Raw genomic sequence first — 56,662 nt, 5'->3', positions numbered from 1 at the left:
GGAGAGCACCGCGAAGGCGAAGAGCCTCCGCCCCTCCCTCAGCGACCGGGAGCGTAAAAGAGGTCGCGCCCGCCGACCGCGGCATCCTGCTCGGCACCCTCGACCCCGGTCGTGCCGAGGTCCGGGCTTCCTGGGAGGACGTGATCGTCGCGATCATGGCCCCGCGAAGCGGGAAGACGTCCGGCCTTGCGATCCCCGCCATTCTCTCGGCTCCCGGCCCGGTCCTGCTCACCAGTAACAAGGCCGCGAACGACGCCTTCACCGCGACGGTGGACGCCCGCGCCGAGGTCGGCACGATCTGGACCCTCGACCCGCAGCAGATCGCGCACCACCCGCGCGAGATGTGGTGGGACATCCTGGCCGACGCCCGCGACCTGGCCGGGGCGAAACGCTTGGCCGGGCACTTCGTCTCCGCGAGCGTGGACGAGTCATCCGGCTCCGACTTCTGGTCCACCGCCGCGAGCAACACCCTCGGCGCGCTGTTCCTGGCCGCCGCCAGCCACCGGCGTCCGATCACCGACGTCCTGGCCTGGCTCGCCACCCCGGCCGACCGCACCCCGGTGGACCTGCTCACCGACGCCGGCCACGACGCGGTCGCCGCCCAGCTCCAGGGCACCGTCTCCGGCGCAACCGAAACCCGCGACGGCATCTATGAGACCGCGAGGCAGTACGCGAGCTGCCTGCTCGACCCGGACGTCGCCGCCTGGGTCACGCCGAACGACGACCTCCCCGAGTTCAAGCCCTTCGCCTTCGCCACCTCCCGCGACACGCTGTACCTCCTCAGCAAGGACGGCGGCGGCAGCGCGAGCGCGATCATCGCGGCGGCGGCCGACGCCGTCATGCACGCGGCCGTGATCGTCGCCGAACGCTCCGGCGGACGACTCGACCCGCCCGCCCTGTGCGTCCTCGACGAAGCGGCGAACGTCTGCCGCATCTCCGATCTCCCGGACCTGTACAGCCACTTGGGTAGCCGAGGTGTGATCCCGATGACGATCTTGCAGTCTTATCGGCAGGGCCAACGGTGTTGGGGCGAGGCGGGTATGGACGCCCTGTACTCCGCCGCCACCGTCAAGATCATCGGTTCGGGCATTGATGACGCTGACTTCGCCGACCGTCTCAGCAGGCAGGTCGGTGACCACGATGTCCAGACCACCTCGGTGTCGAGGAGCGAGGGCGGTAAGTCCACCTCGGTGAGCATGCGTACCGAGCGGATTCTGCCGCCCGACGCGATCCGCGCCCTCCCCAAGGGCAAGGTGTTGCTCCTGGCCACCGGGATCCGGGTCGCCATGCTCAACCTCAAGCCCTGGTACAAGGAGCCCTCCGCCAAGGTCGTCGGGCCGGCCTCCGCACGTGCCACGAAAGCGATCACCGAGCGAGCCCTCGCCAAGACCATCGGCCACGACGACTTCGAGCTGTCGGCATGATCGCCCCCGCACCCGAGGCGCTTCTGCACCGCAGTCGGCGGCCTCTGGATCAGGCACCGATCGACCGGGTCACTGCCCAGGAACGGTCGGGGCGACGGTCGACATCTTCGACGCCACCCTGGAGAACAGCAAGCCGGACCGCTGTTCCCGGCCGATCCGGCGCCCTCGTCCAGGCAGCCTTGCGCCCCACCTCTCCGTGTTCAGGAGTCCCATCGTGTCCCCGCGCAGCAACTCCTCCTCCGTGCCCTTCTCCGTGCCTCGCTCCGGTCGGCTCGCCGGGTCGCCGGCCGTACGGCGTGACGGCAAGTGGTGCCTAGTCGTCGGTTCGGGTTCGGTCATCCCTACCGATCCGGCCTTCACCGGCGAGCTGGACCGCTTCGCCGCGTTGATGGCCGCCGCCGACCAGTCGGTCGCCGCTCTCCACACCGCGCAGGGCGGTCCGCCGGCTTCTCGTCGCCGAGGGCGACGATGAACCCGCTGTTGCGGGCGGAGCAGGCAGTCCTCGGCTCGGTACTGCTCGACCCGAACCAGCTCACGCACCTGAACTGGCTCGCGCCCGATCACTTCGACCGTCCGGTTCACCGGGCGCTGTTCACCGCGCTGCGGAAGCTCCGAAACGACGGTCACCCGGCGGCAGCGGCTGATGGTCCGGTGCCTCTGTCGTGGGTGACCGACTCCGTCGTCGAGGCCGGCCGTCACGTCCGGGGGCTCACCGCGGTGTACGCCCACACCCTGGTCTCTGCCTGCCCGCGTCCCGAGCACGCTCCGGTGTACGGCCGCATGGTGCTGGAGGGGGCGATCCACCGGACCGTTGCCGAGCACGCGATCCGTCTCCACCAGGCGGCTCGGGCCGACGTCCTGCGGGGAGAGGTCGAGGGTGCGCTGCGGTCGGCGGATGTCCTGGCCGGGGTGCTCACCGATCTCGCGCGGCGCTGGGGTACCGAACCGCGTCCGGTCGCGCCCCCCGCCCCGCCGGCCACCGTCCCGACCACGCCGACGGCGCAGGCCGACCAGGTCGCCGAGGACGAGCGTTTCCTGCTCGCCGTCCTCGCCGATCAGCCGAAGGGCATGGGGGAGGTAGTGGGCTGGTTGCGGCCGGGGGACTTCGCCGACCCGGGCCACGGGAAGCTCTACCGGTGCTTCGGTGCCCTGCATCACCGGGGCGAGCCCATCGACCGGGTCACCCTGCTCTGGGAAGCCCAGCGACGGGGCCTCCTGGCGGACGGCACGCTGTCGGGCGAGCAGCTCACCGCCATCTGCGACGGCGTGGGCCCCGGCAGCGCGGAATGGCTGGGTGAACGGGTCATGCGGTCCTCCGTGATCCGCACCGCAGCCGCTTCCGCCCGCGCCGTCCGGACCCTGGCCGAGGACGAGGCCCTGGGCCCCGGGCCCCTGATCAACCACGCGCTCTATGTACTCGGTCCGCTCGACGAGGTGCGCACCCGCTGGCAGTTGGCGACCGGCGATCCCTCTCCGGCGCCGAAGGCCCCAGCTCCTCCGGACGACGCGCCTCGCCCCGCCCAGGTTCAGGCCGCCCTCGCCCGCAGTTCACCACGCCTTCCCTCGCCGCTATCGGCGCTATCCCGGGGTGCGCCCGGGTCAGCTGCCGTACGACCACGGTCCCTCGGCCCCAGCTGAAGCCTCCCCCCACGTTACTCCCTCTCCACTGGAACTCACCGTGAACACCACCCCCATATCCGACGCCCGAGCCTTGCGGTCCGCAGCCGAGAACTTCGACGCTCTACGCGGCAAGCTCCCGATCCCCGGAGATCCTCTCCGCGGACCGGACAGCGTGACGGTCGCCAAGCAGATCTCGGAACTCGGCAAGAGGATCACCGCCCTGGGCAACGAGGTCCTCATCCGCACCGCGTCTCCGGACCTGGACGCCCACACGGCCAGGGTCATCAGCGACTTCGCCGCCGCTGTAGAACCCGCAGGCGAGGTGGCCTCCGCGCTCGGCTCGGTGGCGCACCAGCTCTCCTTCCTGGAGCGAACCGAGCACATGCGCGACCAGCCCGACGCGATGGATGCGCGCGAAGCGGCCACGCTGGTGATAGGTGACGCGCTCGGTCTGGCGGACGCGTCCCTCCGGGACGCCTCCTACTCCCTTTACGCTGCGGCGGCAGCGGCTTCGCCTCCGCCCAGGCAGCTTCGAGCCGCTCTCAGCCGGTCCACGACCGCGGCCCCGCTTCCCGCCGCAGCGCCCTCCACCGTTCCGTCGGCGGCTGCTGCCTCGAGCCGGACCGCACGGGGGCGGTGACATGCGGACCGCCATCGTGCGCCCTCCGCTCATCGGGTCGCTCTGCTCGGGGTACGGAGGGCTGGACCTGGGCGTGCAGTCCGCCCTCGGCGGGACGCTGGCATGGCACTCCGAAGTTGATCCGAACGCCTCGCGCATCCTGGCCCGCCACTGGCCCGGCGTCCCGAACCTGGGCGACATCACAGCCGTCGACTGGTCCCTCGTTCCCCGGGTGTGTGTCCTGACGGCCGGCTTCCCCTGTCAAAGATGTCTCGGTCGCCGGCCGTCGGGCCGGACTCAACGCCCAGACCCGCTCCGGGCTCTGGCTGCACGTCGCCCGTGCGGTCGAGGCCCTCCGACCCTGCCTGGTTGTGATCGAGAATGTGCGCGGCCTCCTCACCTCTCCCGCCGGTTCCCCTGGCGACGTGGAATTCTGCCAGTGGTGTCTGGGAGACACCGCAGGTCAGCCTCCTCTGCGGGCACTCGGTGCCGTACTCGGATCCCTGGCCGACCTCCGGTACGACGCGAAGTGGCTCGTGCTTCGTGCCTCCGACGTCGGTGCCCCGCACCGCCGCGAGCGGACCTTCCTCACCGCCTGGCCCACCGGAAACCCTGTTGAAGACGCCGACGAGCAACATCGGCAAGAACGGCGGCTCCCAGCACCCTTCGAAGAGGAAGAGTGGCGGCCACGGTCCGAACCTGGCCGACGAGGTCGAGTGGCTCCTGCTACCAACCCCGAAGGCGTCGGACGGGATCAAGGGCTCGCCGAACCAGCGGCACGGCAACGGGGACATGACCCTGCCCAGTGCGGCAGCGTCGCTGCTGCCCACGCCGAGGGCCAGCGACACGGGAACTCCGGGCCGACGCCCGGGGAAGGGGTGGCGGCCTCCCCTGTCGGCGGTCGTCCTGCCGCTCTGGACGGAGGAGCCGACGGCGTCCGGGGAGCGGACCGGCGATGGGGGCCGTACGCAGCAGCGATCACCCGATGGGAGATGCTCACCCGTCCCGTCCCCGAGCCCACCGATGGGGCTGGTCGGCTCCGTGCCGACTTCGTGGAGTGGATGCAGGGCCTCGACGACGGCTGGGTCACCGCCACACCGGGACTCGGACGCCCGGCGCAGCTCACCGCGCTCGGCAACGGCGTCGTCCCTCAACAAGCTGCCCGCGCACTGCAGTTGCTGGCACCGCCTTTTTCGCGCTGTCCTCGCTGCGCGGGGGTGTAGCGCCCCACTACCGGACTTTTCCGGCCGCGCCAAACCGAGGATTCTCCGGATCCTCTCGGGCATGTCGCCGTCTCACAGATGGAGCCCGCCCCGATGTCCGACACCAGCCCGACCGCCCCCGGCCCCGAGCCGTTCCGCATCCCCGACGGGGATCTCGACGACCTCGCCAGCACCCTCGCCAAGACCATGGCCGAGGTCAGGCAGCACGGCGCCCTCCTCGACCGCCTCGGCTCCGATCCCGTACCCGTTGCCAACCAGCAGACGGACGACGGGCCGGCAGCCGAGGCGGCCGACGCCGCGCAGGCGGAAGGCCCCGCCTCGGTGTTCATCCTCGCCCTGGGCGGGGAAGCGTACGCCGCCGAACTCACCGCGCTCAGCGACTGGGTGAACTACCTCTTCCTCCCCGTCTACGGACGAGAAATCAGCTCCTCCCGGCCGTGGTGCGCGCAGTGGGACGAACACCCAGAGGCTGTCGCCCGGCTGCACGCGCTCTGGCTCGCGTGGCAGCAGCTCACCGATGCAGAGGCCGGCCTGTCGGGTCCTTCAACCTGGCACCGCGACCACCTGGACCAGGCGCTGGTCCACCTCCGGGCCCCCGACGGCCCCTTCGCCGCGTGTACGACGAGCCCGACCCGGCCGAACCACCGGGTGCTGGTCGCCCCGGCGCCCGAACAGTCGGAGGCGGCAGCATGAACACCGAACTCGACTTCCGCCTCGACGACCTTGTACCCGCCGACGCTGACTCCGAGTACGCAGAGCAGCAGTTCTGGTCCGGTGACCTGACGGTCCTGACCGAGCACCACACCGCCCCCCACGGCTCACACAGCTACGTCGTCGCTCACGACGGGTCGGTCACGTGGGGCGTCCCCGGCGAACCGCAGGTAGCCGCGATCAAGGTGGCGCGGAATCTCAGCCTGAACACGTTCACCATGGAGACGACCTATCACGCCACGGTCCCCTTCGCCCAGAACTGGTTGATCGAACAAGGCTGCCCACCTGAGCAGATGGCCGAGGTAGGCGCCGAAGGCGCTACTCCCGCCGACGATCTCACCGTTCGTATCGAGGCTGAGATCCGGGAATCAGGCACGCGGTACGAGGTCATCGAGACCGACACCTCGGACTACGACCCGTGCGAGGCATGGACGTTGACCCGCGACTCCGACACCGTCCAGGAACCGATTCGCCTCTTCCTCCAAGAGTGGGACATCAACGCCCACACGTACACGCTGCGCGAGGGCGCCTTCGCCGATGAGGAGACCGCTCTCCGCTGGCTGGACGACCGCAGCACCCCGCTGCCGCAGCCACCCGGACACATCGGTGAAGCTGCCGCCCTCCGGACCCGTGCCGCCCTCGCCCGCTCGGCCGGCAGCTCCGAGATACCGAGGACCGCCTCTGGTACCCACCAGCCGGCGGCAGCCGTACCGGTACAGCGTTCGGTACAGGGGAGGCTGCTGTGAGCGCCCGCTTCGCCTTCGCGGCGCATCCCGACGCCATCGAGGACCTGCGGAACCTTCCCGATCGCATCCGTGATCTGGCGCTGCTGGAGCTGCAGAACCTGGTCCACGGAAGCGACGACTGCCTCCCGCTGAAAGGGCGTCTCGCCGGATACCACAAGGTGTACGTGGATCCGTCCGTCTCCTACCGGATGGTCATCCAGTTCCGCCCGGCCCCGCCCAGCTCGAACCACAAGCGCGAGGTCTACCTCGTTGCCGCCGGAAGCCGGAAGGACTACGCGGTCTACCGCTCCGCTCACCTCCGTACCGGCCCTGAGCGAGGTACCGAGGCGGACTCCCGTACAGCGGCCCGGGTGCAGGCCGCCCGCGCCCGCTCGCCCCTTGCGAACCAATCGACGGCTGCTCCGTCGACCTCTCCAGCAGCCGCCCAGTCTCCGGCCGCTGCCTCTCGAAAGGCTCCCCAGCGATGACCGCCGATCCTTCCCCGCTCACGCGTGCCGAACTGGCGAGCCTGCTCACCGATGCAGCGCATCGCGTCTCCGGGATCCTCACCGCCGATTATCCGACGGCCGCCAGCCGCTCCTACCTTCATCCCGTGCTCGGTGCTCTGTCCGCCGGGCCTGGGGTGGTCTGCGCGCTGAACGACCGGCTCGAAGGGTTCGTGGCCGACAATCCGCTTCCCACGACGCCAGCAGGTCTCTTCACCCTGGCCTCCTACGCCTCCGCGCTGGGATGGCTCACCGAGTCCCTGGCCGAGCTGACCGCTTCGGTCGACCGGATCTGCACACGTGTCGGCATCCCCACGGAACCACCGGACTGCGCCTTCTCCGCCCCAGCCCGCGTGGAGCAGGGCCATGACTTCGACTTCAGTTTCAGTGCGCTGGAGTTGGAGGCGATCCGTACTGCGGCCGACGCCGCCGGTCTCGCGCCGGACGACTACGTCGAGGTGCTCTCCGAGTCCTTGCTCGCAGCCTCCCGGATCACCGACGCCTGCATGGAAATCTCCGGCGGCCTTCTCGAAGACGCTACGTACGTCCTCGACGAGGTGACCGACCACGTCCGGCTCGGCGACGGTCCCGACAGCCTGCCCACGCTGGTCCGCTCCCTGCTCGCCCGGATGGAGACGGCCAAGTGAACCCCTACGAACCGAACACCGAGCCGCAGCCCCCCGCCTTCTCCTTCGACTCGGTCGACGCTCAGCGCATCGACCACGCGATTGCCCGGATCGGGCCGAAGTGGACCACCTGGTCGACAATGATCCTCGCCCAGGAAAGCCGCCCCATGCGGGTGCGCGAGATCGCCGCCCAACTCCCCTTCGTCGGCGAGCAGTCAGTAAGTCAGCGGCTGATGTACATGCACGCCGACGGATTGATCACCCGTGCCGATGTCCGCCGTAGGGGCACCTACCAGCTCAGCGCGCTCGGCGAGTCGCTCGCCCCCGTGCACCGCACCTTGTCGGACTGGTCCCGGGCCCACCTTCCGCACCAGACGATCGCCGAAGCCGAACGCGTCGAGGACGCCCTGGGCCGTCTGAACCTTCGGCACACGACCGCCGTTATCCAGGCCCTCGGGACCAACGGCCCTCTCCGGTTCAGTCACATCGCCGAGGAGATCGGCGTGGACCGCCCCTCCGCCCGGCACCGGCTTCTGCGGATGCAGGCCGACGGCCTGGTCGGACGCACCGGCTCGCACCACGGCGCCCCCTACGTCCTGACCGATGCCGGCCAGGCGCTGGGGGCCGTCTACGCGACCGTCGAGCACTGGAGCGAACCCGTCACCACGTTCAATACCTCGCCGAGCCCCGCCCGCGTCGCGGCGGCCACACGGACCCACGAACGTCCCGCTGACGGGGGACGGTGCCCGGACCGCAGCGGCCCTGCGCCGGAGCGCCGCCGTGCCCAACGACCTGTTCAGCCACGTGCCGCAGCCGCAACCGCGGGTGTCGGCGGCTGTCACCGCCCGGTTGGCCCCGGGCCGGGGGGGTGATCCGAGTGGTGGTGCTGAGAGCCAGTGCCGTCTCGCCGCTGCCTCCGCGTCTGCGTGCGCCCCAGCCCTTCACTCTGCCGCACACGCGGGCGCGTTCCCCTTCTGCGTGCCCGGAGTCTCGACCATGAGCGTCCAGCAACCTAACGACAACTATCTGTACCAGGAGGTACTGGTCAGCCCGATGTACCTGGCCGGTTCCAACGGGGCCGGAGACGCCGGCTTCGCCCCTGTCGCTCACTGGCCGCACCACTACCTCGATGACGGTCCCTGCCAGCTCCTCGTCACGTCGCCCGACCAGAGGATCCGTATCGGCTGGTTCGGCGACGACTTCGAGCTGTGGAAGATCGCCGCATCCGAGGAAGCCGTCTCCTCACCCCGCTGGACGGCGACCTTCAACCATGTCACCCCGGCCGAGATCGTCGCCGGGCTGACCACCGCTCTCGCTCACGACTACGCCGAAGCCGATGCCTACGACGGCTACGAACGCTTCCTGGCGAGCCCGTCGTACCGCCGGGCCGACGCCGTCCAGCCTCTGACCGATGCCGGCTGGACCCGCGACGGCGGAGCCGAACTCGGCACGGTCGAGATCATCGCCCCGGACGGACAAGCAGGCGTCCTCATCGACAACCGTCTCTCCCGCCATGATGACGAAGCCGTCACCCTCTGGGCGGGTCCACCCGGTTGGGGCACCCGAGCGGAGGCGACCTTCTCGGCCCATACGCCCTCCCACCTGATTGCCGCGGCGGCAGCCACCATGGCCGATCCAGCCCCGGTGGTACGCGAGCGCCACCAGATCCACCGTGAGGTGGCACATCTGGTCTCGCTCACCCCCGTCGCTCCGACCGCACCCCAGGCTCCCCGGGCTCCCACTCCCCTCGACGTACGCCGTACTGCTGTCACGCAGGCCGTCCAACGCGCCGCACGCTTCCCCCGGACAGCCGCCGACCTCCGGGTCATGGCCGCACGAAGCCGCACGTCGACTTCGGCACAGAACCGGTCGGGCAGTCCCGCGCCCGCCCTCGCGACCAGGCCGTCGGCCAGCGCGTCGACCCCACGTCGCAGCCGCTGACGCCGCCTCCGCCCTCTTCGAATACCGGGAGTTCCGCCATGCCCGACGCCACCCCACTCGACCAGGCCACAACCATGATCGAGAAAGCCTGGGGCCGTCCTATCGAAGCTCTGGAATCGCTCGCGGTCCGCCGCCCGACCGACGACCCTCTCCTGCGCTCGGCCATGCACATCCGCTCGGCCCTGGTCATCACCGCCGACAGCGCCGTGGCCGTGCACCAGGAGCGCCTGCACGCCCTCACGCGCCCCGGCCACGCACCGGCCTTCTACGACCTGCAACGCATCACCAGCTCCGCAGCGGACCTTCGCGTCGCCCTGGCCGAGAGCCGTACGGCCCTTCAGGCGATCAGGCACGTGATCGAAGCGCGTGAAGCCGCCGCGACCGCGGACCGGGCCCCAGCAGTTCGGCTGGCCCAGGCCGCCGTTGCTCGCTCCGGGCGTGATCAACACGTCCGTGGCCAGGTGCCGGACCAGGCCGCTCCTTCGGCTGTCGTCGGGCCGCCGGCACTTGGCCCGGGGCCACGTCGCTGATCGATCAGGCGAGGCCCTCGTCGCGGTCGGCGGGGGCGTTCTCTCCCACCGCTCGCATCCAGATGCGGGAGCCCACCGCGCGGGCCAGCTCCTCCACCGTCAACTCGACGCGACGCCCATCAGCGCTGAGGTCCATGACCATCGCGATGTCGCCCACCGTCCACGGCCGGCCAGCTGCGCGGACCTTGTGCTCCAGTCCGGTCCCGACCTCGTGTCTGCTCGGCTTCGCCATCCCTGCTCCCCCTTCGCTCCCGTGCGGCCCTTGCCGCAACCTCAGTACGACAACTCCGTCCGCCGTTCCATTCCCGGCGGACGGCCCTGATGGCGTCGGCCAGTTCGCCCACGGCAGACGCCGCTTCCTGGGAATCGACTACGTACTCCACCACATCGCATGTCAACGTACGGGTGTTAAGAAAACCGCAGGTCAACGAAGGGATCGTTCAACCGTGACCACCTCCGCCGCCCTCTTGCCCGCCGTCGTCCGCCCGGCCCCGGAAGACCGCTGCTGGCTCTCGTCCGACCACTGCGCCGGTCCTGTTCTCGACCTCCTCAATGGTCTTGGCTGGGCCGTCGTCGACACCCCGGAGGCCAACATCCACGCAACCAGCCCGGATAGTCGCGTCTATGTCGGCTGGCTCCCCGAAGACCCCGCCGCCTGGAAGCGCGACATCGTCTGGCATGTCCGGGTCCAGCCCGCCGACGGGGCTCCGTGGGTCCAGGAGTTCGGCCCCTACACCCCCTCCGAGGCTGTTGCCGGGTTCCTCGCCGCGCTCATCGCTTCCCCCGGCCGCTGATACCGCCGCCAACCCACCCTCGGAAAGGCCCACATGGCATACCGCGCCCCTCTCACCAACCACCACGCCGACGGCACTCTCTGCTCGGCGGACCACAAGCACACCAGCTCCGGCAAGCCGCTCCACACCGACTGCCCCGGCCGCGCGTACACCCCGCGCCGTCTGCTCCTGCGGCTGGAAGAAGGAGGAGTCCGGCAAGGGCTACGTCAACGAGTGCCGCAAGCGGCACCTCGCCAGCCACGCCGAGGGGTAGAACGCCCCCTCGGCAGTCTGCCCCCTCATCCCGTACCGCTCTCGGAGGTCCTCTTGCCCCACTACCTGACCGTCGGACACCTGCTCCGCCAGCTCCAAGACCTGGACCCCAGCCTGCCGATGCGCCTCGCCATCAACCCCGACTTTCCCTTCACGCACTACCTGGGAGCCGAGATCGTCGTCCGGGACGGCACAGCGTTCATCGCCGACGACGGCCAGGAGGACTACCTCCCACCCTCGGTCAGCAATGCCCTGGACTGGGCCTGACCGTCACACGAACCACTTCGGAGGCTCATATCCCGTCGCGATCCCGCTCACCGCAGACCCTTCCGCTGCACCGCCTTGCCGTACGCCCGATGCCGGACGACGTGCGCGGTGCGCTCGTCCAACGCGTCTCCGCCCTGCCCGACGGGCCGCTCGACATCACCTGGCTCGCCGCCGATACCCCGAGACTCCCCCAGGGCCGCATGCGCCTGCACTGGGAGCCCGCCTCCCACACAGGCTGGGACGTCACCGCCCACCTGGGCCTGGCCACCACCGAGGTGCACCTCGCCTCCTGGCCCGCCGCCCCGGACGACTGGCCGCACCTGGTCCGCCCCACCCTCCACGAGGTGCTCGGCCTCTGCACCGCCCTCGCGGTCGCGACCGCCGCCCTCGACCTCTCGAATCGCCTCACCCACGTCTGACCGAACCGCAGAAGGCCGCCCCACGCCGATCAGGCAGGGGCGGCCTTGCCGTACGCCCAGCCACCTGGTGCGTACCCTCATCGCGACGAGCAAGTAGGACAAGATGCCTGACGAACAGCGGCTCTAAATGTATTGACCTGCCGGGTTGCTGACTCGGCTGATAGGTAAGGGCTGCCTCGCGGATGTCGCCCAGCTGCGCGACCAGCCGCCCGTGTTCGGGCTTGTGGCCTCCGACCCGACGGGCCTCCCGCCCCTTCAACAGCACCTCAACACCCGAAATAGTGGAATCCGGCGCCGCCCCGAGGCAACACTCGGCTCTTCGGCCTGCACAACCTCAGCCCGCGGCACGAGAACGGTCCACCGGCTCCATCAGCAGATCGTCACGGAACTTCGAGGCTAACGACGAGCCAACGAACTATCGGTAGCAGTGGGGCAAGCGGCCGGAATATCTGAAACTGGACACTCACTGTCCGCCCCGAGAACTCACCCGATGGGTGATCTCCAGCCACTTTTGGCCGAGACCGCTCACTCGACTCCGTTACAGCCGTTCCCGACTGTCAGATTTTTGGGCGCCCACTACGAGGCTCGCATGGAGCACGCCGAAGTAGGAATTAGCAGAAAGCGTGCCATGACTGGTCGTCGCCGCAGCCGCCGCTTGGTGCGATTTGTCCGCAAAAGAGTAGTTATTCAAACTATTTACAGTGAGCTATTACAGCCAAAATCGTCACACAAAGGTTCCCCTCGACCCCCTTTCCGTCCCCTTGTCGAACAAACGCCCATCTCCGAAGAAAAAATGTCCAGAAATGCCCGATCGCGCTGGTTCTCGCGCGAGCTGTGGCCCCTGATGCGATTTTGTCAATCGCTTGCGGAGGTCCTTGGCGGGTCTATAGTCTGCGATCAACATTAGTTCCGAAGGGGGGTTATCCATGCCGGAGATTGAAGCCGCAATAGAGAACGAGCTGTTGGACGAATTCGAGGACCTCGAGTTCGACCAAGAGATGCTCAGTGACTATTTGGCAATGGCGCACCGCTGCTGAAGCCTCCCGGCATGCCCCTCTGGGGCATGCCGGGTCTCACGTTGACGATGAGCAGAGAGACCTGTGTCTTCTAGTATCACATTCGCGCTCGACTCGATGCCGCTCAACAACGACAGCCACTGGCCCGCAGATTATGATGCGCGGTTTGTTGGCGAGGCGGCCACGCGAACTCTTCTGTCTGAGGCTGCTGGCGGAAACGTTGCGAGTGGGGCAGCGGTCGGAATCGAATATCGGGAACGTGATGACTGCTGGAGTGTAGAACTCGACACGTCCCTTCGATGGTCAGACGGGGCGCAGCTCACTCCGATCGATTGCGTGCGATCGGTGGATCGAATACTTAGTCGGCCGCGGTCGAGGATTGCCAGGATGTTCCCCTCGACAGGAGCTGTCACGGTTGTCGGGGACGGAAGGATCGAGTACCGGTTCAGCCGCCCCACTTCCTATGCGGCGGCCCTCTTTACGTTGCCGCAGCTCGCACCGTCGAGAGCCCAAGGGACATTGCTCGGGGCTCCAGCCCTGGGAGATTATTCTTTGGCGTCCCATGGCGATGGATTCATCGAAATGGTACGCCACCCGTATGCCAAGGATGCGATACGCGAGGCACCTGAAGCTTTGGCTTTCCGGGCGTATTCTACTCTAGACGAGGCATTGCTCGCCCTTGCCCAGGGCGAAGTGGACGTATCTCCTACGACAAGCTTCGGTGTCCGGCAGTTGGAGGAATTTAGCCATGACTCAAGAATGTGGTCCGGCGATATTTCGATCTTCGGAAATCTTGAGTTCGGTCAAGAGTGCCTTGCAATGCGGAGCCGGCCGGACCTAAGGCGCGCGCTGGGGCTGGCGCTCGACCGTCGTCGCATTGTGGGCAGCTCCTCCGGTCTCGTCACTCCGTTCTGTTCGCAGACAGCGGCATGGCGAGATGATTCCGGGCAGTGCCATGACATGCGGCTGGAGCCGACCGACCGCGAGCGGGATGAAATCCGGCGTGCTCTCGGTGATGGCATAACTGTGCCCTATGCAGACTTTACGCCGAACGGCGACATTGTCCAGGCCATCTGCACTCAGTTGCAGGAATTATTCGGCATATCGGCTACCCCATGCCCGGTGAGTTACCAGAGCTATATCCGCAAAGCGGTGACCGGTCGGCACGGGCTGCTGTACACCCTTACCACTGCAGACTTCGCCCACCCTGCGGCGCTTCTGCTGCCGTGGCGCTCGGACAGCCCGAGCGCCCGTAGGATCGCGTTCGCGGACCCATCTTTGGACACGTATATCAATGAGGCTTCAGCTGTATTTGACCTTGCACAGGCCGAACAGGCATGGCACCGGGCGGACGAGCGTTGGCTTGAACTGATGCCCCGCGTCCCCCTCATTCAAGTCCGTGCACACTGCTTGCGCGGCGATCGGCTGAACGATGTGTCTCTCGATTCAGGCGGCTTGGTCGACTTCCGGAAACTTGAGGTCCGTTCGGTGTAACCACCGGGCCTGAGTCATTCAAAAGAGAGGCAAAAGTGAGCCAGCAGACTGCGCTGCACGACGACGTGACCCGGGGCGAGATTTTGACGCGCGCCTCGGTCTTCATTGCCCCGGAGTATGCCAGAGAAGAAACTCTAGACACCGTAAGTCAGTGGATGAAATCGAGTTCGCCCGAGCCGATGGTGTTCCGGAATTTCCTGCGTCCCGAAGCCGCTGCCGCAACCGCTGCGGCGCTGCGTGCGCTTCCGGTGTGGTCGCGCCATGTCACCGCCTACTACAGTCAGACGGAGACCGAGATCATCGACGAGGCCGACTGGGCGGACCACCCCCAACGAGCCGCCTGTCACTATGTGGCTCAGCCGCTGACAGCAGCTCTGGCGGACGGTGCCATGGCGGCGCAGCATCAGACCAGCCTGCGGCGGTTCCTGAAGTTCGCAGTACTCACCAACGGACTGCGGGACTGGGTATCGCTCGGTACGGGCGTGCGCTTGTCGCCGAAGGAATGCAGCGTCGAATTCGCAGCCTATGGCAGAGGCGATCAGATCCGTCCGCACCAGGATCTCTTCCCCAGGCGTGTCCTAGGCGGAAATCTATACCTCGATGAGGAGCACCGGAGCGACACCGGCGGACGGCTCGGCTTCCGGCTCAATGGAGGTGAAGAGACAATGGTCGAACCGGCGTTCAATACCTTCTCGCTCTTCCCGATCCGGCCGGATGCCCACCACTGGGTGGAGCCGTTCCAGCGGGACACCACCGGGCGGTACACGGTCAGTTTCGGGCTGCACAGGGCCGAGTGACATGTCGCGTCCGACCGAGAGACTGGCGGACCGGGCCGGCGCGGACGCCGACATCGGATCCAGTGCAGCCACCGGGGCACGGGAGCGGGTGGTCCGCCTGGCCGAAACGGTGACTGTCACGCGGACCGAGGACGGCCTTAGGCTGTTTCGTGGTGTGGACTCCCTCCGTATCAAAGGGCCAGCCGATGCACTCCTGGTGGCCGCCAACCAACTGCGTGCAGGGATCTCGTGGGTAGAGCTCATGGACCGTCCCAGCCGCTCCCCAATGCGACAGATGGAACGCCGCCTCAGGTCAATCGGCTGGATCGTCGAACATGACCGCGATCACGGTGCCGGGACGTCGACCGAAAGGCAGGTTGGCTATCTGACCCTGTTCGGGGCGGACGCCGTCACGATGCAGCGACGCCTCGACTCGGCCCGGGTCGGGGTGCTGGGTGTGGGAGCCGTTGGGAGCGTGCTGGCCCAGCATCTGGTCGGGTCGGGGGTGCGGAGGCTGTGGCTCGTGGATCACGATCGCGTCGCCTTGAACAACCTGAACCGCCAGTTCCTAGCCGGGCGGAGCGATGTCGGTGGCGCCAAAACTGCGGTCGCGGCGCGGGCATTGCGTCGCCTCGCGCCTTCGTTGCAGGTTCACCGGGTCGATCGGCAGATCCGTGCGGCGGAGGAACTCGACGCACTCCCCGCCAACCTCGATCTGTTGGCCATCGCGGCAGACACCCCGTGGGACATCGTGAGCATTGCCTGGGAATGGGCCCGGCCTCGAGGCGTGCCGATCTGTGTTGCCGCGGTCGGCCTCGGCACCGGCTACTGGGGGCCTCTGCTTGTTCCAGGCCTCGGACACTGCTGGGGCTGTTTCGAGCGGCTCAGGCAGGCCGAGCTGACAGGCCCCGACGCGCTTGCCGAGTTCGACCAAGGGGAGGCGACCCCATATTCGTTCGGCCCGGCCAACACCGTTGTCTCAGCCTTGCTCGCGCATGAGGCCGTGAGGTACCTCGCGAGTGGCGAGTGCGGTGTGCTCAACGAACGCAGGATCATCCGGTTCGCCGAGAACCGGATGTCGTACTTCAGCGGCTCGCACTGCACATGCGGTGCAAGCCAGGACTCGGTCGCATCCATGGCCAGCCCACATACGTCCCACACATCAGCACCATTGGAAGACAGATGAAACGCATGTCCCGGAAGTCTGCGCTGGCGCGTACGGGATTCTTCCGCCTCTGGTCGGCGGAGTCCGCATCGATGGTCGGATCCGAAGTCACCATGTTCGCCCTGCCGCTGGTCGCGGTGTTCACGCTGGACTCGAGCGTGTGGGAGATGGGGCTGCTGTCTGCGGCTGGGTCGCTTGCCGTCCTGCTCTTCGGTCTGTCGGCCGGCGTCTGGGCGGATCAGTACGAGCGGAGGGCGGTGATGCTCGTATCGAACATCGTCCGATTCCTCGTCCTGCTGCTGGTTCCGGTGCTCTACTGGACCGACCGGCTCACCCTCGCAGCCCTCATGGTGGTCTCGTTCGTCGTCGGAGCGATGACGCTCCTCTTCGACAGTGCGATGTCGGCCTACTTGCCTCGCCTGGTGCCCAAAGAGTCGATCACCCAGGCGAACTCCTGGATTCAGGCCACCGAGTCGGTCGGGAGGGTCGCCGGTCCCGGAATCGCGGGCACGATCGTGCAGCTGCTCGGGGCGCCTGTCGCCCTCCTGATTGACAGTTTCAGTTACCTCATCAGTAGCTTCTCCTTGGCATCCCTGCCGAAGGCAGCGCCGGAGCGTCAGCAGGACGCGCCCCGGGAATCCCATCGCGCGGCGATCAGTAGCGGCCTGAAACTCCTGTGGGGAAACAGCGTGCTGCGACCGCTGGTGCTCGCGGCCGCACATTTCAATCTGTTCACCTCCATGTATTTCGCGTTGTTCATTCTCTACGCCGTACGGGCTCTGGGATTCAGCCCGTTCCTGTTGGGGGTGGTAACGATGAGCGGCGGTATCGCCGGCCTGGTCGGGTCAGCCGCCGCCACGCGACTTGCCGCCCGCTTCGGACTCGGGCCCACCATGATCTGCTGCTACGCGGTACCTGGTGCTGCGGGGCTGCTGGTGCCCGCTGCTGGCTCCTTTGGCAAAACGGTGGCTCTAATCTGCGTCGCCCTCACCATGTTCCTTTGGCTCTTCTCCGTGGTGATTCTGCTAATCCTCGGCATGTCCTTGCGGCAACAACTGGTTCAGGACGCGTATTTGGGACGCGTCAGCGCCACCTTCCGCTTTGTCGCCTGGGGAGTCGAGCCGGTGGGCGCCCTGCTGGGCGGCGCGCTCGGCTCCAGCGCACTTGGACTGCGCGGCACCTTGATCCTCGCTACCGTCGGGATCATGCCGTCGGCTCTGTGGCCGCTGTTCAGCCGGGTCAGGAAGATCCACGACCCTCTATCCGAGCTACCGCATCAGTCCGATTCAGCTGAACGGGAAGTGGCGTCATGAGCCTGCTGGAGATCGAGCCGCGCCCCGTCCAGTACGAGGCAGAGGAACAGGACTGTCCTGCGCGGTCCCTCCGGGTACTGCTCGTCTGTATGCCCTGGGCCGCACTGGACATGCCTTCGCTGGCCTTGAGTACGCTGACCCCCCTGGTCCGCGACCACAAGACTGTGAAATCCGTGGACGTCCTCTACGCCAACCTGCGCTGGGCCGATCACGTGTTCAGCGCCACAGAGGGAAGAGTCGGCGAACGGCACTTCAACCGCATAGCTCGCGGTGACTTCATCGGCACTGGGGAGTGGATCTTCTCCTCGGCGCTCGGCGACCAGCCCGGGAAGGCCACCGCCACTCCGTTCCACTTGAAGGCGGCAGCCCAGGGAGCGGAGCTGGAAGCGCCCGCCGAGATGTACGCCCTAGCCCCGGACTTCGTCCGCCAGCTGGCTAGGGAGATCGCCGGCGGCGGCTACGACGTCGTCGGCCTCACTTCGACCTTCGACCAGAACATCCCGTCACTGGCGCTGGCGGGTGAACTCGCCGCGCAGGCCCCCGATGTGATCACAATCCTGGGAGGGGCCAACTGCGAGGGCTCGCAGGGCGCCGCGCTGCACCGGAACTACCCCTCGCTCGACTATGTGGTCCGAGGCGAGGCCGAACTGGTACTGCCCGAACTCCTCCGCGTCGTAGCTCGGTCCGTCGCCGGACTGAGCCCAGAGGCACGAACGGCTGAACTCAAGGCAGTAAGCGGGCTGTGCTGGCGTGCGGAAACCGGAGAGTCGCGGGTCAACCCGCCCCGCCCCGGCATGGTGCCGATGGACAGTATCCCCACACCGGACTTCGGCGCCTACTTCGATGAGTTCCGGCACACAGAGGCGTGCAACGACGTCCTGCCGAAGGTACCGGTCGAGGGAGGCCGGGGCTGCTGGTGGGGAGAAAAGCACCACTGCACCTTCTGCGGTCTCAACGGTACGACTATGGCTTTCCGAGCCAAGCCTCCCGAGAGGGTACTCCGTGAAGTCGCGGATGCGGTGAAGCGGCATCAGGTGCTGGATGTGCTGTTCGCCGACAACATCATCGATATGAAGTACTTGAATACTCTCTTGCCCGGACTCGGTGAATTGGGCTGGGACCTACGGTTGTTCTTCGAGGTCAAGTCGAATCTTACTTACCGGCAGCTACGGCAGATGGCCGACGGTGGTGTGACTCAGATTCAGCCTGGAATCGAGAGTCTGAGCACCCACGTTCTCTCTCTCATGCGCAAAGGAGTCACCGGCTGGCAGAATGTCCGGCTGCTGCGGGACTGCGGTTCCCTTGCGATCTTCCCGAGCTGGAACATCCTCTACGGATTTCCGGGCGAGACCTGGGCCGACTATTCCCCCTCCATCAGCCAGATCGATCAACTGGTACACCTTTTTCCGCCAGATGTGACCAACCGGATCCGTCTCACCCGGTTCAGCCCCTACTTCTCCGATCCCGCGCTGGGCATGACGAACCAGGGGCCTTCGTCTCTGCTCTCCTCTGTCTACGGGCTGCCGGAGAAGGAGCTTGAGGACCTCGTCTACGTGTTCGACAGCGCCCCAGCTGGCCTCGACGCCGAGAGCGGGGAGCGTCTGGAGCGCGCTATGGAGCACTGGCAGCGCTCCCATCCGACCGCCCGCCTCGTTGGCCTCGAAGAAGGAGAGGCGCTACGAATCGTCGATGAGCGCCGGCGCCGTGCCCCGCAGGAGTTCCTGCTCGGGACTCCGTTGGAGCGAGACGCCTATCGCAGCCTTCTCAAAGGCCGAAAGGAGGAGGTGCTCGGCAAGCAGCTACGGGAGTCGGGACACGAGACCGCCAACGCCGAACGCGTGGCCGACCTGCTGGCTGAGTGGCGGGAGTACGGGCTCATATATCAAGACGGTGATCACTACGTGGCCCTCGCCACAGGACTGGAATGGTGAGCGGTGAGCACAGCGCACACCAAAACGGCCATGGACGTCCATCCGGTCGTGCAACCGCAGGAAGAAGCCCCCAGGTCCGCCGACCGGCACGGACTGTTCATGGGATGGGTTCCCGGCACGGTCTGTACTCGACACCAGCTGGTTCCGATCGCTAGGTCCGGGTTCCGTGGCCTAAGGGTCCAGGGGTTTATGAAGCTCGACTCGAAGTCCCCGGAGGCAGCGGCCCACCATCTCGCGTTTCTGCGCGAGGCGGCGGGAGTCGGACTCAGGGTGGCCTGGCGTGGACAGCTCGAAGGCATCATCACCGACCCGTTCCACCATCTCGACCCTCCCCGTGACCAACAGGGCTCGGCCGCCTGGCCGGTGCCCCGCAGACCCCTGCTCACCCTCCGGCGCGGGCCCGGTTTCGTGCTGGTGGAGGATCACCGGCAAGCCGCGACTGAGCGAACGCTGATTGAGGATCCGGATCAGGTACGAGCCCTCACGGACCCGCAGTACGGCTGCGTCGCCGACGAAAGACTCACCCGAGACCAGTCCGCCGCGGTACGGGCTCTCGCAGACGCGGGGTTGTTCGCCGCAATCGGGGCAGTGTGGACGGCACTGCCGGTGAGGTTCAGATATGCGCGGGCCTGAACACCCGGCTGCTCTGCTCGAAGGTGGCATGGCCGACTTCTATCGAGGGCGCAGGACCATCCTGATCGGTCGGCCACTGCCACACTTCACGACCCAGGTGGCCGCGCTGTTGCGAATGGGCGCCGCCGCTCCGTTCGTCATTGCCAACGAATCGGGGCAGGCACCCGCCGGAATCGCGGGCCACTGCGTGGTCGACCTGGACATGGCCGATCCGCACACCCATGCCCGTGACACGGCTCGGTTCATGGCGGACCTGCCAGCTTCGGTGCGCATCGCGCTCGACGCCTACGACCCGGACCGAACTGCTCTCGTTCTGGCGCAATCCGCCGGGGCGCCTTCACGCATGGACGGCCGGCTCGTCGCGGACAGCGGTGACGAGTGGAGAACCAAGCTGGCGGACCTGACAGTCCTCGACGAACTGTGGGACCAGCTGGGAGCGCCGCGACTGCCGTCGTCCACAGTCGCCACGGAGACGAGCCTGCCGGCCGAAGCTGCCCGGTTTCACGACCTCGGCTACGGCACCCTGTGGCAAGGACAGCAGCTTGACGGTGCTTGGGTGCCCCTCGCATCGGCCCGACTGGTCCCCGTCAACGCCGACCCCGTCCCGACTGCGCAATGGTTCGCCGAGCGCGCCTCAAAGGTCCGTATCTCGCCCATCGTGGCCGGAACCCCTTGTGGTGTCGCCGGATTCGTACTGCCGCATGGGACAGTGGTGTTGCGCCCGTACGAGGAGATCACGCTCGACCACGAAGGTGAGCTCCACTACTGCGGGTGCTCGACCTACCTGGACCTGCCCGACGAACAGCATGCGCAGGTAACTGGCCTAGCTACTGCGGTCGGCGAGGAACTGTCACGCCGGTGGGGTTTCCGCGGTCCGTTCCACATCAGCGGCCTACTCGTCGGAACCGGCTATTTCCCTCTGGACCTCGTGCTTCGCGGCGGGTTGGGCCATGCCTTGATCGAATCCCGTCTGAAAGGGGTGTCGTTCGGCCTTTTCAACGCCGCGCTGGCCGCAGGGCACGACGTCGGGCTCTCGCCGCTCGACGTACAGAAGCATCTGCTCCCATGGCTGGAGGAAGACCGGGGAGCCGTGATCGCTGTGCCGACACCACTCGCGCCGCAGCTGGGGACGCAGACGTTGTGGCTGACGCAACACGACAGCGGTTTGGGCCAGGCCGGCACAGGTGATCAGAGCTGCGGTTGTGCAGTACATGTCACATCGGGCCGGGGCGGCAAGTTGCTGATCATCGCAGGCCCTTCCTTCCCCCGCACCGAGGGAAGGATCACAGCTCATGCGGTCGATGCCTGCGCGATCGCTGTCCAGCGCTGGAGCACCGGCTTCACGAACGTTCGACCCGTATGGCGGGCTGCACGATGAGAGCACGTACGCACCGATTTTGGAGATTCCGTGGGCCACATCGAGATAAACAACTTGGAGTACATGCTCCCGAACGGTCGTCTGCTGTTCTCCGAGGCATCGTTCCGGGTGGGTGACGGCGCGACTGCGGCGCTCGTCGGTGCCAACGGAACGGGCAAGACAACTCTGATGGAGATCCTTGCCGGGAACCTGCAGCCGCGCTCCGGAGGTACCCACATCGGCGGGACCGTGGGCGTCATGCGTCAGTTCATCGGATCGATCGACGATGAGACTACCGTCCGCGAATTCCTCGCCGACCTTGAGCCGACGGCAGTGCGCCGCAGCTTCGCAGCGGTCGAGAAGGCTGAGGCGGCGATGATGGAACACGACGACGAACCGACCCAGATGGCGTATGCGACGGCGCTGTCTGACTGGGCGGAAGTGGGCGGCTACGACGCCGAGGTCGTATGGGACGTCGTGTGTTCTGCGGCGCTGGGGGCGACCTTCCCGTCAGTGCAGTATCGAGAAGTACGGACGCTGTCCGGCGGCGAGCAGAAGCGGCTGGCCCTGGAGAGCCTGCTGCGCGGCCCTTACGAGGTACTGCTGCTCGACGAGCCGGACAACTACCTGGACGTGCCGAGCAAGCGCTGGCTCGAAGAGGCCCTTCGCAGCACTCCGAAGACCGTCCTCATGGTCAGCCACGACCGTGAGCTTCTCGCCCGTGCGGCCAGCCACGTGATCACGCTCGAAGGGCGCGGCGCCTGGGTACACGGTGGCGGGTTCGGCACCTACCAGGAGGCAAGGGAGCACCGCATCAACGTGCTTGAACAGCGTCATCGGGACTGGGAGGACGAGCACAACAGGCTCAAAGAGCTGGTGCACACTCTCCAACAGCAGGCGAAGCTGTCTTCGTCGATGGCCGCCAAGTACCGTGCGACCCAAACCAGGCTGGCCCGCTTCGAGTCGGCGGGTCCACCGCCCGAGCGGCCCACGGAGCAGAAGGTCCGGATGGCCCTGACCGGCGGGCGTACGGCGAAGCGCGCTGTGACGTGCGAAGGGCTCCAGCTCACCGGGCTCACGAAGCCCTTCGATCTCGAAGTCTTCTACGGCGAGCGGATCGCGGTGCTCGGTGCCAATGGGACCGGAAAATCGCATTTGCTCCGACTGCTCGCCGCTGGAGGCAGCGGAGCAGACATGTACGACGAGCAGCTGCATGGCAAGGCAGTGGCCCATGATGGCGGCGCTCGACTGGGGTCCCGGGTGCGTCCGGGATGGTTCGCCCAGACCCATGGGCGGCGCGATCTCGCCGAGCGCACGCTGGTGCAGATCCTCGGCCGCGGCGACGGTTCCCGTGAGGGACGCGACCGCGGCGCGGCGATCTCGGCACTGCGACGCTATGAGCTGCACGCTCAAGCGGATCAGTCGTTCAGGCAGTTGTCCGGAGGGCAACAAGCACGATTTCAGATCCTCCTACTCGAACTCGAAGGCTCCACGCTGCTGCTCCTTGACGAACCCACGGACAACCTCGACCTGCACAGTGCGCAAGCCCTGGAGGATGGGCTTGCGCAGTTCCAGGGGACTGTCATGGCAGTCACACACGACCGGTGGTTCGCCCGAAGCTTCGACCGCTATCTGATTGTTGACGGCAGTGGGTCGGTCTTCCTGCGGGACGAACCTGTTTGGGGGGAGGAATCCAGTGCACAGCTATAGCTGGTCGAGACCAGCCTTCGTCGGCGGAACGGAATCGAGCCGCATCATCACGAGCGTTTTCGGCCTGTCCGATGATCGGTTCACTGGCGTACCGGTCTTGGAAGATGTCATTGTGCCCAGAACCGGAATCACCTATGTGACGGGGTACTCCGGGGCGGGCAAGAGCAAGCTATTGGAGCTGTTCCTCTCACAGCACCCGGAAGCCCACGTGCCTTCAGGGCCTGCCGATCCGGCTGATGACCGACCGCTAGTCGAACTCTTCGACATGCCGTTGCAGAAGACGCTGAGCCTCCTCGGTCAGGTTGGTCTGGGGGAGGCGTTCACCTATCTCACTCCGTACAACCGGCTGTCCGACGGACAACGTGCCCGTGCACGGCTCGCGTTGGCCTATAGCGAAAGCCGCCGACTGCTGGTAATCGACGAATTCCTCTCCACCCTGGACCGCGAGAGCGCACGGATCGCAGCCTATGGTTTCCAGCGTTTTTGTCGACGCAACGGTGTTTCTGCGGTGGTGGCGACCGCGCATGACGATCTCGCGGGGGCGCTCGGTCCGGACCTACTGATCACGCTCGACTACAACGGTGAGAAGAACGTTGTCCACCAGCCTTGTATGGCTACGGTCCCCTTCGAGGAGACGGTACAGATCCGCCCCGGTAGTCTGGCTGACTACGAGGAACTCGCGCGGTTCCACTACATGGGTGGCTTGGACGTTCCTCCCGACGCGTTCGATATCCGAGTCCACGTGGCTGAAGTTTCGGGCAAGGTCGCCGGGGTGAAGGTGTTGTCATCGCCCTATCCGAACGCCTGGCAGCGGTTCCGGGAGTTCCGCGAGGTCAACGAGGCCCTCACGATCTCCCGCCGGACCGTCGTGCATCCAGTGTTCCGTAGTATCGGGCTGGCTCATCGGCTGTGTGACCCGCGGCTGGCGTCGCGCGACAATGTCTATATCCGCTCCGCCCTCGGTCGCTTTCAGCCCTTTCCGCTGAGCGCCGGCTACCGGTCGGTGGAGGTCGCGGACAACCGGGAAACGGAACTGTCAGCTGCCGTAGCTGAGTTGGCTGTGTCCGTCGAAGCGGCGGGCGGGCCGGAAAAGTGGCCGGGCGACCGGGCGAAGGCAATGAATCTGCTCCGCGAACGCGGCGTGGAGCTGCTAGTCGGTGAATACGTTCAGTACCGCGAGCTGGGGGGCCTGACGCCCTTGGCCCACGCCGAGCTTTCGCGGGTGCGCAGATGGTTCACGCGGTGCAACGAAGCCTTGTCGTACGAACAACTGTGGGAAGCCGCACGGCCGTTCCTCATGGCCGGCTTCATAGCTGGACGAGAGACGATGGGGGACGCAGCGGCTGCGGGTTCCACGGAAGTGGGCCGAGAAGCTGGGGTGTCGCCTTGATCGTCATCGGTATATCCGCGCTCTACCACGATTCGGCCTGCGCTGTGTTCGTTGACGGGAAGCTCGTCGCCGCCGCACATGAGGAGAGGTTCACCCGACGGCGGTATGACCCCGGCATGCCTGTAAACGCATTCCGCTTCTGCCTCGAACGCGCCGGGCTGGGTATCGACGACATCGATCGGATCGCCTACTACGAGAACCCCCGCGACAAGCTGGCACGTCAACTGTCGACAGCGCTGCCTTCAGGCCCCGCCGGTCAGCGCGCGTCGCTGTTCAAGCTGGACGCGGACCGGCCAATGCGTGAGATCCGGCAGGTGCTCGGCTACTCCGGCCGCGTGGAGTTCGTAGCCCACCACGAGTCCCACGCGGCGAGCGCCTTCTACTGCTCGGGCTTTGACGACGCTGCGCTGTTCGTCGCCGACGCGGTGGGTGAGTGGACGACGACCAGCTATGGCTCCGCCAGCAACTCGGATGGTCTGCGACTGGTGGAAGAAGTCCGCTTCCCACACTCCCTGGGGTTGCTCTACAGTGCGGTGACCAACTACCTCGGCTTCGACGTCAACAGCGATGAGTACAAGGTTATGGGCCTCGCTCCCTACGGGAAGCCGCGCTTCCGTGAACGTCTGGAAGGCCTGCTGGCACAGCGCGATGGCGGTCAATATCGCTTGGATCTCAGGTACTTCGACTTCCGCAGCGACCAGCGTATGTTCACTGACGCAATGGCTGAACTCATCGGCCATCCTGCGCGACGGCCTGAGGACGACATCACGCCGGAGCACGAAGACATTGCCGCCAGCCTCCAGGCGCTACTGGAAACCGTATTGCTGGAGAAACTGAGGCACCTCAAGGAGATCGTGCCGAGTCCTCGGTTGTGCTACGCCGGGGGCGTGGCGCTCAACTGCGTGGCGAACTCGCTGCTGCGCCGAAAAGGGCCCTTCGAGGACATCTTCGTCCAGCCCGCGGCGGGCGACGCCGGCGGAGCGATTGGTGCAGCGGCCCTCGTCCACCACCGACTGACCGGCCGGTCCCCCAATCGGCGACTGAGCGATGCCCGACTGGGATTCGAGGAGAGCGCGGCGCACATCAGCGACCTGCTGGGGCAGACCGGGATCATTGCCCAGGACTTCCGCCGTGACACACCGGCATTGGTAGAAGCCACCGCGTCCGCGCTCGCCGACGGGGCCGTGGTCGGGTGGTTCCAGGGTCGCGCTGAGTTCGGCCCCAGGGCGCTCGGCGCCAGGTCGATCCTGGCGGACCCGCGAAAGGACGGCATGCGGGACCGGATCAATTCCCTGGTCAAGAAGCGCGAAGCGTTCAGGCCATTCGCCCCGGCGGTGGTGGCTGAGCGGGCCACCGAGTTCTTCGACCTCGACATCGGCTCGCCGTTCATGCTGGAAACGGCCCCGGTGAAGGCTCTCGGTCTACCAGCGATTACCCATGTTGACGATTCGGCGCGCGTGCAGACGGTCGACAAGGAAGCGGATCCGTTGTTCCACGCGCTGCTGACCGCTTTCGGTGGCCGAACCGGAAACCCTATCCTGCTCAACACCTCGTTCAATATGCGGGGAGAGCCGATCGTGAACTCCGCTGCGGATGCGCTTGCGTGCTTTGTTCGGTCTCGACTGGACATTCTGGTCCTCGGGGACTTCCTCATACGTCGGACGGACGTCCCTGAGTGGTGCGCCAAGCGACTGCTCGATGCTGCTCCCTATAAAGTGCCCACAGCCAGCGAGTCGGTCTACACCTTCTTCTGAGCCTTCCTGGGAAGTGACTCCCACATGACCGCACACCATGTTCCCTTCGAACGCGCCAACCGACTCGCTCAGCTCTTGGGCGACGCAAGGGGCGCTGAGATCCTCGGAGAACTCCAGAAGGCCGACCTGGCTCAGGCCCGTGCCCCGAAGTCTCAGGCCTGCTCCCCACCGTCCTGGGGGGAGGCGTCCAGAGAGCAGTTGGAGCGTGTGGGGATCTGGGACATCGTGTCAGGACCAGCCGGAAGTGAACTGCACCTCCGAAGCGATGAGCCGCAGCCGGACCGCTCTTGGGCGGACGTCCGCCACGTTCCTGGCAAAGGCGCCGCTCGGCGGGTGGCCGTTGTCGGAGAATCGACAGCTCGCGGATACTTGCTCGATCCGTTGTTCACTCCGACTCTGAATCTCCAGGACGAGCTCGACGCCACCGCCGGTCCTGGCCGGTACCAATGCGTGGATCTCGCGCGCACCGGCGCGGGCATGGGTGATCTGGAGCACGTTGTATCCGCGCTGCCGTCACTCGATACTGATGTCCTTGTGCTCATGGCGGGGAACAACTGGTGCCTTCAGCCCCTGTCTTACGCGGACGGGGATCGTCTCGCCCGGAGCATGCGCGCCGGCGGGCTGAGCGAGGTACGGGAGACCTTCACCCGCAACATCGTGCTGCCTCGTGTCAGGGCGCTGTTGCGCAAAGTGCGGCAGGTCGCGCAAGCAGGTCTGGACGTCATCGTGGTCGTTCCGGAATTCAACCTCAGAGAGTGGGAACCTGGCGAGGTATGGACCGTCGGCCTGCTGCCGCCCGAACATGCCGAAGAGTGGCACAGGTTGCACGACAGTGCCCGGCGCGCGCTGAAGGAGAAGAGGTGGGAGGCGCTCCCGGAGCTCTGCGATCGAATGACCGTGCTGGACAAAGGGTGTAGTCCTGTCCCCGGCCGCATGCATGGAATTTCCCAGTACGCCATGGGCGACTATTCCGGAGCAAGGAAAAGTTGGGAGATATCCAGAGATTCGGTAACTGGTCAGTTGCTGGGCCACACTCCACGTGTCATCGGCGAGATACAGGAAATGCTGTGCGCTTTCGCCGAGAAACATGGCTACGGGCTTGTGGATCTCCGTTACGAACTGGCTGACCCAGAAACCGGATTGCCCGATCCCAGGCACTTTCTCGACTACTGCCATCTGAGCGTGACGGGTATGGACGCTGTGGCGGGCGCTGTCGCCGACCGGATCGCGCCATCGCAAGGGGTCGCCGGCCGCGACACATGCAGTCCGCGGAAAACCGACGAGGAAGGTGCTTTGTGGCAAGCCGTCGGACATCTACTCGCCGCCTGCCACAACGCCTGGCATGGCCAGCCCGCGGAGACACTGCGCCGACACGTCGCGATGGCGGTCGTTGACCAGGCCGGACGCGATGTGGCTGCCGCGCTGCTGAAGCTGATGGCCAAGACCGTACCCGCCTGGACCACGCCCGAGTACGACCAACTGTGCACCTTCCCAAATGCGGCACGCTATCTGAGCCCGGTGGCAACGAGTACCTTCGCCGTCCTCGCCCAGTCCCCTCTGAGCGCGGTCCTAGCCGACCTTCTGGGTGTTCCCGCCCCGCAAACACCCGCCCGCCGCATGGACGGCACGGACTTGCGGTGCGTGGACCTGCGGGCGGGCCGCCGCGATGAGCTCACAGGACTCGCGCACGGACCGACCACGGCCTACTCCAGGTACGCGAACGCGATCTGGCGGTCCACGGTCCGCACAGGGGCTGCCTCGGACCTCCACCTCACATTGCAGTACCGAACGCCTTACGCGGACGAAGCCGGGCAACCTGGATGGCTTGAAGTCAACGGTCGGCGGGTGGCCGAGCTCCCCGCGCTCCGTCAGAAATGGGGAAAGATCGTCGCCAAAGTCCCGGCGGAGTCTGTCAATGAGATCGCAGTTCATTGGCCGACGTCCGCGCAGCCGGAGGACGAGTGGCGTCAGGAGGTTGCCACAGCTCTGGCAACGGGCAGACTCCTGCTACCGTTGGCTGTTTTCGGTGAATTGTATGAGGCTGACCTCCGTTTCTAACCTAGCGCTTTCGGGGCGCGATCCTGCACGCCGCCGTCCACGGCTGGCACGAGGGCCATATCCAGACCCAGGGCGAGGACGAGTGCCCTGGCTGCAGCTTCCACGGTCAACTACCAGGAAGTGGAAGCGGCAGATGACTGCCGTGCAACGCCGAGGGACGACACCGAACCGTCGGTGTCACCCCTCGGCATCCGGCTCTTCGCTCGCCTAGTCCAGGTACGTGCCGACGAAGGCCCCGTCGAATCCCAGCGCGGCGAGGCCCTGCTCGACGCTGGGGTAGATCGTTCCATCCGGGATCGCGATCAGGGCGTCGAAGTCAGCACGGCTGATCTCGGGTTCGAGCCACTGGTTGCTGCAGCGGCAGCAGATCCAGACGTTCCGGCCGTAGTTGATGAGCAGCCAGTCGCGCCGGGCGCGGCAGGCCGTACACATGACCGGGATCCCGCGAAGAGCGAGTTCGTGAGGGTGGCTGAGGCAGCGTGTTGCGCCGGGGCCGCTGGGCGGCTGCGTCTCGTACGCGAGTTTCAGCAAGGGATCGGGGCCGGCGGGGAGGGCAGGCTGCACGGGTGTCGACTCCGCGGGGCGGTCGGTGGTTCTGAGCACGAGCGTCATCTCCCGGTCGAGGTCCTTCTGTTTCCATCCGTAACAGCCGGTGGAACCGGTTGTCCAGGGACTTCTCGGAGTCCGGCGGGCCGATGGTCAGCCCGCCGGACCGCCGTCAGCGGCGTGGTGGGCGGTTCCGTGGAGTGGAGGCGACGGGGCGAACTCCGGTCGCGGGTGTCGTTCGGCTGCTGGTGCGGTTGGCCGAGGTTTTCGGGGTGCTGGTGCCGTCCTTCGGGCGGCGGGAAGCTGCGCCCGGGTGGGCGGGGAGCTGGGCGATGCGGCGCAGGCGCCAGACCAGGACGTCATTGACGTCTGTGGCGGTGTCGAGTTCGCGCATGTCGATGGCCTCTCGCAGGAGGGCTTCAGAGTCGTCGCCTGCCTGCTCGGCCTGGGCGAGGGTGGCGGCCAAGGCGTCGGTCTTCGCCGGGACACCGTCTTCTCGTACGCCGTGCTTCGTTAGGGCGGCGCGGATGGTGGTCTCGTACGCCCGGCGTTGCGCGTCGGGAAGAGCGCGGCCTTGCTCGTGCAGCGTTCGCATCGGCGTGGCGGCGGCCTGCCGGTAGGCGGTGCGCAGGTGCTCGGCGGTCTGCCGGGAGGCGTGGGCCTGCTGGGCATGTCCCCGGGCGGAGTGCCAGTGTGCGGCGGCGAGGGTGACCAGGACCAGGGTGGAGAGGAGCATGGCGGTCGTGCCGCCGTCCTCGCCCCGGCCGAGCGCGCCACCGGCCCGGACAATTCCTCGGGCGGCGGAGCGGAGCGCTCGGGTGTCGGCGCGTTCCGCCTGGACGTGGCTGCGGGTCGCCCGCTCGAAGGTTCGGGCGGCGGTAGCCAGCTCGGTGCGGGTCACGGCCGGTGAGGTCTGCGCGACGGCATCAAGGAGTTCTCCGACGCCGACGAGCTGAGCGGCGGCTTCCCCGTCGTCACCGTGGTCGAGAAGCACGGCGGCACGTTCGGCGATGGCGGTGGCACTGCGTCGTTCTCGGGCAGGCGGGGACGAGTCCGCCCGTCCGCCGGAGGCCAGGGTCGCAGTGTGTTCGGCGGTCCCGTCGGCCAGCCTGCGGCGGATCTTGGGGAGGGACAGGTCGGGGGCCAGTTTGGAGCCGGGATACCAGACCGGCTCGGCGTCGCGGTTACGGTCGCCGGGCAGGGCGACGTTGTAGCCGAGCGCATCACCGGACGGGGCGTGGCGCACCTTCACCCGCAGGCCGGCTTCGTGGAGCCGGGTGAAGAACTCCTTCTCGTCTTCCGCTCCGGCGAGGGCCCGGCGTACGGCTTCGCGGAGCGTCTCCCGGGGGGTTTCGGGGCGGCCGGTGCGTTCGGCCTTGAACTTCTCGGCGCTGGTGGGGTTCTTCGCTGCCGTGCCGTCTCCGGCGTTGAGGCGGCGCAGGCCCATCTCCCTTTCGATGCGCCGGCATTCGGCCTGGGCCTTGTTGAAGTCGTAGTTCAGGCGCGGGTTGCGCAGGTCTCCTCGGACGAGGGTGGCGACGATGTGGATGTGGTCTGCCGCGTGGCGTACGGCGATCCACCGGCAGCCGTCGGGATCCCCGTCCGGTGCGATGCCGGTGGCGTGGACGATGCGCTGGGCGACGGCGTTCCACTCCTCGTCGGAGAACCGCCGGTCCCCGGGGGCCGTGCGGACCGAGCAGTGCCAGACGTGCTTGGCGGGCGCTCGGTCTCCGGCCTGCTTGACCCGCAGGTCCAAGGCGGCGGTGAGCCGGGCGAGGGTGACCTTCGGATCGGGATCGGGGCTGGTGTCGCGGCCGGGATCCGGGGCGAAGCCGTCCCACGAGCCGACGAGGTGCGCGTCGGTGTGCTCCTCCCGTCGCCCGGGGCCGTACAGGTAGACGAGCAGGCCGTGGGTCCGGGAGCCGCGTCCGATGTCGGGAACCATCACAGCCGCCTGTTCACCAGGTCGTTCGCCGCGTCGTCGACGCGGGCGAGGAGCCGGAGCAGCGTGCTCAGCGCGTGGTCGAGTTCGCCGGGGTGGGGCTGCCCGCCGGCATTGAGGACGTAGGCGATCTGATTGATGTTGTTGCCGATTCGGGCCAAGGCCGTTCGTAGGGCCGCGAGTTCGTCGATGGCCGTGTCCCAGCGTTCGTTGGTGTGCAGGGCGGTCGAACCGCGGGCGGCGGCAAGGCTGGCACCAGCAAGGAAACGGGCGACGGTGACGCCGCGCTGCGTGGCAGCGGCAGCGATCTCGGCCTTCTCGGTGTCGGAGAGGCGGGTCGTCGTCTTACGGGTGCGCTCGCTGGGGTTGCGGGTGCGGCGGCGCGGTTTACGGTCGGGGAAGGCGGACGTGCTCGGGCTCGGCAGCGCACGCTGGTCGCCGCACTCGGCTTCTCCCCCCGTGACCGGCGCCCCCTGGTGCCGGTTGCCCGGCTGGTCCCCGTGCGCCCTCGCTCGGGGACCAGCCGGGCTTCCCCCGCCCTCCTGGGCGGGGGCAAGTGCGTACGCCGGGCCGTAGGACCGTCGTACGCGATAGCTTGCTCCGCCAGGAGCCGTGGTGGGGTCACGCTGCTGTCCGGCAGTGACCACCGCCTGGTCGTTGGTGGTCACCGGCTCGTCTCCGGGTCCTGCTGCTGGAGTTCGCGGACGAGTTCCTCGATCCAGTCCATGGCCAGGACCGGGTGGTGGAGGGTCCAGGGCCGGTCATGCTGCTCGCGCTGCACGATCCAGGAGGTGTCGGGGCCGGACTGGGCGCGGTGGAGGTGGCCGCGCTGGTGCAGGACGGTCAGCCAGGAGTCGACTTCGGCGGGGGTGGCCGGGTGAATGCGCATCGGGTGCACTCCGCTTCTGCTCGGGGAGAAAGGTGTGGTGGGTGTGCGGAGCGGGTGACCAGCCGGGGTGACCTGCTCGGTCACCCGCTCCGTGGCGTCCGATCAGGTTCGGGCGGAGCTGACCGGCTGTCCGTTCTGCTCGCGGAGCTGGGCCATCAGGGTGGTCAGGGTGTCGCTGGAGAGCGTCATCTGCTGGTCTCGGATCGCCTGGCCGACCACCTTGCGGGTCAGCTTGCCCTCGGCCCTGACCGCTGACCGAGCGATCTTCAGTAGCTCCTCGGTGTCCTGGTCGGATCGCCGGTCACCGGCTGTCCGGGCCCGCCGGTCAGTGACCGACGGGGCGGTGCCCGACGGAGTGACCGGCAGGGCGGTGGCTGACCCCCGGCTGTCCTCGTCGCCGGTCGCCGAGGTGGTGTCGTCGGGGCGGTCAGTGACCGGCCGCGCGGTGTCCGGCTGTCCGGGCAGGTCAGCGGCCTCGTGCGGCTGGCTCCGGTCACTGGTGACAGGGGCACTGCTGTCCGCCGGAGCCCTGTCCCCGCTGAGCGACCGAGTGGCGGGAGTCGGCTTGTCCAGGGAGAGCGGCTGCCGGTCGGTCCGGGCGGTGACCGGCTGACCGGCCTCCGGCTGCTGACCGACCCGGTCGGTCCGGGTGACCTCTACGCCGTCGCTCTGGTTGACCTGACCGAGGTGACCGGCCTGACCGAGGTCCTCGCGGTCACTGTCCTTGACCGGCCCCCGGGCGATGAGGATGTAGAGGTGGACAGCTCCGGCCAGGGCCAGCGGTGCGATGGTGGACAGCACCGCGACCACCGTGTCCCCGAGCCGGAGACCGGTGCCGGCGACCGCGTCCTGGTTGATCCGCACCGCGTGGAGCGCGTTGGCCCAGATGCTGGCGGCGGTGGCCGTGCCGACGAGCGTCCAGACGTAGAGCCGGGCGCGCAGCGGGGCATCGCGCAGGACCAGGAGCGCGCGGACGCCGTAGGCGATGAACCCGTCGATCACCAACGGGAAGACGAAGGTCAACAGGCCCCGGACGTGGATGGCGACGGCCATCTGCTGGAGGGCGTCGTACGACAGCGCGCACCCCGCGCCGCCCAGGGCGATGACCACCGCGCGGTCCCAGGCGGATATGTGCGCCGCCTTCGGTGTGCTCGTAGTGGTCATGCCGCCGTCCCGAAGTCGTCGCGGACCGGGTGCTCACCGTCGACCGCGGGTGGCAGGACGGTCTCCTTGGGCTGGTTCAGGGTTCGGTTGCGCTCGGCCCGGCGGATCTCGCGGTATCGCTTCTTGGCGTGCTCCTCGGTGACCTTCAGAAGCCAGGCCAGGCGCTGCTCGCTCACCCCGTGGCGGTAGGCAGCGTGCTCGACCGCGCGGCGCTCGGTATGGGTGAGGTGCACGTCGCGCCCGGCGATGGTGGCGTTGACGCGGCTGTAGTCGAGGCGGCTGGGGAGCTTCTCGTGCAGCGGCCCGCGCTCCTCCTCCGTCAGGCCGCCGCGGATCCCGTCGGTGTCACCTCCTTCGAGAGCGGCGTCCAGGCAGGTTCGGCGGACCGGGCACTGGCCGCACAGGGCCTTGGCCGTGGCGATCTTGGCGGTCTCGTCGGGCTCGGGGAAGAAGATTTCGGGGTCAACCGGGTTGTACTCGGTGCTCTGGCAGACGGCGTCGGCCTGCCAGGTCTGGTCGCCGAGCTGGCGGTGGTGGACAGGGCTGTTCGTCGTGCTGGTCATGCAGGTTGCTCCGATCGCTCTCCGCGCGCAGGGGCGTCGGCGGAGAGGTGCGCTGGTCGTGAAGTTGCTCGTGGCGGCGCGCAGAGGGGCGCGGCCCGGACGTGGTGACCTGCGGCAGGTCAGGCTGCTGCGCGGTAGCGTCTGCGGTCGAGCGGCTCGAACTCGACCCGGGTGGTCATCTCCGCGAGTCGGGAGGCAACGCGGTCACCGAGGTAGGAGCGGAGGTCCTTGATCGCCAGGTTGGTGGTGATCAAGGTCGGGAGCATGAGGTTGTACCGGCGGTTGATCAGCCGGTACGTGATCTCCTCGACCCACTCGCTGGCCTTGGCCGCGCCGAGGTCGTCGATGATCAGCAGCGGGCACCGGCTGACGGCCGCCAGCTCCCGCTCGCTGTCGACCCCGGGCCGGGGGCGGAGATCGGCGTACAGGTCGGCAGCGGTGCTCGCGCGCCAGCGCACGCCGACCCCGTTCTGCACCAGCGCTCGGACCGCGCCGTACGCCTGGTGCGTCTTGCCCGCGCCGACGACTCCGGCCATCAGGAGGCTGGGCCCGGTGGTGACTTGCCGCCGGGCTCCCCGGCTGGGGGCGACGGCTGCCTCGGTGACCTTCCCGACCCAGTCCAGGACCATCGGGTGGTCGGCGGCAGCCGCCTGGTAGCGCGGGGGCATCCCGGCCAGGAGGGCGTCGAGCGGGGAGAACGGCTCGGGGTCGTCGGGGAGCGCGGCGGCGTCGGCCGGGTCGATGTTGCGGGCGGCCAGGATCCGGGCCATGCGCTCCAGGGTGCCTTCGTGGCCGAGGAGCTGGGGTTCGCGGTGACGGGTGTGCATCACAGCTCCTCGGCGTAGGCGGCGGAAGCGTTGGCCGGGTTGGTCCACGCCTGGTGAGCGGGCACGTTAGGCCGGATTCCCGGCCGAGCCAAGCCGCCGGGGCGAGCGTTCATCGCCTCGTTGACCATGCTGGTCAGCACGCTCGGGTGCCTCGGGTTGGCCGCGAAGTTCGCCAGCCCGGCCCGGATGTGCTCCGGTGCGATGCCTTCGTCAAGGAGCTTCTTGGTGATCCGCCCGAGGTGTCCGATCACGTCGTTCGGGGGGCGCTGGTCGCACCCGGCGACGTACTCGCCGACGAGGTCCTTGGCGGAGACGCTGGGTGCGGGCGCTGTGCGCCCCGTAGGGACAAGAGATCCAGGATCCAAGATCCTAGATCCAGGCGCCGAGCCTTCGGAGAGGCTTCGGGGAAGGTTCGGGGGGGCCTCGGAGAATGCGGTCTGACCTGCACTTTTAGCACCAGCTCGCCCCGCTGCGCCGATCGCGCCGTCGGCAGCCTCCTGCCGGTCGGCGACGGACTCGTCTGCGTGGTCCGGCGTCGGCGAGGCGGGTACGGCAGGCAAATCGAGGGGTCGGGGAGCCCTCCCGGAGGTCTCGGCGAGCCCTCGGGGAGCCGTGGACGACCCCTCGGTCCGCCGGGAGCACGAGCCCTTGCACGGTGCGCACCGGTCGGCAGCCTGGTGCTGCGGGCACGAGGGCAGGCGCGACTGGCTCGCCTTGTCGATCTTCTGGTGCTCGGACCAGGTCACGATGTGGAGGTAGCGGCGGCCGTCGCATCCGGTGTACCGGCAGATCAGACCGGCGTTCGCGAGATGGTGGAGGTCGTCTTCGACGTGGACCGAGGTGTGCTCGGCGCGCAGAGGCCAGAGGAGCCCTGCGATGATCGCGGCGTTGTCCCGGTGGCGACCGTGGTCGTCGGCCTGGGTGAGCATGCCGAAGAAGGTCCGCTCGGCCGTCACGGTCACTTCGGCGAGTGACTCGGAGGTGAACGCCTCCGGCTTGATGGTTCGGATCCTGGGCATGTCAGCGGCCCCGCTCGGCGGCGACCGAGTCGCTGCGGGTGAGGGTGGCGTCGGCGAGGCGGAAGGTGCGCGGGCGGGTCCAGTCCTCGTCCGGCCAGACCCTCAGGATCCAGCGGGCGGCGACCCTGGATGTCGTCCGGCCCAGCTCCATCGACCGACCGGCCTCGTCCTGCACGATCGTGTGCGGGTGGGGCCACACCTGCGCCGGGTCGGTGAGGCTGACCCGGATGGTGGCTGCGCCCGGGATCATGTCGGCGAGTTGGGCGGCGAGGCGGTGTCGGCGGCTGGTGTCCGGGCAGGCCGGGATTCCGCTCGGCATGGCAGGCATGCGATACTCCGTGGTTTGTAGGAGCGCGGTGCGGTGGTTCTCGTGCAAAAGCCCCGCCGCCCGCGAGATGTGAATCGGCGCCCTTCGGGGTGCCGGCCCGGCGCTTGGGAGCTGGTAACTCCCGGGCGCCGGTTCTTCGTTGCTTCGTCGTGTTACGGGCCCTTGGCGTGCATCCCCTGCCCCTCCCTGACCCGCGTTCGGTCGGCACCCCCTCTTGCCGGGCACGCCGAAGGAGGTGTTCTCCTCCTCAGCCTCACGCCCTCGGCAGGCACGCAGCCTGGCCGGGAGGGATGCACGGCACCCCGTTTTTCGGTAGTCTGAAGCTATCCCGGTTCGCGCGAAAGGTCAACGAGCCGAAAGTTCTTCGACTCGCACGAAAAAGAGGTCTCCATGCCAGCTCGCCACTTCGACAGAACAGTGGTGCGCGCCGTACGGCGGGCTGCCGAGATCCCGCAGGCTGGAGTGGGCGCTGCCGTCAGCGCTGCGGAGTCAACCGTGGCCGGGTGGGAGGCGGGATCAAGCAATCCGGACCAGGAGAAGCTGCCGGGCATCGCACGTGTACTCGGGAAGCCTCTGGATGAGCTGTTCCCCCGTGAAGGCTCGCCCGACCTGACGGACTTGCGATGCGACGCGGGCCTCTACCGGTACGAGGTGGCAAAGTTCATCGGCACGAAGAGTGACGGCCCGGTGGCGGCGGCCGAGAGCGGCGTGCGGCGGCTCAAGCCGAAGTACGTGGCGAAGCTGGCAGCGGCGTACGGCGTATCGGAGAAGGCGCTGGAGCAAGCTCAAGAGCGCTCGTTCGGAAACGTCGTCGAAGAGGACGGGGACGAGCGCGTCGCTGCGGCCGAGGCCGACGAGCATCCCCGTGCTCTCGGGGAGAAGATCAGCTTCCTACTGGAACACTCCTACCCGGCGGGCGCAGTTCCGGGGGATGGAGAAATCGCGGAGGCGGTGAACCGGCATGCAGGGGCAGAGGTTGTCACGGCCAAGGAGGTCGAGGCCCTCCGAACAGGTGCCGGTGACGCCGACGGCCCGGACCCCGTTGTCCTGGAGGGCCTTGCCGAGTTCTTCGGCGTCGAGCGCATGTACTTCGAGCCGGACGAGGCCGTCGCCCGTCAGGTGTACCAGGGGATTCGTGTGTTGCTCGCATCCCGGAACGGGACGATCGGACGGGTTCGGGCTCGTGGCCTCGGCCCGGAGGGTCTGTCGCCCGAGGTTCTCTCGCTCCTGACGGACCTGCAGGCCGAGTTCGAGAAACAGGTCGGCTCCACGGACGACGAGTAGGGCCCTGCCCTCCGGGCCTCTGGAGGCTCCAGAGGGCAGGGCTCGGTCGGCCTCGACTACTCGGCTGGTGTGTTCAGTTCGTGTCGCCGACCGGAGGCGAATACAGCCGTGATGTTCTTGAGGGCGTCGAGATCCGAGAGCGGGTCTCCCTCGACGGCGATGAGATCCGCGCGGTAGCCCGGAGCGATGCGGCCGGTTGTGGAGCCGAGCCCGAGGGCCGTGGCTGCTGCGGTCGTCGCCATGTTGATGATCTCGGCGTTCGCCAGACCGAGGTGGGCGTAGAACGAGAGGGCCGGCACCAGACCGTTGAAGGTGGCACGCTGCACTCCGGCGTCCGTGCCGGCGATCAGCTTCACACCGGCGTCTGCCATCTGACCTACCAGGTCGAACATCTGGGCGGCGCGCTCCTCGCCGAAGATCGCAGGGAGCATCCGCCAGTGGGGGCTTACCGCAGGGCAGACGGTGATGCCACGGTCGATGATCTGCTGGACCACGTCCCGGCGAAAGTCGAGGCCGTCGCCGGTCATCCACGTGCAGTGCTCGATGGTATCCACTCCGGCCTCCACGGCTGCGGCGATGCCGTCGGCTCCGTGCGCGTGGGCCGCCACGGGGACGCCCGCCGCGTGAGCCTCATCTACGAGAAGTCGCAGTTCCGCTGCGGAGAACTGGGATTCGTGACTTGCGGGCCCGCCCCGGGTGAGCCCGCCGCCAGTGACCATGCACTTGATGACCCCAGCGCCTCGTTCGAGGTTGATGCGAATGAGAGCGCGGATCTCGGCTTCGCCAGAGACCTCACCGCCGAGGAAGTGGCAGTGCCCGCCGGGGGTAGTCAGGGGCGTGCCTGCGGAGACGATCCTCGGTCCCGGCGTGCGCTGGTCGGCAATCTCCGCATCCAGGCGAAGTACCAGTCCGTTCCGGTCTCCGAGGTCACGGGCCGTGGTGACGCCACTGAGCAGCAATTCCTCCGCGCGTCGGCGCATGTCCCCGAGCAGGGCCTCCTCCGTCGAGTCCTGAAGGGCGGACACCGGGTCGGGGCAACCATCGAAGACGAGGTGTACGTGGGCGTCGATCAACCCGGGCAGAAGGGTGCCGTCGAACACCGACCGCGGTACGTCGGCGTCGGCCTGCTCCTCGATCTCCTTTCGCGGCCCCACAGCCGCGATCGAGTCGCCCTCGATCAGGACGGCGCCATCGTCCAGATACTCGCCCGCATCGACGAGCACACGTCGTGCACTAATCAGCATGGTGCCTCCTTGATCGTGAGAGGGGTCACGCGGTCTGTCACCAGCGCGTCGGACACCGCAATCAGTTGTTTCACATCTGCCGCTCGATCGCTTCCCAGGGCCATGGCGAGGGGGACCGCCCGGCGGGGTGCGGGGCCTCCGTACTTGATCCGGGCAGAGGCGCGCCGAAGCCGGGCGGCAAGCTCCTCCGACTCGACATCGGGCGCTGCAGTGCCGGTGTCGTCCGCCAGGAGGTACGGGCTGATGGCGACCAGGCCGTCCCGGATCTCCACGATGCGGCGGTGGTAACGGCGGTGAACTCCCCGAGCACGCCGTCGGTCGTGGGCGGACGAGGACGCCGGCGGCAGGACATTGTCGGGGAACGCCTCGGCCAACAGCTCCCAGAGGGCGGCGAGGCGGCGGTAATCACGTCGGTGCTGGAGCCAGAGTTTCGAAGAAGATATTCGGGCGCGGACCCCCGAGTAGGTGATCCCGGCCGTGAACAGAAGGATGGATGCGACCAACAGGAACGCGACGGCAGCCATCAGACGCTGGGGTACGTCGATATCGGCCCAGCGGACGGCGACGATGACAGCCCTGATCGCGCAGGCCACGGCCATTGCGCCCAGGCCAACGGCCGCCATCCACAGTCCCGTTGCGTGGGGGCGCCGGGACATTCGGGCGTAGGTGCCGGTCCACCGGGCGGCGAGGCCCAGGACGTACGTCAGGTAGCACCCGGCTCCGCCGTAGAAGACGGCGATCTGCGGAACCGTCATGTCCGCGGTGCTGAAACTGCCGCCGAAGACCTCGTGCGGCACCGACACGGCAGCCAGGGTGATGACCACCACGACGGCCACGACGGCGACCGCCTCCTTGTTCGCCCTGCGACGGCTCGCTTCCTCGTCAGCCGCAGAGTAGAGGTAGAAGCACATCAGGAAGTACATCGCGACGATCAGCAGCACGTTCTGGACCAGCTTCGCCGCCCCGTGCCCCGCAACCGTGTCGACGCCGGTCGTGCCTCCCGGCATAGCGATGGGATAGGAAAGCGTGGCGCAGAGGAGGCAGAGGGTCACCGACCGCAAAGGCGCGTCATGGGGGGTTCGCCACAGCTTGTAGAGCTTCCAGGCAAGGGCACCCACGAGCCCCAGGAGTAGCAGTTCCACGAGTTACAGCCATCCTCGCCGGTCTCCGAGGGCCGACTGCACACGCCGCAGCGACGGGTCCTCCGAGAGGGGAGTCGCGCCGTCCAGCACTGACGCCCACTCCAGGATGATCGTTGCTGCGAGTTCGACGGAGCACTCCTCGCCGTCGTCGTACGTGCACCTGCTTGCGACGCGCTTGATCGTCTCGGGATTGAAGGCCGGAAGCATGGCGGCCCAGCCCTCCACCAAGACGGCCGACTCCTCGTCGGCGTCGAGCGCGGGGGTCTGCCCCGTCGCTTCGGCCGGCGCCTGCTCGGCGTCCTCGGCCTCCGCCACGAGGATGTGCCCTATCTCGTGGAGCTTGATGTGATCTTGATGCAGACGCGTCGTCTCCTGCTGGTACAAGATCACGTCATAGTTGTCGTACTCGACCCACATCCCCGTCGGCCCAGGCTTCGGCAGCGGCGCCTCCCGCAGATAGAGGGGCCGCCCACGCCGACGGCTGAGCGCCGAGCACAGCTCCTCCACGTCCAGCGGGGGATGAACACCGAGGTCTTGCAGCTCCCGACGGAGGAAGCGATGCAGATCCCTTTCCACCGCCCGACGGCGGCCCAGTCCTTTTCGGGACTCCCCGCCCTGAGTCGAGCCCGTGGGCTCAGTGCGAAGGATCTTCCCAGACCACATGACAATTCCCTTCTACCGGTTAGCTCCCCCTGAGCTAGGCGCGACCGCGCCGCTGACTCTCGGTTCCCTCCGCCCTGGCCCGGCGCGCGGAGTTGCCCTTCAGCTGACTCCAGCGCGACACCGCCGCAGCCCAACGGGGGCCTGGGCCACATCGAGGTCCATGTGTCGCTATCGCGAATGAGCAACGCCTTCGCCACTCGCCTCGCCGAGGCTTCGGGAACTTCTTGGACAGTACGCGAAAGGTTAGACAGAGATTGACCGAAAACTCAGCAGCGGTCGGTTCAGCCAGAGCACTCCCACTTCCGCACAAACTGCACAAAATGCCCATCTGGGCGTGCCCTTCAACGCTCTGACATGCGATTTCACCAATCGCTGCGAAGGCTGCATTCCTGAGCGCCGGACGGCGAGGCCGTTGTCAATCCGAGATACGTCACAGCAAAACCCGACATGCGGTCGGTTACAAATGACGCAAATGCACCACGCAATCACGCACGGACACCACCGCCATCAGACATAAGGTGCGAATGGCGCTGACCGCTTGGACTGACATGATCCAGCCAGTCCCTTGACTTCGATGGAGGATCCGGTTGGACGCGGCAGTCGATCCGCCGCACCACCCTCTCCGTGTCGCGACAAAGACCCCTCGCTTGACCTGTTACCAGGCGCAAACTTCGCCGAGCGGAGGCTCATGCTTCTTCTTCCTCCATGACCTTTCGCGCCTGTCGACGCAGATCAGCCCAGCCGGCCATCCGTCCGGGCCGCGCCGCCCAGCGATTCGATGACTTCGCTCAAGGTTCGTTGGCACAGGAGTGCCCGCCGATTCGGAAGCGTCAGGAGACGGGACCATGCGGCCGGGGGCGATGGTGGATGGTGCCGCCGAGCCTCGGCCGAGGAGGGGCGGAGGGTTTCGCTGCCGGGGCCCGCTCGTCTCCGCCCCAGACCCTCAGCTGGGGCGGAGACGGGCGTCCGGCCGGTCGATCCGGGGTGTTCAAGCCCGTATCGCCCGGGGCGCAGAGGAGGCGCCGTTTCCTCAGTCCGCGGTCCTGCGTGACCGTGCAGCACGCGGACTCTGCTCCCTGGGAACCCCGGCTTGGTCCGCTGTACGGTCTGCATCGGCAGGGGCGTACAGCGGGGTTCAGAAGGTCAAGTGCCGGCCAAGGTCCGGGTATAGCCGGTGAGCAGGTCGGCGAAGACGCTGCTGTCGACGGTTACGACGGGGATGTGGTGGTCAGACACGCCGAGGGGGACCTCGTGCACCTCGAAGCCGGTCACGGCGGGGAGGAGGCCGGTGGTGACATAGACGCGGTCGATCCGGCTGTCGGGGCCGTGGGTCGGGGAGGCGTTGACCGTGCGGGCCAGCGCGGCAGGATTGCCCTTCTCGGCCCAGTGGCGGGCGACGTCTGCGAGGCCCGCGGTGCGCAGCGTGTGGTCGGGCTCGGTGTCAGGGACCCGGACACCATCGGGGCCTGGGCCTCGGCGCGAGCGGTGGAGACGGTGAGGCCGGTGATGGATGGCGGCGAGGTCGGGCAGAGGCAGGTCGTCCGCCGTACCCGGCTCCGGATAACTGTTGCCGTCGACGCCGATGATGGCCGGCAGCACGAGGCGGCTGCCGTCGAGAGCCTGCCACCCCTTGTCGGCCCAAGTCGTCGTCCACTCGGCCTCCAGCTGGCGCTGCTCGGCGCTGGCGTAGGCGAAATGAAAGCTGACCACGTTGAAGGGCGACGCGTCGGGTCCGGCCTCCGGGAAGCTCAGAGTGATCGCGGTGGGCGGAAGCACGAAGTGCGGGCTTCGATCGCCCGACCAGTCACGTACGAGGTTGAGACGCCGGGGGTTGAAGAGGATGGCGGTGCACGCCCCGGGGCCGAGGACACCCTGCATGTCCAGCTCGCGGCACTGCTCGTTGAAGATCGTGTGTCCGCGCTCGTCGGCACGGAACATCTCCTGCCGGAGAACGATGTCCGGCTGGAGACGTCGCAGCGTCTCGGCGGCGGCCCGCCGAATCTTCGGGTCACCCGCTCCGTTTCTCTCCAGGTTCCAGCAGACGAACCTCAGCTGTGCCATCGAATGCCTTTCAGACGGTGTGCGGAATGGGGCCGGTAGGAGGTGAGCTGTTACGCCGCTGCGGTGAGGCCGTTCCGCCTGGGACGTTCGGCCTCTCCGGCCAAAAGCTGTGCCAGCGCCTGGGTGATGCCAAGGTCTGGCAGTTCGTTCTCCAGCCACCGGTACTGGCCGGCCGGGTTGAGGTCGACGAAGTACCACCTGCCGCGGCTGTCCACGAGGAGGTCGCTGGCCGCGTAGGGGAATCCGTAGCACTGCACCAGGGCGATCAGGGCGTCCTCGACCGGGGCGGGGAGGGTTATCGGCGTGGAGATCAGGGACTCGGGAGTGGCTCGCCAGTCCCTCCGGCCCACCGTGGCGCGCGCATCGATCCGGACCGCGATAGTCCGGGTGCCGATGGTGTGGGCGCGCACGGCGTAGTCGGTGACGACGCGGTGCTGGAAGTGGGTGATACCGGTCGCGACGGCGTCCAGGTCGCTGTCCACCACCAGCGTGGTGTAGAGCGGGCGGACGCGATGGTCGCCCTCCGTGATCTGCGGGACGGTGAGCCTCTTGGTGACGATGCCGTCCGGGGCGCCGAGGTTGAACCGGCGAGCGCCGGACGGGAGACTCCCGATCCACGTGGGCGGTACGGTCAGCCCGGCCCGTTCAGCGGCAGCGATCACACCGGCCTTGATCTGTGCCCGGCGGATGTCCGACGGGCGGTTGACGTGGAGGCAGTCCAGAGTGCCGAGCACCCAGGCCAGTCCGGCAAGCGCCTCCTGGGAGGCCCACTGCATCTGCGCCTGGGTCATGCCGTCGACCCAAACCTGTGGGGGCGTCGGGTGGCACCAGAACACGGACCATACGTCGCGCAGTTTAGTGACCCGGGACCTGACGGTGAGCGATCCCTGCCACTGGCCGGCGTCGCACCGCGCGCTCACGCTGACCGTGCGGCCCAGATCGGCGAGATCGAAGCGGACGGTGCGGACACCGAGGCCCTGGAGGGCCAAGGTGACCGCGTCCCCGGTATCGGAGTTCCGGGCGGTGACGACCAGGACGGTGTCGCCGTCGGTCTGAATCGGGCTCACGTAACCCCTCGCGTAATGCACCTAGTTGATGGTCGAGAAGTGGAACGAACCGTTCAGCGGGAACGGTTGAGTTCCTGTCGACGGCTCAGTGGCTCTGGTCGAGTAGTCGCTCGGCGCGCGCTAGATCCTCGGGGGTGTCTACTGCCACCCCGTTGTCCAGGACGGGGACCATCCGCACGGCGTGACCGTGTTCGACGAAGCGCAGCATCTCTACTCCCTCGGCACGCTCCAGGGGTCCTTGCTGGAGCCGACGGAAGTGCTGGAGAGCCTCGCCTGCGAAGCCGTAGAGGCCCAGTTGGCGCAGGTACTTCGGCCGGTCACCCCTGGGGTATGGGATCGGCTGGCGCGAGAACATGAGGGCCTCGCTGCGGGCCGTAACGACGACCTTGACGACGTTGTGGTCTAGGACGGCGCCGACGTCTACCAGCTCGGTGTAGGCGTTCACGGCGCAGGTGCCGGGCGGAGTGAACTCCAGTGCCTCGGAGACGTCGTTGATGGCGGTCGGCGAGATGAACGGCTCGTCGCCCTGGACGTTGATGTATCCGTCGGCTGGCAGGCGTTCGGCGACCTCCGCGACGCGGTCGGTGCCGGTGAGGTGCTCCCCGGTACGGATGCTGTCGATGCCGAGATCGCGGCACGCTGCTTCGATGCGTTCGTCGTCCGTCGCGACGATGGCTCCGTCGAGGCGTTTGGCCTCCAGGCAGCGCTGGTGGACGTGCCAGAGCAGCGGCATGCCGCCGAGGAGGGCCAGTGGTTTGCCGGGGAAGCGGGAGGCACCCCAGCGGCAGGGTATGACGGCGATGTGCCGGCGCCGTTCGGCGTCGGTCGGTCGGGTTGTGGTGGCGGCCACGGCGTCCTCCTGGTTTTCGGATTCGGGGGGCTTCAGGTGAGCTGGGCGAGCTTGGCGCGGACGGTGGGTGAGGCGGTGGTCGCGAACGGCCGCCACAGGTAGCCGTCGACCTCCTCCTCCTGCAGCGTCACCACGTGATCGGCCCCGAGGTGGAAGGCCCAGCGGAAGTCCACGTGGTGGTGGGCCGGCTCGTTCTTCGACGGGTTCGCGTCGATCGCGTGCACGTCGATGTCGAGGGGGATGTCCTCGTGGCCGGCGAGGGGGACGACGGCGCTGGGCGGGATGCCGGCCTCCTCGTGCAGCTCGCGCAGTGCTGCGTCGCGCAGGAGCTGGTCGGACGGGTTGTTGTGCCCGCCGGGCGCCAGCAGTTTCCCGGACGCCTTGTGCAGGATGTGGAGCACGTGCCGTTCATCGTTGATGAGGATGGCGCTGCAGGTCACGTGGGCGGGGAACGTCTTGCGGCTGGTGGGATCATCCGCGCCAGCGAGCACGGCGAACAGCATCGCCAGGGAGGCGCGCTCGTCCGGGTGGCGGGCGAGGTACGCCTCCGTGACGGTGCGGATGTGTTCGGTGGAGGGAGGCAACGAGGTCACCTTTCGAAGTGGCGGAGCCAGGTTCTGGCGATGGTGTCGCGGTCGGCCGCCGGCATCTCGTGCAGTCCGGGCTGGAGTCGCGCGTGGCTGAGTGCGGCGGTGGCGGCGAGTATCTCGGCCTGGACGAGGTGGATGTAGGTGCCGACGGCGGCGCCGTGCACGAAGTTGACGGCACCCCCGTCGGCGAGGACGTAGAAGTAGTGGCCAGTGACCTCGTATCGAGTCAACTGCGGTCCCACGGGCTGGCGTTCGTAGAGGTCATCAAGGCTGCTGAGTTCGAGTTCGTCCTCGGAAGAGGTCACCGATCCGAGGTACGCGCCGTTGCGCAGGGCGGCGAAATCCTCGTGCCGGAGGGCGAGATTGCCAGTGGCGCAGAGGACGAGTTCCGCGTCGTGGACGGCCTCGGTGGTGGACGAGCTGGTACGGAAGCCGAGGGCGTGCGCCTGTACCCGCTTGACCGCGTCGTTGTCGTACACGGTGACACGCAGGTCCTGGGCGCGCAGGGCCTGCGCAATCGAGCGGCCGATCTTGCCGAAGCCGATGACACAGGCGCTGCGGCTCGTGAGGATATCCCCGCGGGCGCGGACGAGGGCGTCGGTGGAGAACACGATGGACCGGCCGACGAGGTGGTCCTCGCAGTCCTTGAGCGGTGAGCGGGCCACGGACACGACCGGGCACGGCAGCGAGCCGAGAGCGGCGTACCGCTGGTGTCCGTTCTCGGTGTCCTCGACGACGCCGAGGATGCGGCCGGAGAACTTGTTCACGAGGGTGTCGAGGCTGGCCGCGAAGTACCCGCCGATGTCGACCAGGACGACGTCCTGGCCGCCGGCCGTGTCCTCCAGGTAGTGCAGGGCCTGGGTCTCGTCGGTGAACCGCTCCCGGCTCAGGTCGTGGACCGGCAGGGTGCGGCGGACGGTGTCGAGGGTCGGCTGGTGAATCGATCGGGGCTTGGGGAGGACGGCGCCGATCGTGGACACCGCGGTCATGGCGTGCAGGAACGCGGGCCGTTCCGGGAGCAGGTGGGTGATGACCAGCGTCGTGATCGCCTGCCCGGCGGGAAACTGCGCGGTGATCCTCCGGAAGAAGGCGTCCAGCCGTGCTCGCTCGGGGGTTTCCATGAGCACTCCTCTCGGGTTCCGAGGCGTAGGGCTACGCGGCCCGGCTGTAGTCCGGCACCGTGGCGGCCAGAGCCTGCATGTGAGCGCGCAGTCCGCCGTGGAGGTCGACGCGCGGCTGCCAGCCGAGGACCTCTCCCGCACGGCTGGGGTCGGCACGCGTGAGGAGGACGTCCCCGTTGCGCACGTGGTCCTGGTGGAGCTGGATCTCGCGGCCGGTGAGGCTGTTGGCGATGTTGATCACGTCCAGCAGCGAGGCGTTCGAGCCGCCGCCGACGTTGATGGTGCCGTACGCGTTCGGGACGACGCCGGCGGCGATCGTGGCGGTGACCACGTCGTCGATGTAGGTGAAGTCGCGGCGCTGGCGGCCGTCTCCGTACAGGCGCAGGGGTTGTCCGATCAGGGCGGCGTACAGGGCGCGGTGGGTGAACATGTCGGCGCGCTGCCGGGGGCCGTAGACGGTGAAGTACCGCAGGGCGACGACGCTGGGGCCGCCGGGGCGCTCGGCGTAGGCGAGGCAGAGCTGCTCCTCGGCCAGCTTGGTCACGGCGTACGGGGAGGCGGGGTTGGGGCGGTCGGTCTCGAGGCTCGCGTCGCCGTCGGTCGGACCGTAGACGCTGGAGGAGGAGGCGACGACCAGTCGGGGGACGCCGATCCGGGTGGAGGCTTCGAGGACGCGGTGGGTGGCCAGCACGTTGGACGCGAGGTAGTCGCCGAACTGCGGCCCCCAGGAGGGCCGTACACCGGGGATGCCGGCGAGGTGGAAGACCGCGTCGGCGTCGATCAGGAGCGGGTCGATCGCGCAGTGGAGGAGGTCGGCCGTGACGTGGTGGTATCCCGGGCGTCCTCGCAGCGCGGCGAGGTTGGCGGCGGCCGTCGGGTCGGTGGACGGGTCTCGGCGGTCCACGCCGATCACGGTGGTGCCGGCCTGGACGAGGGCGTGGGCGAGGTGGGAGCCGATGAATCCGGCGGAGCCGGTCACCACGGCCCGTCGGGGGGCAGCGTTGGTCGGGGGCTGCTCGTGCTGTGGCACGGGGATCTCCAGAGAGGTGTCGTCGAAGGGGTAGGTCAGGTGAGCCGGGACAGGACGGTTCTGCCGTGCGCGCTGAGGGCGGCGTCGTTCTCTTGGTGGCCCTTGGCCAGGGCTGTGGCCGCCTCGATGGCGCCGAAGGACTCCAGGAGGCGTCGTTCGGTGTCGTTCGGCGGGCGCCCGTAGCCGTCGAAGAAGGCGGTGCGGAGGTGGGGTGCGGCCTGCCAGCGTCGGAATTCGAGCCGGGCGAAGTCGCGGACCCGGGCGTCGCGTCGCATGTGCTCGAAGTCGTAGATGCCGAAGGTGTCGCCGAGCAGCCAGTTGCGCGGCTGGTAGTCGAGGTGGCAGATCGCGCTCTCCATGTGGCTGCTGCCCAGGATCGCCGCGTGGTGCTTCAGTAGGTTCTCCTCGACCGCGTCGAGCAGGTCGGCGTGGACGGCCCGGTCGATCCACCGCTGGAACCGCTCGGCGAGTGCGGCGCCGACGGCACCGTCTTGGGGCATGGCCGTGGCGCGGTGCAGCTTGCCGAGCACGTGCCCGGCCTCGTGGTGGGCCAGTTCCTCCTCGGGCGAGCCCGGAGCGACAGTGTCCGCGCGGTCGCCTGCGAGTGCGGTGAGCAGCAGGGTGCGGGTGGCGTCATCCCGGCCGGCCAACTCCGGCACGTGGCCGGTCAGATGGGTGACCCACGCCCCGTAGGCGTGGAGTTCTCCGGCGTACCGGTCTCGCTCCGCGTGCTGCTTCGCGATGAAGTGACGCCCGTCCCCGGCCACCAGGCGTACGACGCGGGGCGGGAGAGCGGGATCCGCTGCGATGTCGACTGCGCCGAGGAGGTGGTGCGCCAGTCGTATCCGGGGGTCGTCCGAGGTCGCGATCACGGGGTCGGCTCCGGCGTGAGGAGACTGAGGTGCTCGGTGTCGTTGTGCCGGTCGAGCATCCAGCGGGTCTGGCCCAGGCGGTTGCGGTGGTGCTGCCAGCGGGTGATGGAGGCGTGGTTATGGGTGAACCCGGACGGCGAGCCGATCGGGATGTCGAGCATCAGGGTGTGGGCGGTGATCACCGTCTCCCCGTGGGCGGCGAAGACGACGCGCTTGCCGTGGTTCTCCTCGATGAGCTGGCTCAGGTTCCTGCCGGCGCGCTCCAGGAACCCGTTCCAGGTGTCGGAGCCGTTGGCCCAGGGCGTGTCGGGGTGAGCGTGCGGCCCGCCGTCGGCGGCCGTCTTCACCGCGTCCCAGGGCCGACCGTCGGCGTCGCCGTGGACCGGGCCGTCGAGACGGTCGTCGTGGTGCACGGGGATCTGGAGCGTCTGGGCGATGATCTCGCCGGTCTGGACGAGGCGGATCCGCGGGCCGGTGTAGATGACGTCGAAGGGCTTCTTCAGGTGCTCGGTGGCCAGGCGGCGTGCGGCCTGTTCGGCTTGGGCGTACCCGAGGTTGGTCAGGCCGGTGCAGGTGCGCGGGCCCCCGACGAGGCCGTCGGCGTTGCACTGGGCCTGGCCGTGCCGGACGAAGACGAGTTCGGTGGTGATCATGAGGCTCCTCGGTGGCTGAAACGGAGGGGCAGGCTGTAGTGGTAGCCGTTGCGGCCGACGTACGGGGCGGTGAGCACGGCGTGCAGGCCCAGGAAGCTGTCGAGCTGGCCCCGGTCCGTCGTGCCCAGCCGGGCGTCGTGGCGTCGGGCTGCCGCGTTGTACGCGAGCAGGGCGGTGGTGACGGCTTGGTCCGTGAGCGGCCCGTAGGTCAGGTGGAGCGTCGCGACGAGCTTGGCGAGGTCGTAGCCCAGCGGGGCGAGGGACAGGTCGTCGGTGTCGACGGCGACGATGTCCTGCGTGGTGATGATGAAGTTCCGCGGGTTGCTGTCCTTGTAGAAGGCGCAAGGTCCCTCGGCGGTCGCTTGCAGCAGGCCGAGCATCGCGTGCAGTGCCGTCTTGTTCGGCAGGTAGCCCTGCTCGTGGCGTCGCCGCAGAGCGACCCTCCGGGGACCGAGGTAGTCGTCGATCTGCGTGCCGTCCTGGAAGTGGTGCGGGGTGTCCAGCGATGCGGAGTGCAGGTCGCTGACCCAGGCGGCACCGTGGGCGTGGCCGAGCAGTTCCGCCACGCGCGGGAGGTCCTCGGGGCGTACGGGGCGGCCCTCGATCCGTTCGAACGTCAGGGACTGCGGTCCGGCGGTGTGGAGGGCCGGCTGCCGCAGCGGCTTGGCGTGCGCGGTGAGCCACCGGTAGTGGCGCACCGCCCCCGCCGCGCGCTCGGGTTCCGCGTAGTGCTTGGTGAATGGGGCGGGGCTCATGCCGGCTCTCCTCCTTCCTTCGGCTGGGCGACGACGAAGGTGATCCGGGACCGGGTGCTCAGCGGCTGGTCGGGAAGGAACTCGTGCAGGGCCGCGGCCAAGGCCCCGGGGTTGCCGTACAGGCCCGGCGCCAGGTCGTACTTGGGGTTGGTGGCCAGGTACTGTGCCGCGTGGTCGTGGCCGTCGAAGGTGAAGACGTGTTCCTCGTCCAGGACTGCGACCACGTCGAGCGAGGAGGCGGCCACCTCGGCGAGATTGCCGCTGTGGGCTGCGGTGTAGAGGCTCTGGTGCTGGTCTGCCCGCAGGTCGAGGCTGGCGGAGGCGACCAGCTGGTCCATCTCCCGGTAGCTGTCGAGGCCCTTGGTGACGAGCACGGCCAGACCCCCGGGGGCGAGGACCCTGGCAATCTCCCCGACGACGTCTTCGGGGTGCGGCGAGTGGTAGAGGCAGAACGCCGCGACGACGATGTCGCTCGACCCTTCGGGCAGAGGGAGGTCGTGGAAGTCGCCTTCGATGAACTCCACCGTGCTGTCGGGCAGGTCCTTGGCGCGCTCGCGGGCCTGGGCGAGCAGGGAAGGGGCGGCGTCCAGGCCGACGACGCGCTGCGGCCGGAGCTGCTCGGCGATGACGAGGCTGCTCGTGCCGCGCCCGCATCCGATGTCGAGCACGGTGCCGAGCCGATCCGGCCGGGCGTGATGGCTCTGCACCAGGCTGACGATGGTCTCGGGCACGGGGCGGCCGGCGGTCTTGGCACGCATCAGGGCGCTGGTCCGCCCGGCCAGCCGCGAGGCGTGTCCGTACAGCTCCGGCTGCCGGGCGGGGTCCAGGAACGGGTTGGGCTCGCTCATGCCGCACCCCCTGACAGGGGGCGCGGACCGGTCAGGGCTGCTCGGCGGCGACCTTCCGCAGCCAGCGGCGCGTCTGACGCCGGTTGGCCAGCAGCACCACATCGGCGCCGGAGCCGAACTCCTCGATCTTCGCCATCACGCGGGGCCGCATCTTGCGCCGGTACGTGGCGACGTACTTGATCACGCCCCAGTGGATGCGGTTGTGCACCCCGTTGCCCTTGTGCCCGGCCCCGTGCCGGATCTGCCGGGAGAAGATCCCGTACAGCGCCGCCACGGTCGACACGTCCATCAGGACCACAGTGTCGCAGGCTTCGAGCCGCACCTGCAGCGTCGAGTTGTAGTTGCCGTCGATCACCCACCGCGGCTGCGCGACCAGCTCGCGCTGGACGTCGGTGAACTTGTCCATGGGCAGCGCGTTCCACTCGTCGTCGTAGAACGCGGCGTCCAGGTGCGTCACCGGGGCGTCGAGGATCCTGCCCAGTTCGCGGGCCACGTGGGATTTGCCGCTGCCTCCGCAGCCGACGATGGCGACCTTCTTCATGGTGCTCCAGCGTAGAGAGGTTCGGGTGTCCGGCGGACCCATCCTCCGGGACGCGCCCGGAGGATCCGTGGGCCGTGGTCGATCGAGCGGTCTGCATCAGGCAGCTCCCCGCTCGGTCGCGGCGGTCTGGAGGAGGCCGCGCAGAACGGACTCCAGCGTGTTGACCTGCCTGCACAGGCCGAACAGGCGCAGGCGATCCACACACCCGGCGATCAGGGCGGCGTGCTGCTCGGTGCCGGCGATCTCGCGCAGGTAGGAGAGGCGTTCGAGAACGTCACTGCCGGAGCGCACGACCAGCTCCTTCGGGACGAACCGGTTGGCGAAGCGGATGTCTGCCGGGGCCAGCGGCAGGCAGCCGGCGAGCACGGACTCGAAGATGCGCTGGGTCATCTGCCCGACGGCGGCGTATCGCTCGGGCAGCATGAGCACCGTGGCCAGGGACCGGCCGTAGACGCCGGCGGCGTCCTCGAACGGGATCCGGCCCGCGAAGCGGACGTGCGGCCAGCGGCCGGTCTTCGTCCACTTCCCGGCGACCAGGTGCTCGACGCGGGCGGCGGCCGGGGCGAAGAAGCGGTCGAAGGGCTCGTCGCGGTCGTACTGGTTGCCCACGTAGCCGAGCGCGAGATCCCGAGGCCGCGCCGCGAGGGTGAGGGGATCGACCTGGGCGAGGAGTTCCTCGGCGACGGGGAAGAGCAGCGAGTGCGCGCCGAGGGTTGGGGCGAGCGCGGCCTCGCAGACGCGGGTGTGGGCCGTGCGGCGCCACACGCTCTCGGCGCGCAAGGTGCGGTCCTTGTCCCAGATGACGGTGGGCGTCTGGCACCGGGCCGTGTAGTGGTTGATGAGCTGGGCCTGCCGGTGAAGGTCGCAGGTGTGCCCCTCGCTGCCGCACACGGTGGTGTTGCGGCCGGGAATGGCCCAGCGCCACTCCAGGAACAGGGCGTCGATGCCGGGCAGGCCGTCGTCGAAGGTGTACGCGCCGCCGAGGTCGTCGTCGGCTTCGAGGCGGTCGCGGTCGGGCTGGAGGAAGACGATCTCGTGACCGCGGGCAAGGAGGGCGTCGATGAAGGGGCGGCGGTGGCTGCGGCCTCCGTCGGGGGTGTCGGTGACGCCGTTGCCGAGGAAGCCCCAGAAGCTGTATCCGATCTTCATTTGGTGATCCACCGCCCTTCGAGGAGCAGGGCGTCGAGGCCGGAGTTGGCCAGGCAGTCCAGGGCCATTTCGGGTGTCCCGCAGATCGGCTTGCTCTTGACGTTGAGGGAGGTGTTGATCAGCACGGGTACGCCGGTCCGGCGGCCGAAGGCGGTCAGCACCGCGTGCATGAACGGGTTCTGCGACCGGGTGACGGTCTGCAGGCGGGAGGTGCCGTTGGCGTGCACGATGGCCGGCACCCGCTCGCGCGTCAGGTCTGTCACCCCGGAGGCCATCGACATGTACGGCGCCGTCTGGCCGAGGGTGAAGAACTCGGCGGCGCGCTCGGCGGGGACCATAGGGGCGAAGGGCCGGAACGGCTCGCGGAACTTCACGGTGGCGTTCAGCCGCTCGACGACGCCGGGCTCCATCGGGGAGGCGAGGATCGAGCGGTTGCCCAGAGCGCGCGGCCCGGCTTCGACCCCTCCCTGGAAGAGTCCGGCGATCACGCCGTGTGCGAGCTGGTCGGCGAGGAACTCGGCGGTCTCGATGCCAAGGGTCTTCTGGTGGAGGCCGGGCCAGGGAGTCAGGTCGAGGGACTGGTCCTCGTAGGAGGGGCCGAGGTAACAGCGGCGGGCGATGCCGGCGACCGGGCGAGGCGTACGCGCGTCGACGTGCACGGCGAGGGCTGCCCCGATCGCGGTTCCGGCGTCCCCCGGTGCCGGCGGGACGAACACCTCGTCGAAGATGTCAGCCTCGATGATCTTCCCGATGCTGACGCAGTTCGTGGCGACGCCGCCGCCTACGCACAGACGCCGGGAGCCGGTAAGCACACGGGCGCGGCGGGCAAGGTGAACCATCACCTGCTCGGTCCGCTCCTGGAGGGCAGCCGCCAGGTCTCGGTGGACGTCGGTGAGCGGCTCGCTCGGGTGCCGCTCGGGGCAGGTCTCGGCGACGAACCGCCGAGATGTTCTCGGGTATCCCGAGGTGAGGGTGCGCGTCGGGAAGTAGCCGGGGTGGATGCGAAAGCCCGTGGCCGTCGTGCGGACGGCCGTGGTGAACAGGTGCCGGAAGCGGGCTGGGTCGCCGAGGGCGGCCAGCGCCATGACGGTGCCTTCCTCGTCGCCCCGCCGCCAGCCCAGGTGGTCGGTGACGGCGCCGTACACGTAGCCGAGGGAGGCCGGGTCGTTGATCGCTCCCAGGGTGTGGACGCGGGGGTGCTGAACGCCGTGGCCGTGGGCGATCGTGGTGGTCTGCCGCTCGCCGAGGCTGTCGACGACGAGTACGGCCGCTTCGTCCCAGCCGGAGGCGGCGTAGGCCGTGAGCTGGTGGGCTCGGTGGTGCAGGACCGATGTGACGCGGGCCGAGGGGAACTGGCTGCCGAGGACGCGCAGCCGCCGCCGGGTGCGCAGGGCGACCTTGGCGAACCCGTGGGCGCGGGCCAGGCTGCGTTCGCGCGTGATCGGCGAGAGCGCCATGCGCAGCGCGACGGGCAACTCGGCGAGGTAGCGGGCGGGCTGGAAGTTGTAGGCGACGGCGTCCACGTCGCTGGCGCTCAGTTTGGCCTGGTCGAGGAGCCATCCCACGGCGCGGGCCGGGTAGAGCTTGGTGTGCTTCTGCTCGGAGAGGCGTTCCTCCTCGACGAAGCCGACGAGTTCACCGTCCACGAGAAGGGCGGCCGAGGAGTCGTGGGTGTACGAGCACAGGCCGAGGATCACGGAGGGGGTGTGCTTCATGGCGGCGGTCACCTTGCCCCGGCCGTCGCGGCGCGCTTGGTCGAGCGCCGCTCCAGCTCTCCGTACCAGCTGGTGAGGGCCTGGCCGAGGGGCCCGTCGATCGTGTCGGCCGCCCGCCACGCCTGCTCGCGCTTGCCGTCCTTCCACAGCCGGTAACTGCGCAGCGTCTCGGACATCGCGTCCCAGCCGGGATGGCCGGTCACGTCGCGGGCCTCGACCTGGTCGAGCAGGCCGGAGAATCCCGTCCAGGACGTTCGCAGGTCGGGCATGACCTCGCTCGCCGAGAGCGAGGTCAGCGCGTCGGCCTGCTCGATGTGCTCGTCGTAGATGTGCAGCGAGCCGATGTGCAGGTGGAACTCGCCGAGTTCCGCGTCGAGCCACCCGGCGACCAGCTCGTGCAGCACGGTGTAGAAGAACACGTCGTACGGCATGCCGATCCATACGTCCTGGCCGCGCATCATGGTCGCCATGTGCAGGCGGCCGGCGCGCAGGTGGAACCGGAACCCGAGGGTGCAGGGCACGTCCTTGTGCCCTGCGGCGTCCTGGGCCGGGTCGTAGAGCTGGATCAGGGCTCGCCGGGAGTCGGGGTCGGCCTGGAGGATCTCCACGACGCGGGCGAGTTGGTCGACCTTGCCGCCCCAGTTCCGCATCCTGGGGCCGTACGCCCCCAGGAGGACGCCGTCGTCGGCGAACTGCCGCAGCCGGTTGTTGTAGTCGAAGATCCACGGGGCGTTGGAGCCGGACAGGTGCCAGACCGTCTCGGCGACGGCGAAGGCCGGATTCACGATCCGGGCGGGCGGGGCGTAGAGCAGGCGGGCGCGCGGCTGGGTGAGCAGCAGGTGCACGTCGCGGACTTCGTGCGTGGCAATGCCCCGGGGGCTGATCCTCTCGCCGGATTTGGCCAGCGTGACAGCGCCGGAGAACAGCTCGGCGATGCTGTCGGCCGTGAGGGATGTCATCGGACGGATGCTCCTTCGTCCTGGGGCGACGCAGCGGCGCCCGGGTGGTGGTGGGTGGGGTCGTCGGCCCTCGGGCCGGAGGTGGCGCGGTCGGTGATGAGCCGGGCGATCCGAGCGGCGCTGTCGCCGCGCCACCGGCAGACCTCGTCCAGGGCCGCCCGCGGGATCGGCGTAGGGTCCCCGCGCACGCCGGAGAGCGCTTCGGCGACGTCACCGGTGGCCTCGCACCGGGTCGCCAGTCCGTGGCTGGTCAGGCCCAGGGTGCGTTCGCCCGTCGGGCCGATTTCGAGGACCGGGATGCCGAGCAGTGCGGCTTCGATCCCGCACGTCGAATACGCGCTCGCTACTGCGTCAGCGCCGGCGAGGCAGCCTCGTGCTCCGACCCGGGGATCGGCCACCGCGACGGGCGTCCCGTCGGCCCGCTTCACCAGAGCGTTGAAGGCGTCGGCTCCCTGCGCCGGGTGTGGAGCGATGACGAGCCCCCAGTCGCCGTCCGCCTCGGCGAGCCCGTCCAGGAGGAGGTCCGCGTGGGAGTTGAGGTGATCGGGATTGAAGGGCTGGCAGGCCCACACCGCGATCCGGGCGGGCGCGCGGCGGCCCCCCGAAGCGAGCAGCTTCTCCAGGTATCGGCGCTGTGCCTGGCGGCTCAGGCCGGCGAGGACGTCGAAGCGGGGCTGCCCGAGGACGTGCACCTCGACCTCGGGGTGGCGTGCCCACCTCTGGCCCAGAGCGAGGTCCCGCTCGCCCATGACGACGATGTCGCGGCTGTGCAGGGCCGGCCAGGCGACCGACCCTGCCGTCCACGCCCCGTGCTGGACGTGAACCGAGTTCGCCCCGTGCCGCTCGGCGGCGTGCGCGGCCAGCACGCCCAGGGGGCTGGTGTCGTTGCTCAACAGGACGGTGTGCGGCCGGGTGCTCGACAACATGTCGTCGAGCCAGCTCTCCGCCCGCACCACCGTCCGCCACGACGGCTGGGTGCAGCCCCCGTTGGTCTCCATGAGCACCGACAAAAGCCTCATGAGCCGGGCAAGTTGGACACCGTGGCCTTCCACCTGGACGACGTGCTCGTCATCGGGACGATGGAGGCCCTCGGCGGTGCCGGAGAGGGTGAAGAGGTCGCTCGGGGCCGAGCGCAGCTCGATACCCGTGACCGATCCCGCGCTGCACCGCTCGGCGGCATCAGTGGCGAGATCGAGCAGGAGACTCCTCTGCCCGCCGCGCGCCAGTTCGGCGAGAACCGGGGTCAGCGTGGCCGCGTGGCGGGAGGTCCACGACAGCGCCAGAACGTCCTGCCGTCCGAGATCCGAGGGGAGCGGGCTCGGCTCCGTGTTCGCCGTACTCGTCCGGGCGCGGTTGCGGAGCTGGGCGGAGCGGGTCGGGTTGTGCGGTGCCGCAGCACCGAGCACGTACGCGACGCCGGACCACGTCACGGTGTAGGCCAGGTACTCACGCGAGCTGCTCGACCGCAGTCCCACGAGTCCTTCGTACGGGGCCAGGGTCAGGGGCCCTGGGGTCGAGGCGAACGGTGCCCAGGCGTTCAGGGCCAGGAGCTTGCGCACGATCTCGGCGACGAAGCGTCGCACGGGGACGTGCTGGACGTGGAGCCAGCCGGCTCCGCCCGGGGTGGAGGCCAGTGTGGCGCTGTAGTGGTCGAGGGCGGCCATGACGTCTTCGACGCCGGAGCGCAGTAACTGCTTGTCGACGGTCGTCGCTTCCAGGTCCGTGGTGTCAACGTGGTCGGTTCGCGCGTGCGCCAGGGCACCGGTTCCGACGAGAGCCCACGTCGGCTTCCCGGTGTTGGAGGAGCGGACCAGGCCGAGGCCGCCAGTCGTGCGGGGACTCACGCCGCGCTCCCCTCGACGAGCTGCTTGGCGGGGAGGAGGCTCAGCAGTTCCTTGGGCGACGCGGCCGTCTCGGGGTCGGGAGTCGTCGGCTGCCCGTAGCCCCATGCAGCGTGTACATAGGGGACGCCGGCGCGTGCGGCCGACTCCTGGTCGACCGCCATGTCACCCACGTAGACGGCGGAGGCGGGGTCGACTCCCAGGTCGACCAGCGCCAGGAGGAGCGGGTCCGGGGCCGGCTTCGTCCGGCCCGCTCCGGCGGGCGTGCGGATGGTCGCGAAGGGACAACCGAGGCGCGCGAGGAGCGGGGCCGCCCGGTCGACGTGCTTGGACGTCACGACGCCCAGCCGCCAGTCGGCGGCCACGAAGGCGTGGAGCGTCTCGACGATGCCGGCGAACTCCTCCGCGAGGTGCGCGGTGGCCACGGACTCCGCCTCGTACGTCCGGCGGATCGCTTCGGTGTCGGTCACGCCCAGCCGCTGCATGATGTCGCCGAACTCGCGGCCCAGATGGCGCTCGTAGTCGCGGAAGGGGAGCGCGACGCCATGGATCTCTTGGACCCTCTGCCACGCCTTCCGCATCACCGGACGCGTGTCGAGCAGGACGCCGTCGAGATCGAGAAGAAGAGCGCGCGACCTGTGGTCGTTGGGTGCGGCCGGAGCCGGTGGCGATTCGTGAGCGGGAATGGTCATGATCATCCTTTCGTCAGGGGTCGTCGCGCCTCAGAGGGCCAAGCCCGGTTCGA

Annotated in this window: 55 protein-coding genes and 2 pseudogenes (1 of these 57 running past the window's edge); 28 read left to right on the top strand and 29 right to left on the bottom strand. The window is 68.3% G+C overall.

The window, feature by feature from the left end; all coding sequences use genetic code 11:
• From IG90_RS0104865 to IG90_RS0104810, 13 genes and pseudogenes are all read left to right on the top strand, one after another.
• Window positions 1-1,424 (top strand): annotated as a pseudogene (locus IG90_RS0104865) (type IV secretory system conjugative DNA transfer family protein) (it extends 362 nt beyond the left edge of the window).
• Window positions 1,425-1,638: 214 nt separating this feature from the next.
• The gene (locus IG90_RS41480; protein WP_233435898.1) at window positions 1,639-1,896 is read left to right on the top strand and encodes a hypothetical protein; all 258 of its coding nucleotides are present in this window, start codon (window positions 1,639-1,641) and stop codon (window positions 1,894-1,896) included.
• On the top strand, window positions 1,893-3,062 hold the full coding sequence (locus IG90_RS0104855) for a DnaB-like helicase N-terminal domain-containing protein (RefSeq protein WP_030578035.1): 1,170 nt from the start codon (window positions 1,893-1,895) through the stop codon (window positions 3,060-3,062). The genes IG90_RS41480 and IG90_RS0104855 overlap by 4 nt, the downstream gene beginning before the upstream one ends.
• A gap of 40 nt (window positions 3,063-3,102) precedes the next feature.
• The gene (locus IG90_RS0104850; protein ID WP_030578034.1) at window positions 3,103-3,684 is read left to right on the top strand and encodes a hypothetical protein; all 582 of its coding nucleotides are present in this window, start codon (window positions 3,103-3,105) and stop codon (window positions 3,682-3,684) included.
• Between the two features lies 1 nt (window position 3,685).
• A pseudogene (locus IG90_RS45545) lies at window positions 3,686-3,868 on the top strand (DNA cytosine methyltransferase); the annotation flags it as partial.
• Between the two features lie 121 nt (window positions 3,869-3,989).
• Window positions 3,990-4,886 carry a DNA cytosine methyltransferase gene (locus tag IG90_RS41475; RefSeq protein ID WP_411572612.1) on the top strand — a complete coding sequence of 299 codons (897 nt, stop codon included), beginning with the start codon at window positions 3,990-3,992 and terminating at the stop codon, window positions 4,884-4,886.
• 93 nt (window positions 4,887-4,979) lie between these two features.
• Window positions 4,980-5,579, top strand: a complete 600-nt coding sequence (locus IG90_RS0104840) for a DUF4913 domain-containing protein (protein WP_030578032.1) — start codon at window positions 4,980-4,982, stop codon at window positions 5,577-5,579.
• Window positions 5,576-6,343: a glycosyl hydrolase gene (locus tag IG90_RS0104835; RefSeq protein ID WP_030578030.1), complete on the top strand. Its 768-nt coding sequence runs from the start codon at window positions 5,576-5,578 to the stop codon at window positions 6,341-6,343. Before IG90_RS0104840 ends, IG90_RS0104835 begins: the two co-directional genes overlap by 4 nt.
• The gene (locus IG90_RS0104830; protein ID WP_030578027.1) at window positions 6,340-6,810 is read left to right on the top strand and encodes a hypothetical protein; all 471 of its coding nucleotides are present in this window, start codon (window positions 6,340-6,342) and stop codon (window positions 6,808-6,810) included. Before IG90_RS0104835 ends, IG90_RS0104830 begins: the two co-directional genes overlap by 4 nt.
• Window positions 6,807-7,475, top strand: a complete 669-nt coding sequence (locus IG90_RS0104825; protein WP_030578025.1) for a hypothetical protein — start codon at window positions 6,807-6,809, stop codon at window positions 7,473-7,475. The genes IG90_RS0104830 and IG90_RS0104825 overlap by 4 nt, the downstream gene beginning before the upstream one ends.
• Window positions 7,472-8,326: a winged helix-turn-helix transcriptional regulator gene (locus IG90_RS39125; protein ID WP_063739470.1), complete on the top strand. Its 855-nt coding sequence runs from the start codon at window positions 7,472-7,474 to the stop codon at window positions 8,324-8,326. Before IG90_RS0104825 ends, IG90_RS39125 begins: the two co-directional genes overlap by 4 nt.
• A 124-nt stretch (window positions 8,327-8,450) precedes the next feature.
• Window positions 8,451-9,395, top strand: coding sequence for an SPDY domain-containing protein (locus IG90_RS0104815; protein WP_030578276.1), 945 nt, complete (start codon window positions 8,451-8,453; stop codon window positions 9,393-9,395).
• A 38-nt stretch (window positions 9,396-9,433) separates the two neighbouring features.
• Window positions 9,434-9,925 carry a hypothetical protein gene (locus IG90_RS0104810; RefSeq protein ID WP_030578022.1) on the top strand — a complete coding sequence of 164 codons (492 nt, stop codon included), beginning with the start codon at window positions 9,434-9,436 and terminating at the stop codon, window positions 9,923-9,925.
• A 4-nt stretch (window positions 9,926-9,929) separates the two neighbouring features.
• Here the strand turns inward: IG90_RS0104810 and IG90_RS39120 are convergent, their stop codons facing one another.
• The gene (locus IG90_RS39120; protein WP_033893660.1) at window positions 9,930-10,157 is read right to left on the bottom strand and encodes a hypothetical protein; all 228 of its coding nucleotides are present in this window, start codon (window positions 10,155-10,157) and stop codon (window positions 9,930-9,932) included.
• Between the two features lie 214 nt (window positions 10,158-10,371).
• On the opposite strand from IG90_RS39120, the gene IG90_RS43310 reads away from it, so the two are divergent.
• The 14 genes from IG90_RS43310 to IG90_RS0104725 all read left to right on the top strand — a co-directional run bounded on the left by IG90_RS43310 (window position 10,372) and on the right by IG90_RS0104725 (window position 28,254).
• Entirely contained in the window at window positions 10,372-10,719 is a 348-nt protein-coding gene (locus IG90_RS43310) for an SPDY domain-containing protein (protein WP_030578019.1), read from the top strand.
• Window positions 10,720-10,752: 33 nt separating this feature from the next.
• Window positions 10,753-11,238, top strand: a complete 486-nt coding sequence (locus IG90_RS47025; protein ID WP_411572609.1) for a hypothetical protein — start codon at window positions 10,753-10,755, stop codon at window positions 11,236-11,238.
• A gap of 89 nt (window positions 11,239-11,327) precedes the next feature.
• Complete coding sequence (locus tag IG90_RS0104785; protein ID WP_030578014.1) at window positions 11,328-11,657, top strand: hypothetical protein; 330 nt, start codon at window positions 11,328-11,330, stop codon at window positions 11,655-11,657.
• A gap of 1,133 nt (window positions 11,658-12,790) precedes the next feature.
• Window positions 12,791-14,167, top strand: a complete 1,377-nt coding sequence (locus IG90_RS41460) for an ABC transporter substrate-binding protein (RefSeq protein ID WP_157846288.1) — start codon at window positions 12,791-12,793, stop codon at window positions 14,165-14,167.
• A gap of 35 nt (window positions 14,168-14,202) precedes the next feature.
• Window positions 14,203-14,964, top strand: coding sequence for a 2OG-Fe(II) oxygenase (locus tag IG90_RS0104770; RefSeq protein WP_030578010.1), 762 nt, complete (start codon window positions 14,203-14,205; stop codon window positions 14,962-14,964).
• 274 nt (window positions 14,965-15,238) lie between these two features.
• Complete coding sequence (locus IG90_RS0104765; protein ID WP_157846287.1) at window positions 15,239-16,129, top strand: ThiF family adenylyltransferase; 891 nt, start codon at window positions 15,239-15,241, stop codon at window positions 16,127-16,129.
• Window positions 16,126-17,421, top strand: a complete 1,296-nt coding sequence (locus IG90_RS0104760; RefSeq protein ID WP_157846286.1) for an MFS transporter — start codon at window positions 16,126-16,128, stop codon at window positions 17,419-17,421. Before IG90_RS0104765 ends, IG90_RS0104760 begins: the two co-directional genes overlap by 4 nt.
• Entirely contained in the window at window positions 17,418-19,352 is a 1,935-nt protein-coding gene (locus IG90_RS0104755; protein WP_051859981.1) for a RiPP maturation radical SAM C-methyltransferase, read from the top strand. The genes IG90_RS0104760 and IG90_RS0104755 overlap by 4 nt, the downstream gene beginning before the upstream one ends.
• 30 nt (window positions 19,353-19,382) lie before the next feature.
• Complete coding sequence (locus IG90_RS44680) at window positions 19,383-19,985, top strand: DUF5825 family protein (protein ID WP_157846285.1); 603 nt, start codon at window positions 19,383-19,385, stop codon at window positions 19,983-19,985.
• Window positions 19,986-20,013: 28 nt separating this feature from the next.
• Complete coding sequence (locus IG90_RS0104745; protein ID WP_030577997.1) at window positions 20,014-21,363, top strand: hypothetical protein; 1,350 nt, start codon at window positions 20,014-20,016, stop codon at window positions 21,361-21,363.
• A gap of 30 nt (window positions 21,364-21,393) precedes the next feature.
• Window positions 21,394-23,052, top strand: coding sequence for an ABC-F family ATP-binding cassette domain-containing protein (locus tag IG90_RS0104740; protein WP_030577995.1), 1,659 nt, complete (start codon window positions 21,394-21,396; stop codon window positions 23,050-23,052).
• Window positions 23,039-24,442: a hypothetical protein gene (locus IG90_RS45540; RefSeq protein WP_233435897.1), complete on the top strand. Its 1,404-nt coding sequence runs from the start codon at window positions 23,039-23,041 to the stop codon at window positions 24,440-24,442. The genes IG90_RS0104740 and IG90_RS45540 overlap by 14 nt, the downstream gene beginning before the upstream one ends.
• A complete protein-coding gene (locus IG90_RS0104730; protein ID WP_030577989.1) occupies window positions 24,439-26,196 on the top strand; it encodes a carbamoyltransferase family protein in 1,758 nt (585 codons plus the stop codon). Before IG90_RS45540 ends, IG90_RS0104730 begins: the two co-directional genes overlap by 4 nt.
• A gap of 450 nt (window positions 26,197-26,646) precedes the next feature.
• Window positions 26,647-28,254 (top strand): hypothetical protein, encoded by a 1,608-nt coding sequence (locus tag IG90_RS0104725; RefSeq protein WP_157846284.1) that lies wholly within the window; start codon window positions 26,647-26,649, stop codon window positions 28,252-28,254.
• Between the two features lie 207 nt (window positions 28,255-28,461).
• On the opposite strand, the gene IG90_RS45535 is transcribed toward IG90_RS0104725, so the two are convergent.
• The 9 genes from IG90_RS45535 to IG90_RS0104680 all read right to left on the bottom strand — a co-directional run bounded on the left by IG90_RS45535 (window position 28,462) and on the right by IG90_RS0104680 (window position 35,532).
• A complete protein-coding gene (locus tag IG90_RS45535; RefSeq protein ID WP_233435896.1) occupies window positions 28,462-28,686 on the bottom strand; it encodes a hypothetical protein in 225 nt (74 codons plus the stop codon).
• 286 nt (window positions 28,687-28,972) lie between these two features.
• Window positions 28,973-30,745, bottom strand: a complete 1,773-nt coding sequence (locus IG90_RS0104715) for a relaxase/mobilization nuclease domain-containing protein (protein WP_030577980.1) — start codon at window positions 30,743-30,745, stop codon at window positions 28,973-28,975.
• Entirely contained in the window at window positions 30,745-31,410 is a 666-nt protein-coding gene (locus tag IG90_RS0104710) for a MobC family plasmid mobilization relaxosome protein (protein WP_030577977.1), read from the bottom strand. Before IG90_RS0104710 ends, IG90_RS0104715 begins: the two co-directional genes overlap by 1 nt.
• Window positions 31,407-31,631 (bottom strand): hypothetical protein, encoded by a 225-nt coding sequence (locus tag IG90_RS0104705; protein WP_030577974.1) that lies wholly within the window; start codon window positions 31,629-31,631, stop codon window positions 31,407-31,409. The genes IG90_RS0104710 and IG90_RS0104705 overlap by 4 nt, the downstream gene beginning before the upstream one ends.
• Window positions 31,632-31,733: 102 nt before the next feature.
• Window positions 31,734-32,795, bottom strand: a complete 1,062-nt coding sequence (locus tag IG90_RS0104700) for a DUF2637 domain-containing protein (RefSeq protein WP_030577971.1) — start codon at window positions 32,793-32,795, stop codon at window positions 31,734-31,736.
• A complete protein-coding gene (locus tag IG90_RS0104695; protein WP_030577968.1) occupies window positions 32,792-33,358 on the bottom strand; it encodes a WhiB family transcriptional regulator in 567 nt (188 codons plus the stop codon). The genes IG90_RS0104700 and IG90_RS0104695 overlap by 4 nt, the downstream gene beginning before the upstream one ends.
• A gap of 119 nt (window positions 33,359-33,477) precedes the next feature.
• Window positions 33,478-34,185, bottom strand: coding sequence for an ATP-binding protein (locus IG90_RS0104690; RefSeq protein WP_030577965.1), 708 nt, complete (start codon window positions 34,183-34,185; stop codon window positions 33,478-33,480).
• The gene (locus IG90_RS0104685; RefSeq protein ID WP_030577961.1) at window positions 34,185-35,204 is read right to left on the bottom strand and encodes a hypothetical protein; all 1,020 of its coding nucleotides are present in this window, start codon (window positions 35,202-35,204) and stop codon (window positions 34,185-34,187) included. The genes IG90_RS0104690 and IG90_RS0104685 overlap by 1 nt, the downstream gene beginning before the upstream one ends.
• Window position 35,205: 1 nt before the next feature.
• Window positions 35,206-35,532: a hypothetical protein gene (locus IG90_RS0104680; RefSeq protein WP_030577958.1), complete on the bottom strand. Its 327-nt coding sequence runs from the start codon at window positions 35,530-35,532 to the stop codon at window positions 35,206-35,208.
• 390 nt (window positions 35,533-35,922) lie between these two features.
• Here IG90_RS0104680 and IG90_RS0104675 point away from each other — a divergent pair, with 390 nt between their 5' ends.
• A complete protein-coding gene (locus IG90_RS0104675) occupies window positions 35,923-36,816 on the top strand; it encodes a helix-turn-helix domain-containing protein (protein WP_030577955.1) in 894 nt (297 codons plus the stop codon).
• Window positions 36,817-36,872: 56 nt separating this feature from the next.
• Here the strand turns inward: IG90_RS0104675 and IG90_RS0104670 are convergent, their stop codons facing one another.
• From IG90_RS0104670 to IG90_RS0104580, 19 genes are all read right to left on the bottom strand, one after another.
• Window positions 36,873-38,060, bottom strand: a complete 1,188-nt coding sequence (locus IG90_RS0104670) for an amidohydrolase family protein (RefSeq protein ID WP_030577952.1) — start codon at window positions 38,058-38,060, stop codon at window positions 36,873-36,875.
• Window positions 38,054-39,202 carry an MAB_1171c family putative transporter gene (locus IG90_RS0104665; protein ID WP_030577946.1) on the bottom strand — a complete coding sequence of 383 codons (1,149 nt, stop codon included), beginning with the start codon at window positions 39,200-39,202 and terminating at the stop codon, window positions 38,054-38,056. Before IG90_RS0104665 ends, IG90_RS0104670 begins: the two co-directional genes overlap by 7 nt.
• Window positions 39,203-39,205: 3 nt before the next feature.
• A complete protein-coding gene (locus IG90_RS0104660) occupies window positions 39,206-39,778 on the bottom strand; it encodes a hypothetical protein (protein WP_030577943.1) in 573 nt (190 codons plus the stop codon).
• A gap of 1,230 nt (window positions 39,779-41,008) precedes the next feature.
• Window positions 41,009-41,926 carry an endonuclease/exonuclease/phosphatase family protein gene (locus IG90_RS0104655; RefSeq protein WP_030577940.1) on the bottom strand — a complete coding sequence of 306 codons (918 nt, stop codon included), beginning with the start codon at window positions 41,924-41,926 and terminating at the stop codon, window positions 41,009-41,011.
• Window positions 41,927-41,976: 50 nt separating this feature from the next.
• Window positions 41,977-42,993, bottom strand: coding sequence for an MvdC/MvdD family ATP grasp protein (locus IG90_RS0104650; RefSeq protein ID WP_030577936.1), 1,017 nt, complete (start codon window positions 42,991-42,993; stop codon window positions 41,977-41,979).
• Between the two features lie 85 nt (window positions 42,994-43,078).
• A complete protein-coding gene (locus IG90_RS0104645; protein WP_030577932.1) occupies window positions 43,079-43,843 on the bottom strand; it encodes a 3-deoxy-manno-octulosonate cytidylyltransferase in 765 nt (254 codons plus the stop codon).
• 32 nt (window positions 43,844-43,875) lie between these two features.
• Complete coding sequence (locus IG90_RS0104640) at window positions 43,876-44,436, bottom strand: NUDIX hydrolase (protein ID WP_030577929.1); 561 nt, start codon at window positions 44,434-44,436, stop codon at window positions 43,876-43,878.
• A complete protein-coding gene (locus IG90_RS0104635; protein WP_030577926.1) occupies window positions 44,433-45,554 on the bottom strand; it encodes an adenosylhomocysteinase in 1,122 nt (373 codons plus the stop codon). Before IG90_RS0104635 ends, IG90_RS0104640 begins: the two co-directional genes overlap by 4 nt.
• Before the next feature lie 31 nt (window positions 45,555-45,585).
• Complete coding sequence (locus tag IG90_RS0104630) at window positions 45,586-46,584, bottom strand: NAD-dependent epimerase/dehydratase family protein (protein ID WP_233435895.1); 999 nt, start codon at window positions 46,582-46,584, stop codon at window positions 45,586-45,588.
• Window positions 46,585-46,619: 35 nt separating this feature from the next.
• Complete coding sequence (locus tag IG90_RS0104625) at window positions 46,620-47,456, bottom strand: aminoglycoside phosphotransferase/kinase family protein (RefSeq protein WP_030577919.1); 837 nt, start codon at window positions 47,454-47,456, stop codon at window positions 46,620-46,622.
• Window positions 47,453-48,109: a histidine phosphatase family protein gene (locus IG90_RS0104620; protein WP_030577916.1), complete on the bottom strand. Its 657-nt coding sequence runs from the start codon at window positions 48,107-48,109 to the stop codon at window positions 47,453-47,455. The genes IG90_RS0104625 and IG90_RS0104620 overlap by 4 nt, the downstream gene beginning before the upstream one ends.
• A complete protein-coding gene (locus tag IG90_RS0104615) occupies window positions 48,106-48,864 on the bottom strand; it encodes a phosphotransferase (RefSeq protein WP_030577913.1) in 759 nt (252 codons plus the stop codon). Before IG90_RS0104615 ends, IG90_RS0104620 begins: the two co-directional genes overlap by 4 nt.
• Window positions 48,861-49,712, bottom strand: a complete 852-nt coding sequence (locus IG90_RS0104610) for a class I SAM-dependent methyltransferase (RefSeq protein WP_030577910.1) — start codon at window positions 49,710-49,712, stop codon at window positions 48,861-48,863. The genes IG90_RS0104615 and IG90_RS0104610 overlap by 4 nt, the downstream gene beginning before the upstream one ends.
• A 31-nt stretch (window positions 49,713-49,743) precedes the next feature.
• Window positions 49,744-50,253, bottom strand: coding sequence for a P-loop NTPase family protein (locus IG90_RS0104605; RefSeq protein WP_030577901.1), 510 nt, complete (start codon window positions 50,251-50,253; stop codon window positions 49,744-49,746).
• Between the two features lie 96 nt (window positions 50,254-50,349).
• On the bottom strand, window positions 50,350-51,402 hold the full coding sequence (locus tag IG90_RS0104600; protein WP_030577898.1) for a glycosyltransferase family protein: 1,053 nt from the start codon (window positions 51,400-51,402) through the stop codon (window positions 50,350-50,352).
• Complete coding sequence (locus tag IG90_RS0104595) at window positions 51,399-53,117, bottom strand: carbamoyltransferase family protein (protein WP_030577895.1); 1,719 nt, start codon at window positions 53,115-53,117, stop codon at window positions 51,399-51,401. The genes IG90_RS0104600 and IG90_RS0104595 overlap by 4 nt, the downstream gene beginning before the upstream one ends.
• An 8-nt stretch (window positions 53,118-53,125) precedes the next feature.
• Window positions 53,126-54,076: a thymidylate synthase gene (locus IG90_RS0104590; RefSeq protein ID WP_030577892.1), complete on the bottom strand. Its 951-nt coding sequence runs from the start codon at window positions 54,074-54,076 to the stop codon at window positions 53,126-53,128.
• The gene (locus IG90_RS0104585; RefSeq protein ID WP_030577889.1) at window positions 54,073-55,920 is read right to left on the bottom strand and encodes a hypothetical protein; all 1,848 of its coding nucleotides are present in this window, start codon (window positions 55,918-55,920) and stop codon (window positions 54,073-54,075) included. Before IG90_RS0104585 ends, IG90_RS0104590 begins: the two co-directional genes overlap by 4 nt.
• A complete protein-coding gene (locus tag IG90_RS0104580) occupies window positions 55,917-56,609 on the bottom strand; it encodes an HAD family hydrolase (protein ID WP_233435894.1) in 693 nt (230 codons plus the stop codon). Before IG90_RS0104580 ends, IG90_RS0104585 begins: the two co-directional genes overlap by 4 nt.
• Window positions 56,610-56,662 lie beyond the last annotated feature (53 nt).

Origin of the sequence: Streptomyces anulatus (assembly GCF_000721175.1) — a bacterium.
GTDB lineage: Bacteria > Actinomycetota > Actinomycetes > Streptomycetales > Streptomycetaceae > Streptomyces > Streptomyces anulatus_C.
The sequence above is the reverse complement of the archived record's forward strand: the minus strand, read 5'-3'. Positions and strand labels throughout refer to the sequence as shown.

Excerpts from the sequence above, each read along its gene's own strand:
- IG90_RS0104855 (WP_030578035.1), top strand. The coding sequence starts at position 1,893 with ATGAACCCGCTGTTGCGGGCGGAGCAGGCAGTCCTCGGCTCGGTACTG.
- IG90_RS0104840 (WP_030578032.1), top strand. The coding sequence starts at position 4,980 with ATGTCCGACACCAGCCCGACCGCCCCCGGCCCCGAGCCGTTCCGCATC.
- IG90_RS0104835 (WP_030578030.1), top strand. The coding sequence starts at position 5,576 with ATGAACACCGAACTCGACTTCCGCCTCGACGACCTTGTACCCGCCGAC.
- IG90_RS0104825 (WP_030578025.1), top strand. The coding sequence starts at position 6,807 with ATGACCGCCGATCCTTCCCCGCTCACGCGTGCCGAACTGGCGAGCCTG.
- IG90_RS0104815 (WP_030578276.1), top strand. The coding sequence starts at position 8,451 with ATGAGCGTCCAGCAACCTAACGACAACTATCTGTACCAGGAGGTACTG.
- IG90_RS0104810 (WP_030578022.1), top strand. The coding sequence starts at position 9,434 with ATGCCCGACGCCACCCCACTCGACCAGGCCACAACCATGATCGAGAAA.
- IG90_RS39120 (WP_033893660.1), bottom strand. The coding sequence starts at position 10,157 with ATGGCGAAGCCGAGCAGACACGAGGTCGGGACCGGACTGGAGCACAAG.
- IG90_RS47025 (WP_411572609.1), top strand. The coding sequence starts at position 10,753 with ATGGCATACCGCGCCCCTCTCACCAACCACCACGCCGACGGCACTCTC.
- IG90_RS0104785 (WP_030578014.1), top strand. The coding sequence starts at position 11,328 with ATGCCGGACGACGTGCGCGGTGCGCTCGTCCAACGCGTCTCCGCCCTG.
- IG90_RS41460 (WP_157846288.1), top strand. The coding sequence starts at position 12,791 with ATGCCGCTCAACAACGACAGCCACTGGCCCGCAGATTATGATGCGCGG.
- IG90_RS0104765 (WP_157846287.1), top strand. The coding sequence starts at position 15,239 with ATGGAACGCCGCCTCAGGTCAATCGGCTGGATCGTCGAACATGACCGC.
- IG90_RS0104760 (WP_157846286.1), top strand. The coding sequence starts at position 16,126 with ATGAAACGCATGTCCCGGAAGTCTGCGCTGGCGCGTACGGGATTCTTC.
- IG90_RS0104755 (WP_051859981.1), top strand. The coding sequence starts at position 17,418 with ATGAGCCTGCTGGAGATCGAGCCGCGCCCCGTCCAGTACGAGGCAGAG.
- IG90_RS44680 (WP_157846285.1), top strand. The coding sequence starts at position 19,383 with ATGGACGTCCATCCGGTCGTGCAACCGCAGGAAGAAGCCCCCAGGTCC.
- IG90_RS0104745 (WP_030577997.1), top strand. The coding sequence starts at position 20,014 with ATGGCCGACTTCTATCGAGGGCGCAGGACCATCCTGATCGGTCGGCCA.
- IG90_RS45535 (WP_233435896.1), bottom strand. The coding sequence starts at position 28,686 with ATGTGTACGGCCTGCCGCGCCCGGCGCGACTGGCTGCTCATCAACTAC.
- IG90_RS0104715 (WP_030577980.1), bottom strand. The coding sequence starts at position 30,745 with ATGGTTCCCGACATCGGACGCGGCTCCCGGACCCACGGCCTGCTCGTC.
- IG90_RS0104705 (WP_030577974.1), bottom strand. The coding sequence starts at position 31,631 with ATGCGCATTCACCCGGCCACCCCCGCCGAAGTCGACTCCTGGCTGACC.
- IG90_RS0104700 (WP_030577971.1), bottom strand. The coding sequence starts at position 32,795 with ATGACCACTACGAGCACACCGAAGGCGGCGCACATATCCGCCTGGGAC.
- IG90_RS0104695 (WP_030577968.1), bottom strand. The coding sequence starts at position 33,358 with ATGACCAGCACGACGAACAGCCCTGTCCACCACCGCCAGCTCGGCGAC.
- IG90_RS0104690 (WP_030577965.1), bottom strand. The coding sequence starts at position 34,185 with ATGCACACCCGTCACCGCGAACCCCAGCTCCTCGGCCACGAAGGCACC.
- IG90_RS0104685 (WP_030577961.1), bottom strand. The coding sequence starts at position 35,204 with ATGCCCAGGATCCGAACCATCAAGCCGGAGGCGTTCACCTCCGAGTCA.
- IG90_RS0104680 (WP_030577958.1), bottom strand. The coding sequence starts at position 35,532 with ATGCCTGCCATGCCGAGCGGAATCCCGGCCTGCCCGGACACCAGCCGC.
- IG90_RS0104675 (WP_030577955.1), top strand. The coding sequence starts at position 35,923 with ATGCCAGCTCGCCACTTCGACAGAACAGTGGTGCGCGCCGTACGGCGG.
- IG90_RS0104670 (WP_030577952.1), bottom strand. The coding sequence starts at position 38,060 with ATGCTGATTAGTGCACGACGTGTGCTCGTCGATGCGGGCGAGTATCTG.
- IG90_RS0104655 (WP_030577940.1), bottom strand. The coding sequence starts at position 41,926 with ATGGCACAGCTGAGGTTCGTCTGCTGGAACCTGGAGAGAAACGGAGCG.
- IG90_RS0104635 (WP_030577926.1), bottom strand. The coding sequence starts at position 45,554 with ATGGAAACCCCCGAGCGAGCACGGCTGGACGCCTTCTTCCGGAGGATC.
- IG90_RS0104620 (WP_030577916.1), bottom strand. The coding sequence starts at position 48,109 with ATGATCACCACCGAACTCGTCTTCGTCCGGCACGGCCAGGCCCAGTGC.
- IG90_RS0104615 (WP_030577913.1), bottom strand. The coding sequence starts at position 48,864 with ATGAGCCCCGCCCCATTCACCAAGCACTACGCGGAACCCGAGCGCGCG.
- IG90_RS0104610 (WP_030577910.1), bottom strand. The coding sequence starts at position 49,712 with ATGAGCGAGCCCAACCCGTTCCTGGACCCCGCCCGGCAGCCGGAGCTG.
- IG90_RS0104605 (WP_030577901.1), bottom strand. The coding sequence starts at position 50,253 with ATGAAGAAGGTCGCCATCGTCGGCTGCGGAGGCAGCGGCAAATCCCAC.
- IG90_RS0104600 (WP_030577898.1), bottom strand. The coding sequence starts at position 51,402 with ATGAAGATCGGATACAGCTTCTGGGGCTTCCTCGGCAACGGCGTCACC.
- IG90_RS0104595 (WP_030577895.1), bottom strand. The coding sequence starts at position 53,117 with ATGAAGCACACCCCCTCCGTGATCCTCGGCCTGTGCTCGTACACCCAC.
- IG90_RS0104590 (WP_030577892.1), bottom strand. The coding sequence starts at position 54,076 with ATGACATCCCTCACGGCCGACAGCATCGCCGAGCTGTTCTCCGGCGCT.
- IG90_RS0104580 (WP_233435894.1), bottom strand. The coding sequence starts at position 56,609 with ATGACCATTCCCGCTCACGAATCGCCACCGGCTCCGGCCGCACCCAAC.